The organism is Providencia sp. PROV174 (genome assembly GCF_028480685.1).
Classification (GTDB): domain Bacteria; phylum Pseudomonadota; class Gammaproteobacteria; order Enterobacterales; family Enterobacteriaceae; genus Providencia; species Providencia rettgeri.
Map to the genome: position 1 here is coordinate 230,685 of NZ_JAMPOT010000008.1, position 57,671 is coordinate 288,355.

A 57,671-nucleotide genomic window follows, 5' to 3' on the forward strand; every position below is an offset into this window, starting at 1 on the left:
TATAGGATGATAGTTACAGTTTACAAAATAATTATATGTACCCTAAAATTTACGTTATTGACGAAATAATAGAAAGTTGAGTGCTGTTATTCATCAATAATAAAAATAATTGCATTTATTCTTTATGCCTTTCGTATGAATAAAGATTTTGTAAACTATCCAAATTATTATTTTATTTTTTGTTTTTTAGCTCGCTTAAAATATGACGTTGGAACATTGGGGCAGACAACCTCTTTAAACTTAACATCTTTATTCGTCTTCACAGGCGGTTCATTTTCAGAAGTATCCGGGGCGTTGCTCTGTAGTATCTTGCTTGTCTCTTTCATATATAAATGCTCTTTTGCTTGTATAATATCATTCGTTTTAGCCATTTGATTTTCCTTCTGCCACTAACACCGCATTGACTTGCTCAATTCGTTCCACTGCGCGGTTAATGATCTCAACGACTTTTGTTGTCTCTTCTTTTGTCAACTGTTGTATCACGATTTGGTGTCTCAACAATGACTTAAATTTATCTACAGCACATTCAATTTCATTCGCAAATTGATTACCTGCTTTTAATTCCTGTGCATATTTTAATTTTAGTTGAACTTCTGCCAATATTTCAGCTTTGAGTAATAAAAAACAGCGGCCTTCTGGAGTAATCACATAACACTTGCGCCCTTTTCCATTATCTTTACCCGCTGAAATAAACCCTAACTCTTCTAATAACGTTAGAGTCGGATAAATTACACCCGGACTTGGACAATAAAAACCTGCCGTTTCTTCTGCAATTTTTTTTATTAACTCATAACCATAATTAATTCCCCCTGTCAGTAAATGTAGGATATAAATCCTTAACTGTTTAGGGTTAAACATACGACTGACACTTTTACCGTTACACAAACACGGGTCTAGTTGTTGTTCACTGGCCATTAAAATTCTCAGGGTTATTCATTCTAAAACCGATATATCTAATATAATAGTTACTTTTACAGAAAATGCCAGCTTTAGATATATCTGTTTTTGTGCATAATGTGCTAATGATAATCATTCTTATATGGATTATACCGACTAAATGTCGATACAACAGTAAAAAATGTGCGGTAAATTGTCTAACAGAGTAAATTGTGCAGTAAATTTGAGAAAAGCTTTTAGGAAAGGAACAAGCCAGCCATCAAGAGACAGCTGGCAAGTATACTATTTATTAACCAATATTAGGTAATATGTTGAAAACAATCCCTAACTGAACACCAATGACTATAATGCCACAAATAAATACCAATGATAGACCTAATCCACCGCCCAATACTTGATATTTCTGTGGGTTCAATGCCCTTGATTTAAATGCCATTGCACTAGGTAGTAATAAAGCTAGTATTGAAAGTGCAATTGCGGCATACCCTAACGCCATCACAAACCCTTTAGGATAAAATAAAGCAAAAACTAACGGTGGTCCAAAGGTCAATAAGCCTGTTTGTAGACGCCCTGAAGCATTATCTTGACGTTTAAATAAGTCTGCTAAAAAGTCAAATAACCCTAAAGCAACCCCAAGGAAAGATGTCGCTAGAGCCAAACTCATGAACATTTGTGCAATTAACTCTGTTTTTCCTGATTGAGCCACATCCTTAATTGCATCTAATAGTCCATTAAGCCCTGCGTTTTCAGCCAAAATACCAACGAACGTGGTTGTACCAATACTCCCTAAGGTTGCGATTTGCCATAAAATATAAGCAATCAATGGGATAGCACTTCCGATGATAAAAATAACCCGCAGTTTTTTGACATCCCCTCCCATGTATTTAACGATACTTGGGACGCTACCATGAAAACCAAATGAGGTAAAAAATACCGGTATCGCAGATAAAATGAGAACTTTTTCAGTTGGTGCAGCCAATAAATTTTGTTGCTCAACATGCGGTATCATTAATGCCAATATAATGACTAGAAAAACAATTTTTGCTGCAAATAAAATACGGTTGATAAAATCTACGGATGAAGTCCCGAAACATACAACTCCACCACCAATAACGGTAAATACAACAATTCCCATCCAATCAGCCATTTCAATGGCAAAACTAGTTTTTAAATTCGAAGTAATGATTTCCCCTGCACCACTGACATAAGCGGCTGTCAGTGCATACATAAGGAACATCATGCTGAAACCCGTAATAAATTTGCCACTAGACCCTAAATACCGCTGCGCAACACTACCAATCCCCGTTTCGTGGGACTCATGTTGATAAACCTCGACCAAGAGCAATGCTGTGTAACACATCAATGCCCATAACACTAATAACATAGCCAAGCTAACTAAAAAACCATTACCAGCAGCAGCGATAGGCATAGCTAACATACCAGCGCCAATCGTAGTACCTGCAACAATAAATACACTACCAAGTGTGCGATTTTTCATATTGAGATCCTAGCAATCAATTAAATATTAATTTTATAATTGGAATGATTTGACTTATTTTCTTCATTAATGAGTTGTTGCAGTTTATCTTCAAAGATATTTTTTAACTCCGCCCAATAGGTTTCAAAATGTGCCCTATCACGCAAGCAATGCGTCATAATCGCCGCCCGCAGCACATAAATTGACCGTACTTTATGCCATTCATTATCAGAGAATTGTGCGTCTCGACATAAACTCAATGGATTATCACCATATTCGTCATAAGTTAGCGAAGTTGATGAAGTGAGAAAATCATTAGAATAACTCCGACCTGCAGCATAAGAGCATAATTCATATAACCGCTTATTTAGCTGATTTTGCTTTTCTAAAGAGGTGTTTCCGATTTCACGGAACATAAAGTTAATCATGTGAAAATCAGGCGTAGGCATCGCTATAATTGAAAATTGACGCTCATCAATAATGAAAGGCTCACATTGATTAATTTTGTCAATCATCCAATTGGCCGTGATGACCCCTGCGGCAATCACTTTTCCATACCCTAAAACATTTAATGGGACTAAGCGATGTGCAGCCCATACCGCTGCGGCGGTTGCGCCTGCTTTTGACCCTTCCATAATGGAAGAACCAAGTAATACATTCTGCGTTTTCTCTGCTTTACGCTGTTTTTCTTGCACTTCTTCAAATACATAAGCGGCATGGTAAGAAACCAAATCTACAATCCGCTTATCTTTCATACAGATTGCCCCCGCCGCATACGGAATAAACCCCACTTTATGAGGGTCAACAGTAATAGAATCCGCTTGGCTTAATGCTTTAAAACTTTCATACACATCACGCTTTGGCCACACCATATTTTCAGGAAAAATGCCTTCACTATGATAACGTTGGATTAAATTCTCATACTCCATAAATTGATTTTCTTCATCGCGAAACATCGCACAAGCGTATCCCGCATAAGCAGCGTCAATATGTACATAAAAAGAAACACCAAAACGTTGCTCACATTCACGTCGTAGCTCAATGACTTCTTTGACATTGTCTATTGCGCCAGTTTCTGTGGTTCCCATAACGGCAACGACCGCTAAAATGGGTTCCCCTTGCTCAATCAATGCAAATACGGTTTCACGCATTTTACGCACATCCGTTCGATAACTTGCATCAACGGGTAGTTGCACAATATTCTGTTGGCCTAAACCAAGAATATCCATCGCTTTCATCCATGAATAGTGCTTAGACTGGGGAACCAGTAACTTACCCAGTTTTCCTTGCTCTATTCCAACTCCACGACAGGTTAGACCACGAACTTCCTCAAAAATTTGCTGTTTCTTTAATTCGTCAATTAAATCTAGAACTGTAGGCACTGAAAGATTGAGCAACTCTTTTTCGGTTTTCCCCTTTAGTAGGTATTGGGATTTTGGATGCTGCATAATCGCCAACGGTAGTGTTTTAATATTTCTAGCTACCCATAATCCTTCATAGTTAGCAACCGTTCCGCCAGATGTAATATGCCCCCAAGCATGTTGTACGTCATAACCAAACATGGCACATAAATCTAACCCGGCTTCTATTTCTAAAACTGTTGTCGTTGGTGAGGATTCTTGTGCACAATTATTGGGGTTGTACATCATCGCCATAACATAAGCTAAATTAGAAATCATCAGCGTATCTGCATTCATATGGCCCATATAACGTGGAGAGAACCATGGAACTGATGTTGTTTTTAATTTTGAAGAGAGTTGATTGAGAATACCTTCTGTACGATATAGCGTATCTCGGTATTCTGGGGCATAGCGGTCAACGGTAGAGATAAGATCAGGGTCTTCTGGATGGTAACTAGAGCGCCAATGCATATGTTCACTCACTGAATATTCCATCATTTCTTTGAAAAAGACAGCATTTTCAGATTTAGGGCCTAAAAACAATGCATCTACATTCATCTTTGCATTTTTAAAATTATTCATCATTACTACACCTTCAAACTGCAATTAGCCGCCGCTAGTTGCATTTAAGTCACTTAACTTAATATCATTGGAAAGTGCATAACGGACTGTGTTTATATAAAAGATATCAATATATTAATGATATACATTTAAAAATATCATTTAAGAATTAATTATTGATAAACAAACCGTTAATGGCCAACTTGTTTATAGATATAATCTATTTTTATTAAATTATTAACAAACCAACTGGAATTTCATTCTAATTTGTGGGCAAGCACAAAAAATCAAAATTTAGTTAACTGTAAAGAGATATTTACGCTAAAAAGACTTGATTATGTAAATTATTTGTTATAAACAAACTGGCTTTTACTATTGTGAAAATATTGTAATACAACAATAAAAACCAGATTAAAAACTTATAATTAGTTGTTTTTTAGAATGATTTTACCAACAAGGTCACCTGACTCCATATATTCATGCGCTTCTTTTACTTGGGATAAAGGATAGATTTTGTTAACAACAGGTTTTATTTCACCTTTTTGCAACATTCCCCAAACTTGTTCTTTGAGCTCTTGTGCGATCAAAATTTTTTCTTCAATCGTTCGAGAACGCATTGTTGATCCTGTATGAGTTAATCTTTTTACCATTAAAGGCATCATATTTAACTCTTTAGGGTTACCTTTCATCATCCCAATCTGGATAATACGCGCAAATTTAGCAGCAACTTGATAATTTTTTGCAACATAATCACCACCGATAATATCTACGACCATATCTACACCTCGAGAAGAGGTATAATTGAGTGTAGCTTCAACAAAATCATCTTTTCTATAGTTAACAGCACAATCCGCACCTAGCGATTTTGCAACTTCAACTTTATCTTCAGAGCCGACAGTAGTAATCACTATTGCACCAAACGCTTTCGCTAACATAATCGCCACACTACCAATACCCGATGTTCCTCCGTGAATAAGTACTGTTTCATCTTTCTTTAACTTACCTATTTGAAAAACATTAGCCCAAACAGTAAAAAAGTTTTCAGGTATTGCCGCCCCCTCGATAAAAGATAAATTCCCTAACGGTAAGGCTATGTTTTTATGCACTAGACAATATTCCGCATAACCGCCCCCGGCAACCAGCCCACAAACTTTATCACCTAACTGCCATTCCTCTGCATCATCCGCCTTACCAACAATAGTTCCTGCAATTTCAAGCCCCATAATTGGTGAAGCATCTGCAGGTGGAGGATACGACCCCTTACGCTGAAAAATATCAGGACGATTAACGCCCGCAGCTTCCACCTTAACAAGTAAATACCCAGCAGAAATTATAGGTAACGGTTTATCAATTAATCGCAGCTTTTCTGGCCCACCAGGTTCTATAATGTCAACAACTGTCATCGAAGTGGGTAAAGACTGTTGAGTAAGTGTCATTATAATCTCCTTATTGAGGTTAATTTGAAAAATTGATATTCATAAATTTATTTTCGTGTTAAATTAATGCTAATTAGTTTATTATTTCGTGCCCAAGCACCATAATTTTAAGTATTAATTACAATGGTGATATCTGTCATCTTTTTATCGTTTAGAGGATAAAATTTAATCTATATCAAATTTTATATTTAGTAATCTTCTTTAATTTAGCATTAATATCTAAATTCACTAATTTCTTGCATGTTCTCTGATTGGCTTTTTTGTTTATTAAGTCGATTCTGTCATACATTACTACTTACCAGTTGCATTATCTTATGTTAAAATTGACTCATATCAATAATTTTAACTTGATTGAGCCTTAAATATGATCCCAGAAAAAAGAGTTGTTCGTCGCATCCAGTCTGGTGGTTGTGCTATTCATTGCCAGGACTGCAGTATTAGCCAACTTTGCATTCCTTTTACGCTGAATGAACATGAACTGGATCAACTTGATAATATCATCGAACGCAAGAAACCAATTCAAAAAGGCCAAGCTTTGTTTAAAGCAGGCGATGAGTTGCGTTCATTATATGCCATCCGCTCAGGTACAATAAAAAGCTATACAATAACCGAAGAAGGCGATGAGCAAATTACTGGTTTTCATTTAGCTGGAGACCTTGTTGGTTTTGATGCCATCATTCATACACAGCACCCAAGTTTTGCACAAGCACTTGAAACATCAATGGTTTGTGAAATACCTTTTGAAACCTTAGATGATTTATCAGGCAAAATGCCTAATTTACGTCAGCAAATTATGCGTTTAATGAGCGGTGAAATTAAAGGTGATCAAGAAATGATCCTTTTATTATCTAAGAAAAATGCGGAAGAACGTTTAGCTGCATTTATTCTTAACCTCTCACACCGCTTTGCGGAACGTGGTTTTTCACCAAGAGAATTTAGATTGACCATGACTCGTGGAGATATTGGTAACTATCTTGGATTAACCGTTGAAACCATCAGCCGCTTATTAGGCCGCTTTCAAAAAAGTGGCATGTTGAGTGTTAAAGGCAAGTATATCACTATCGAAGATATGGCTAAACTGACTGATATTGCTGGTAAAGTTTCAGCAATTACATGCTAATATCCCTAAACGGATCACGTTATCAGTGATCCGTTTTTATTTTTTTCCCCAGATTTCTTGCCTATTTAATCTCAATATCATAGTTTATCTATATGGAAATATCCGTGTATCGAGAGGATTTCAATATGGCAAACTATAAAAACTTGCTAGTTGCAATTGACCCAAATCAGGATGATCAGCCTGCATTAAGACGTGCTGTCTACATCGTGCAGCGTAATGGTGGACGGATAAAAGCGTTTTTGCCTATCTACGACCTTTCCTATGACATGACAACATTACTGTCTCCTGAAGAGCGTAATGCCATGCGTAAAGGTGTAATAAGCCAAAAAGCAGCGTGGATCAAACAACAAGCTCATTTTTATCTTGAAGCGGGCATTGATATTGAAATTAAAGTTATTTGGCACAACAAGCCATATGAGGCCATTATTCAGGAAGTTATCAGTGGTGAACATGACTTATTACTGAAAATGGCACACCAAACCGATAATTTCGAGTCAATTATTTTTACCCCGTTAGACTGGCACTTACTCCGAAAATGCCCTGCTCCCGTCTGGATGGTGAAAGATAAAGTCTGGCCAGACCATGGTTCCGTGGTTGTTGCCGTTAATTTATCAAATGAGGAATCTTATCACGATGACCTCAATATCAAATTGGTCGAAAAAACAAAAGACTTAGCAACACGCATTATTAAAGAACAGGAAATTCATTTAGTAAGCGCATATCCTGTTGCGCCAATGAATATTGCCATAGAGTTGCCCGATTTCGACCCGAGCTTATATAACAACGCACTACGTGGCCAGCATTTAATTGCGATGAAAGAGCTACGGCAAAAATTTGGGATTGATGAAAGGTACACCCATGTCCGTGAAGGCCTACCTGAAAAAATTATTCCTGACATGTGTGAAGAATTACATGCAGGGGTTGTGGTACTGGGTATTTTAGGCCGTACAGGGATTTCAGCTGCCTTTTTGGGAAATACCGCAGAGCATGTCATCGATAAGCTAAAATGTGATTTATTAGCGATTAAACCTGACGGTTTTGTCTGCCCTATCACCCCTGCTGATGAAGATTAATTAATCATTTAAAAATTGCTCCCTCTAATTCACTAGGGGAGCAATTCAATCCTGATTCTGTTTATGTTGGTTGGAATTAAGTACTGGCCAAACCTGCATAGCATTAAAAATAACTTGATTTAGCCTTTCAAGTTCAACTCCATCACATGCTTGTATGGTAAAGCCATCGATCACTGTGATATAAAAATCAACGATAGCTTCAATTTGTGCATCTGGAGCAACATCGCCATCAGCAATGCCTTTACGCATACGCTCCAGTAGAATCTCTTGATAACTCTTCCGTTTTTCTTGGACGTTTAATTGTACATCTTCGATTTGCTTCGCCCCATTCATTGCTGCAGTAATCAACATACAACCTGCAGGCTTGTTTGGCTGAATTAGCCTTTTGGCACTTTCATACATCAGTAATTCAATCGCAATTTTCGCCGTTTTAGCTTGCTTTACGATAGACAAAATAGGGCAAGCTTCATTCATCAAATAATAATCAATACATTGATTAAACAACGATGCTTTATCACCAAAAGCACAATAAAGACTAGGTGCAGTGATACCTAGCTCTTGAGTTAAATCGCTAATTGAGGTTGCAACATAGCCATTTCGCCAAAAAAGTAACATGGCTTTAGCTAATGCATCTTGTTGGTCAAAGCCTTTAGGCCGCCCGCGTTTTATTTGATTCATCTTCTCACTTTACTCGCAGTCAACTCACGGTGCCACAACTATTTTGTAGTGATCACTATAAAAATAATTGACAGCACCTAAATTAGCATAAAGAATAGCACCATAATTTTATAGCGGTCACTATAAAATTATTCTTTTTGGTAAATAACTCAATTTTCATGGAAAGCAAATGACAACAACTCATTTTTCTTCGCACAATGGTAACTGGCTTTCACTATTATCTGCAACTTTTGCTTGCTTTATTATTGTTACTGGTGAATTTTTAGCGATAAGCGTCCTGAATAATATCGCTTATGATTTCCAAATATCAACAGGTACCGCAGGACTTACTGTGACAGTCACATCTATCGCAGGTATGGCATCCTCCCTATTTGTTCCCATTTATGCAAAAAATATCGATAGACGCCAAGTATTACTTTTCTTAGTTGCTCTCATGATTTTAGCCAATGCAATTACGGCTTTCGCTTCTAGTTTTAGTTTAGTTTTATTAGGCCGTTTCGCATTAGGAATTGCATTGGGGGGTTTTTGGGGGGTTGCTGCTGGCTTAGTCGTACGCTTAGCACCTAAAAACATGTCAATCACCACATCCGTAACAATATTTTTTTCGGCGGTCACATTAGTCACCGTACTCGGCGTACCTTTAGGTGCTTGGCTATCTGATAACTATGGTTGGAGAACCCCTTATATTGCATTAGTTATTGCAGGCGCCATCGCATTTTTTATGCAGTATTTTTCTTTACCATCATTAAAACCGTCCTCATCTATGCAATGGAAAGAGTTATTATTGATGCCCTCGCACCCTATTGCACGTAAGGGGTTAGTTATATTCACATTGATTTTTTTAGCGCATTTCTCTGCCTATAATTATTTTACGGTGTTCTTTAAACACACCGCAGGTTTTATCGAGGGGCAAATTTCAGCATTATTACTCTTTTTTGGGGTGGCCAGCGTCGTTGGCAATATACTGGCGGGCTATGTCGGAAAACATAATGTTCGTTATAATTTTGCAATTAGTGCGCTTTTATTAGCCTTAGCTTTTCTCGCATTATCCGTTTTAGATTTTAATTGGGCGACCAGTATCATATTTGTTTTTTCATGGGGAATTGCTGCAGGTATGGTTCCTGCAACAATCAACATGTGGATGCACGTTCATGTTCCAGAATTAACCGAAAAAGGTTCAGCCTTAATTACCTTTATGTTTTTAATTTTAATTACTATTGGTAGCTTAGTGGGAGGATATGTCATGGATAATTTCAATGGCGGAGTTCTCATGATGAGCATGCTCACAATATCAACACTCGCGTTTTTATTAGTGTTTACCTTTGCTCGCGGGCTAACCAATTGCGCTAGATTTTGCATCAAATGATACGTTTATAAAATTACATCACATAAATTGATTTAGCTCTTAAATGTCAAGAAGGGGTGACTGGTATTAGCCAATCACCCCTTCTTACTTTATTGCTAATTTTGAAGTAAATTAACGATTCATTAAATTACAATGCACGTAAGATTGCATCAACGCTATCTTTCGCATCACCAAACAACATTTGTGTATTCTCTTTGAAGAATAACGGGTTTTGTACCCCAGCGTAGCCTGTATTCATTGAACGTTTAAATACAATGACATTGCTTGCTTTCCAAACTTCAAGAACAGGCATCCCCGCAATTGGGCTGTTTGGATCTTCTTGAGCCGCTGGGTTAACCGTATCATTAGCACCAATAACCAGAACGGTATCAGTATCAGAGAAATCATCATTAATTTCATCCATTTCCAATACGACATCGTAAGGTACTTTGGCCTCTGCTAATAATACGTTCATGTGTCCAGGTAAGCGCCCTGCTACAGGGTGAATACCAAACCGCACCTTGATACCACGTTCACGTAGTTTAGTGGTGATATCTGCAACAGGGTATTGTGCTTGTGCAACCGCCATACCATAGCCTGGAGTGATAATCACCGATGTTGAATTTTTCAACATTTCAGCGACTTCTTCTGCAGTACTTTCACGGTACTCACCCATTTCTTCTTCAGTACCCGTTGAAGAGCCATCTGTACCGAAGCCTCCCGCAATGACACTAATGAATGAACGGTTCATCGCCTTACACATAATATAAGACAGAATCGCACCTGAAGAACCGACCAACGCCCCTGTGACGATCAACAAGTCATTGCTTAACATGAAACCTGCCGCTGCAGCAGCCCAACCTGAATAAGAATTCAGCATTGAAACAACCACAGGCATATCCGCCCCACCAATTGATGCCACTAAATGCCAGCCAAAAGCTAAAGCAATCGCAGTCATGATTAGCATCAAGAAGACTTGTAAGCCCACACTTTCTGTTTTAACGAAAATCACTAACAAAATAAATGAAACAACTAACGCTGCTAAATTCAGTTTATGGCGATTAGGTAACATCATCGGTTTTGATGACATTTTTCCTGATAATTTACCATAAGCGACCACTGAACCGGTGAAGGTAACCGCACCAATGAAGATCCCTAAGAAAACTTCAGTTAAATGAATGTGTTCCATCACAACATCAGCGTGTCCTTCACTTGCGATAAAACTGTTGAAACCAACCAGCACTGCTGCTAAACCGACAAAACTATGTAAAATAGCCACCAGCTCAGGCATTTCTGTCATTTCAACTTTTTTCGCTAAGCGAATACCAATCACAGCACCAATAACCATCGCAACGATCATCCAGCCCACATTAGCACTGTGAGGACCTAAAATGGTGGCAATCAATGCAATAGCCATCCCGATGATGCCGTAAGTGTTCCCTCGTTGGGAACTTTCATGGCGGGATAACCCCGCAAGGCTGAAAATAAATAGGATAGCAGCAACTATGTAAGCTGCTGTCACAATTCCACTCGACAACATAAGTTACCCCTTACCCTTTACGAAACATTTTTAACATACGTTGAGTTACAGTGAACCCACCAAAAATATTGATACTGGCGATCAATATGGCAATAAAGGATAAGAAGCTTACCCAGCCACCGCTTCCAATCTGGAGCAAGGCCCCAACGACGATGATCCCTGAAATAGCATTCGTGACTGACATTAACGGCGTATGCAATGCATGAGTGACATTCCAAACCACGTAATAACCGACCACACAAGCTAATGCAAATACCGTAAAGTGCGATAAAAACTCTTTTGGTGCTGAATTAGCGAACCAACCAAACAAGATGATAGCTAATGCCATCAAGCCATATTTCAGCGTCGGTGACATCTTTTTCTCAGGCGCTTTAACTTTTTCAACCGCTTGCGGTTTCGCCTGCGGCTGAGCAGATACCTGAATTGGGGGGGCAGGCCAGGTGATTTCACCTTGCTTAATCACTGTGACCCCGCGAATAACCAGATCGTCAAAATCAATGTTGATTTCACCGTCTTTTTCTTTGCATAGCAGTTTCATCAAGTTAACAAGGTTTGTTCCATATAACTGTGATGATTGAGTTGGTAAACGGCTTGGTAAATCGGTGTAACCAATGATTTTTACGCCATTGTCCGTCACAACCAACTTATCAGCTTGGGTTAATTCACAGTTTCCACCGGTTTGCGCCGCTAAGTCGACAACCACACTCCCTGGTTTCATTGATTCAACCATTTCCTTGGTAATCAATTTAGGGGCGGGTTTACCTGGGATCAGTGCCGTAGTCACAATGATATCGACTTCTTTCGCCTGGGCAGCGAACAATTCCATCTCAGCTTTAATAAATGCTTCTGACATCACTTTGGCATAGCCATCGCCACTACCAGCCTCTTCTTTGAAATCTAGCTCAAGGAATTCAGCCCCCATACTCTGAACTTGCTCTTTCACCTCAGGGCGAGTGTCAAAAGCGCGGACAATAGCGCCTAAGCTACCTGCTGCACCAATTGCAGCAAGACCAGCAACCCCAGCACCGATGATCATGACTTTCGCTGGAGGTACTTTACCTGCTGCCGTAATTTGCCCCGTAAAAAAACGGCCAAATTCATGAGCAGCTTCAACAATTGCACGGTAACCTGCAATATTTGCCATTGAACTCAGCGCATCAAGTGACTGGGCACGTGAAATACGTGGCACGGCATCCATCGCCATCACGTTAATTTTCCGAGCTTTTAAAGCGTCCATTAGCTCAGCATTTTGTGCCGGCCAAATGAAACTCACCAGTGTTGCCCCTTCTTTTAACAGAGGAATTTCATCATCCTGTGGCGCGTTGACTTTAAAAACGATATCCGCAGCAAATGCGGTATCACGATCAACGATTTCTGCCCCCGCTTGTTCGTATGCTACATCGTCAAAACTGGCTAAATGGCCCGCATTTTGTTCTACACAGACAGAAAAACCTAACTTAAGAAGTTGAGTTACTGTTGATGGTGTAGCTGCAACACGCGCTTCATTGGCAAGTCTTTCTCTTGGTATACCAATACGCATAATGTTCCCTTTTTAATGCCTAATGTAATGTTGTTAATAGAGTGTTTGCTAAAATAATGACTATCATCACAGAGAAAAGTCTTATTTTGTGCATAAACAGATTTTTAATGTTCTAATAACCTACTGAAAATAAGCTTCTTGATCCATAATTGATCTCGATTCTTAGACAGTAAATGGAATTCGCAGTGAAAATCTTAGTTTTAGGTCAATAAAATACTGGATACTTTAAAAAATCTGGTAAATTTAACTAGTCAATAATTATTTATTTCTCATAAAAAGAAAATCATGAGACAACGGGTTCCGTTACGTGTAATAATCACGTACATGTGATACAACTAAGATTCAGCATGTTTATAATAAATTGCGCAAGGCGGAAGGATTTTGTATGAAGCTGAAAACTACGGTCATCGCAGCCGCGGTGTTATCATTAACTAGTATAACTGCTACTCAGGCGGCTGTTGAATTGACGCCAAAACAGGCTACTGAATTAAAACCTTATGAGCGTATAACAGTTACCGGGCGCTTTAATGCTATTTATGAAGCATCCGATGCAGTCTCCCGTAGGGCTGATAAAATGGGGGCATATGCCTTTTACATTCAAAGCCTTGATGATGTAGGTGATAGCGGCAACATGCGTGTTGTTGCAGATGTCTACGCAAAAGATGCACCAGAAGTTAGTGCACCGAAACGTCGTGTATTCGGTGGTGTTGAGGAAATGTCAAAAACTGACGCAACAGAATATGAGCCTTTTGATACTGTTACGGTAAGCGGTTTTTACCCTTCTCAGCCAGACCTCTATGAGGCTATTGCTAAAAAAGCCCTTGAGAAAAATGCAGCCTCGTTCTATGTGGTTCGTAATATCGCAATGAATGATGGTGGAAACACATTAGCAACAGCTTACATCTATAAGAAAGATGCCCCGAAACGACAAGTACTTAATGAAGACGCAGTGATTCCTGCTGATTCAGAAGCTGGTCGAGCTCTATTAGCTGAAGGCGGTGAAGCAGCTAAAAAAGTACGTATCCCAGGTGTTGCATCTTCTGAAGAGCCAACAAGCGCAGTCGGTCGTTTCTTTGAAACCTCTAGCAGCCAGCCAGGTCGTACTAGTGTGACTCTGCCAAGTGGCTATGTTATTGAAGAAGTGAACAAAACAGCAGCAGCTCAAATGGTTCCATTTGACTCTATTACATTCTCAGGATATTACACCAATACGCCAGAAGTACGTTACCAAATAGCAAAACGTGCTGAAGCTAAAGGGGCTAAATATTTCCATATTACAAGAGAATGGCAATCTAATGGTGGAAGTGTCACTATCAGTGCTGACTTGTTTAAATAACCCAGTATTACGTGATGTTAAAACCAGCCTACTCGGCTGGTTTTTTTGTTTTTATACTTTCTCTTTACGTTATTTATCTTCTTTGGCTCTATTCACTTCCATTCTTTTGAAAAAGTGCATAAAACATCCTTAAAAATGCATACATTGCCATTGCATATCTGTCATTTCGTTCGTAGAATCCACACCCATGAAAACATGCAGTCATTCTATCTGCTTTTTTAATGGCTACTAGTTAAACTAATTATTGCAATGGCATTTTAACGTCATTTTAACTTTTGATTTCTGAACGTTCAGGATTTACTTTGAAAAATACTTTGAGTCTTACCGCACTAACAGCGCTAGTTCTTAGCTCAATGGTTGGCGCCGGTGTTTTTAGTCTCCCTCAAAATATGGCGGAAGTTGCCAGCCCACTCGCATTAATAATTGGTTGGTCAATTACGGGGGTGGGTATCCTCTTTTTGGCATTTGCCTTATTGTTACTTTCCCGTATACGTCCTGACCTTGACGGTGGAATATTTACTTACGCAAAAGTCGGCTTCGGGGAGTTAATTGGTTTTTGTTCAGCCTGGGGGTATTGGCTATGTGCGGTAGTTGCCAATGTGTCTTATCTCGTTATCGTATTCGCTGCAATCAGTTTTTTTACGGATACGCCTGATAACATTATTTTTGGTGATGGGAATACATGGCAAGCTCTAATCGGAGAGTCCATACTTCTCTGGTTTGTTCATTATTTAGTTCTTCGAGGGGTACAGACAGCCGCTGGGATTAATAAACTTGCTACAATGGCAAAATTGGTTCCTCTTGGCTTATTTATTGTATTGGCTTTTTTTGCGTTTAAACTTGATATTTTCAATGCAGATTTTAGTGGTATCGAATTTGGCGTTCCGGTTTGGGAACAAGTCAAAGATACCATGCTGATTACACTATGGGTATTCATTGGTATCGAAGGTGCTGTTGTCGTTTCTGCTAGAGCTAAAAACCGCCGTGATGTTGGCTTAGCAACAATTTTTGCAGTAAGTTCTGCATTAATTATCTACATTCTTGTTACCTTACTTTCCCTAGGTATCATGCCTAGAGCTGAACTCGCAGAAATAAAAAACCCATCCATGGCTCCGCTCATGGTAAATTTAATTGGTTCGAGTGGTGATATTATTATTGCGGCAGGCCTAATTATTTCCGTTTGTGGGGCTTATCTAAGCTGGACTATTATGGCTGCTGAAGTACCTTATATCGCAGCCCAATATCAATCATTCCCTAAAATATTCAACAAATTAAATAAAAATGATGCACCATCATCTTCTTTATGGCTCACCAATGGTGCAGTACAACTCTCTTTGGTTCTTATTTGGCTTAGTGGGAGTAATTACAACACATTGCTTACCATCGCCTCTGAAATGATTTTAGTCCCTTATTTCCTTGTTGGCGCATTTTTAGTAAAAGTAGCTTTTGAACGTCATAATAAAGCATTACTTGCCGTTGGAGCTATTGCCAGCCTTTATGGTTTATGGCTGCTTTATGCATCAGGGTTAATTAATTTGCTATTATCCGTCGTTTTGTATGCTCCAGGTATTTTGGTCTTTTTCTATGCTCGTCAGCAGCAAACCAACCAAATGCCATTAAAAGCGATTGAAAAAATCATGGCATATGCCATTGCGATAGCCGCTATTCCTGCACTCTATTATTTGGTTGCCTAATTTTATGCAAAGGGCTTAATTTTAATAAATAAATTTAAGCCCTAGTTTACTGTAAAATCCTAGTTTCCGGTCGCTTAATAGCCCAATAATTTTCTAGTAATGGCCCCTCTTTCACCATTTTTCGCTCTCTTATTTTAGTGAAAATGACTGTTGTACGAACTCGAAAGTTTATATTTTTAACTCTCCTTTAGCATGTTGTAACTAAATAGGTCAAGGTTAACTAAAATAAAAAACGCTTCACATAATCAATATGTGAAGCGCTAATTAGTAAAAAATAATAGTTCTTACAGCTGTTGTGATAAGTGTTCCATCGACTGAATAATGCGCTTATCCGAAATTGGGTATGGTGTTCCAAGCTGTTGGGCAAACAAGCTAACTCGCAGTTCTTCAATCATCCAACGAATTTCTTGAACTTCTGGCATATTTTTCTGAATTGGAGATAATTTAACTAGCCATTGTTGCCACATATTCTGAACATGCTCTACCTTACTCATTTGAGCACGATCTCGGTTAGGGTCAATCGCTAATTTTTCTAATCGCCGCTCTATCCCATTTAAATAACGAAGAATATCAGGTAAGCGCTTCCAACCATGAGTGGTCACAAAACCTTTAAATACCAAATTCGACATTTGTGTTTTTATATCCGATAACGCTATTGCCATCGAAAAATCAACCCGCCCTTTTAGACGTTTATTGATAGCAAACACCGCTGTTAATATTTGTTCAACTTGCTTAGCAATATTAACAACCACATCATTTAATTCTGCACGTGCAAACTCTTTCAGTTTTTCAAACTGCACTTCATCCCATACCGCACCACCAAAATCAGCAATTATTTGGTCGACGCCACAAGCAATACAGTCATCAATTAACTCTAATACCTTACCATAAGGGTTAAAATACAGACCTAATTTTGATTTATTTGGTAGTTTTTCATGTAGATATTTAATTGGTGATGGAATGTTTAACAGCAATAACCGACGTACTCCGGCCCACATTGCTTGCTGTTGTTCCAATTCGGTTTCAAATACCTTGATACCAACGCTATTTTTCTCATCGACTAACGCAGGATAAGCTTTAACGGAATATCCGCCTCTTTTTTGCTCATAACGTTGAGGCAACTCGCCAAAACTCCAAATATGTAACCCGTGTTGCTCAATGCCGTCATCCACAACTTCAGATAACGTTTCTTGCACTTTTTCTTTTAAGCTATTTTTTAGCTCATCAAGATTTTGTCCTTCTGCAACGGTTTTATTTTTGTCACCTACAACACGATACGTCATTTTTAAATGGGCTGGAAGCTGCGCTAATTGCCATGATTCGCGTTCAACAGTGACACCCGTCATACGGCGTAATTCACGTTCAAGTTTATCCAATACACTGCCTTCAGGCTCTGGCACTCGTTCTAAAAATGCAGAAGCATAATTAGGTGCAGGGACAAAATTTCGTCTAATAGGTTTAGGTAGTGATTTAATTAAAGCAACGATTAGCTCATGACGCAGCCCAGGAACTTGCCAATCAAAGCCAATATTCTGAACCTGATTTAATACAGCAAGAGGTATATGTACCGTCACACCATCAGCATCAGTTCCAGGTTCAAATTGGTAACTCAACCGAAATTTTAAATCCCCTTGATGCCAATAGTTAGGGTAATCAAGAGCTGAAACATTGCTGGCGTCCTCTTTAATCAGCATACTTTTTTCAAAGCTTAACAAGTCAGATTGTTGCTTAGATGCCGTTTTCCACCAATTATCAAAATGACGGGAGGAAATCACATCATTCGGGATACGTTGGTCATAAAATGCAAATAATGTTTCATCATCAACTAAAATGTCACGTCGACGTGATTTATGCTCCAAATCCTCTACTTCTGATAATAATTTCAGATTTTCTTTAAAGAATGCGTGGCGAGTAACCCAATCCCCTTCAACCAAAGCGTGACGAATAAATAACTCACGGCATAGTAATGGGTCTATGTTCCCATAGTTAACCTGCCTTGACGCAACAATAGGTAGCCCATATAGAGTCACTTTTTCGGAGGCCATTACCGCGCCTTCAGATTTTGACCAATGAGGCTCACTATAACTATGTTTAGTTAAATGTTCAGCTAAGGGTTCAACCCACTCAACATCGATGGATGCGGCAATTCTTCCCCATAATTTCGATGTTTCAACAAGTTCCGCAACCATTGCCCATTTTGGTGGTTTTTTAAACAAACCAGAACCCGGAAAAATAGTAAAACGTGCATTCCTAGCCCCAGTGAACTCGTGTTTATCGGCATCTTTTTGACCAATATGTGAAAGTAACCCAGCCAATAACGAAACGTGAATACTTCGAAAATCTACCTCCGAGCTATTAATGGCAAACCCTTGCTCTTTCACCACTTGCCTCAGTTGGGTATATAAATCTTGCCACTCTCGAATACGTAAATAGTTGAGAAAATCTTGGCGGCACATTTTTCTAAACTGGGCGTTAGAAAGCTGTGTTTGTTGTTCTTTTAAGTAATCCCAAAGATTTAAAAAGGCTAAGAAATCTGATTGCTTATCATGGAAACGACGATGTTTTTCATCAGCAGCTTGCTGCTTATCTAACGGCCTCTCCCTCGGATCTTGAATTGACAATGCAGAAACAATCACCATTGTCTCACGAACTGCACCATGTTTACGTGCTTCAATCACCATCCGAGCAAGTCTTGGGTCAACAGGAAGCTGAGCTAGCTGCCGACCTGTATCTGTCAATTGATAGCCTTTATCTGCCTGTTTGTGGGACTTAATTGCACCTAGCTCTTCCAGTAATTTCACACCATCTTGGATATTACGTTTATCTGGCGCCTCTACAAATGGAAACGCAGAAATATCACCAAGGCCAATAGAAGTCATTTGTAATATAACTGATGCTAAATTCGTGCGTAAAATTTCAGGGTCTGTAAACTCTGGGCGTGATAGAAAGTCATCTTCTGAATATAAACGAATACAAATCCCATCAGAAACACGGCCACAGCGCCCTTTACGTTGATTAGCTGAAGCCTGAGAGATCGCTTCAACAGGGAGACGCTGTACTTTTGTACGGTAACTATAACGACTAATACGTGCATAACCGGTATCAATGACATATTTGATACCAGGTACCGTTAATGATGTTTCTGCTACGTTTGTTGCAAGAATGATCCGCCGTCCCCCATGAGGATGAAAGATACGATTTTGCTCACTATTAGAAAGCCTTGCGAATAATGGTAAGATTTCAGTATGACGTAAAGAAAGTTTTGATAACGCATCTGCGGTATCACGAATTTCCCGTTCACCGCTCATAAAAATCAATATATCGCCATTACCTTCAACAGATAGCTCATTTACGGCATCTATTATCCCATCTATTTGGTCACTGTCGCTATCGTTCTGATCTCCCACAATAGGACGATAACGGACTTCAACCGGATAGGTACGGCCAGACACTTCAACAATCGGAGCATGATTAAAGTGTTTCGAAAAACGTTCTGGGTCAATAGTTGCTGATGTAATAATAACTTTTAAATCAGGACGTCTTGGTAATAATTGATGTAAATAACCTAAAATAAAGTCGATATTGAGGCTTCTTTCGTGAGCTTCATCGATGATAATAGTGTCATATTGCAACAGCAATTTGTCATTTTGTAATTCTGCAAGCAAGATACCATCAGTCATCAATTTGACTTGAGTCGTTTCACTCACTTGGTCACTAAATCGTACTTTATAGCCAACATTTGAACCTAATTCACATTCAAGTTCTTGAGCAAGACGTGTCGCGACTGAGCGTGCGGCTAAACGTCTTGGCTGCGTGTGGCCTATAAATCCTAGGACCCCTCTGCCAAGTTCTAGACAAATTTTTGGAATTTGGGTGGTCTTTCCGGAGCCCGTTTCACCTGCAACAATGACCACTTGATACTTTTTAATGGCATCTAAAATAACCTCTTTTTTCTGGCTAACGGGTAAATTATCCGGATACACAATTTTAGGCGCATTTAATCGTTTAATTTCAACTTTTTGTTTGGCCTTTTCAATATCTATTTTAATAGCGTCAAGTACCGCAGAGCGCGATTTTTCGTTCTGGATCTTTGCAATACCCTGCACTCTTTTCTTTAGCAACCATTGGTCACGTAATGAAGTTTGTCCAATATCAGCAGTTAATGCCGTCAGAATGGATTTCACCTGTTAAATCCTTATCTTTAATAAATTTCAATACACGCTAGCCAACCCACTTCGTAATTTGTAAGGGCTAAATTTCGTTTTTATTTTTTAATTGTTGTTATCACATAAAAATACCATCAATTTTTTTGAAGAAGGCTATCTAATTTTTTTCCTATCAATCAGTTACACCATACGTATCATTACCAATAAAGTTTTACCTAAAAATAGAGGAACACATGAGTAAAGTATTACTATTGAAATCAAGTATTCTGGCTGACTATTCACAAAGCAATAAAATGGCAGATTACTTTATTCAACAATGGCAGGAAAAACACTCAGCAGATACAGTAACTGTACGAGATTTAGTCAAAGAGCCAATTCCAGCGATTGACGGTGAAATTTTAGCAGCTTTTGGTCCAAGTGACACGAAAACAGAACAACAACAAGCACATTTGGACCTGTCAAATACGTTGATTGATGAAATTAAAGCTCACGATGTGATTGTTATTGCAGCCCCAATGTATAACTTTACGATTTCTTCTCATTTAAAACATTACTTCGACTTTATCGCTCGCTCAGGGCACACGTTTAAATATACAGAACAAGGTTCTGTTGGCTTATTAAAAGACAAGCGTGCCTATGTATTAACCAGTCGAGGTGGTATCTATAAAGGCACACCAACAGATACCATGGTGCCTTATTTAACATTATTTTTAGATTTCATTGGCATTACAGACGTTGAGTTCGTTTTTGCTGAAGGAACATCGTTAGGCCAAGAGTCCGTTGAACGAGCACATCAACAAGCACAAAGTCATATAAATACTATTATCGCTTAAGATATAGTCTTTTAAGTCATATATTATTAAAACCCAAAACTACCATTGTTATATTTTGCGCACTTTCTGAGTGCGCTTTTTATTTCTTTTGTAACCATTGGCCATTAATGCCACGCACAAACTCCCCAGGACTTGCCCGTTCTACGAGTTTTTGCCCTGCTATCCTAGCGACCTCATTTGTTTTTAGGTTATTTTTTGCAGCAATTTCGCTGTATCTTTTTTCTCGTTCTTGATTAATTTGTGCCGCTAGTTTAGTAGCCTCCTGATTACTCGTATTAATCGGAGCTAAATAGCCCGACAGCGTTTCCCCCAATAGGCCTGTTTCTTTGGCTTCATCAACCGTAATTGCGATCGCCTGAAAAGCAGTTAATAATGAACATAGTGCTAGTGCCTTGATAATTCGACTCATTTGGGATTTACCTCACCGAACAAATCACTATTTTCTTTCAATAATTCTTCTACTTGCCTATCTGCTTTTATTTGAATTTCATGTTCAATTTTTACATTCATATTAATATTGATGGGCTTATCCGGTGTTGCTACCTCAACTCGCAAGCAAGCTGATAACAACAACGCAATTGATATAGCTGTAGTGAATTTTAATATTTTCACGTTCATTCTTCTGCTCATTATAAATTTTTTTCCAACCACTCTTCTAAAGAGCTACCAAATCGTAAACTGCGCCATAATTGAAAGATATTTTCTTCATGTTGATAATGCAAATGAACTTCACGTTTTTTCTTTTCTTGTGTGTTATACCCTTCAAGGATTGTTGTCATCTTTAACATTCCTAAGTTTGTAACATTAACATCTGTACGGCTGCGTTTTATTTCCAAATATTGTAACCACCCCATTGCGGAACCCGCAGATAAATTATCTTCTCGGATAGAATCAACAAATTGGGTATCTAGTCGTAATGTTAATGGCCCACTATTTTCTAACCATCCATCTTTAACTATCCATTCTGGGTTATTTAAATAAAAAGGTAATTCACCATTAACTTTACCGGATACCGCAAATTGAGACACTTTTAGTATGGTAAATAACTGACTAAGTTCAATCTGCCTTAATTTTATCGTAGCGGCTTGCGTTTGTGGCCAACGCAGTAAATCCATCGATATTTCACCCCCTAATGTTTTAAAGCCGACATTAGTCAGTTTTAATGGTAAATTTTCCGTTGGCGGATAAGAACCCGAGAGATCTGCTTTAATGTCAGTTAATTCGAATAAATTATTGAGCTGCTTAATACGCAATTCAACGGGTGCTTTACCACCCAAAGTCCAAGTACTTTGTTTTAAACGCCACGGTAAAACAAAATCTAACCCTGATAATTCACCATCTTTTAACCAAAGACTAGTATTCTCTACACGCCAGTGTCCTCCTGCAATAAAACCATCTTCCGGCGTTATTGAAAAAGCAGCTTGAGAAAATAGTTTTCCTTGTTTTAATTCAATACCAAGGTCAGCAGGAATTAACGTTTGAAAAGCCGTGACCGACTGTTCAGGCCAACGAGCTTCTCCTCTTAATCTTTCACCGTCCCAGCGCCCAAAGATGACTATTGGCCCTACATCTTTAGTACTTAAGTCACCTTTAAGTTGAAACTCAGCAGGAGATTTTCCATTAAGATCTGCGTTTAATGTGATCCTTGGTAAGTAACTTTCAGTGCCGAATTGCATCCTTTCACTGGTAAGCTGTAATTTTCCATTAAAATTGGCTTTATTCTGAGCTCGTTGCCAAACTAATGGCTTACTTAGTTGTAAACGCGGAGCCCTCATCGATAAGAGCCCGTATTGTATTTGGTCAAAACCTGTATTTAGGCTATTTAATGTGATTAAAGTGTCCTGCCAACTCCCATTGCCCTTAATATCCCAATTAGCTGATAATGAAGGCAAATTGGCATTTCCCCAATAATTCCAAAACCATTTTCCCTTATCTAAGGTAAAGTTATTGGCTTTGCCATCCAAATGAATGTCGAAATCGCCCCAATACTGCTCTTTAACCTTAAGGATAGCTTGTAAACGCCCTGAAATACCATCTTCACTTAACGATGTTCCCGCGAGTGGTAATCTCACTTCATTAAGAACAAGTGTTTCAGAAAGACGACCATAAGCTCTTAATAGTGAACTAGATAAAAACGCAATTTTTGGTGCTGCCAACTGGCCTGAAAGCTTGGCGGGTAAATGAATATCCAGCACCATATCATCATATTTAACTTGGCCATTTAAACTAAAATTAATATTCGTATCGAGTAAGTCTATTTGAGTGGCTGGTAGTGTTAAAACAATATTAGCTTTACCTTTCTTCGCTTGTGTAAGCATATTGACACGCCCTGAGAAAACCATTTCACTTAACGTTTTATCCCAGTTATCGACTTGAAAACTAACACCTCCTTGCAAAGGAATATCAGCTTCTTTCCATTGCCATTTTCCTTGGGATATCTGTATGTTAGATGGTGATAGTGTCCATGGTAGATAAAGTAATTCTTCTTGTGTTTCTGTATCCTTAACCGTTAATGCACCTTGGCCATTCACCCAACCAAATTCAGCCAGTAAAAATTTTTCTGGGTTGATTAACTTAAAGTAGGTATTCAATTCCCCTTTTTCGGGAAATTGATTAGCCATTAATGGCAATTGAACATCACCAAATAACTCTATTGTTTGCTTTTGTTCTGGTAGGTACGTAAAGAAATCTTTAATAACCAATTGATGCTCAGCCGTAATTAAAGATGACAATCTTAAATTATCCCCTCTAAAATCAAACTGTAGAGGATTAACCTGATTTTTACGCAACCAGATACTGCCTTGGTAATCACTCCATGGTTGTATATTGGTATTATTGATAACTAATGAAAAAAAAGGGAGATTATCGATAAGCTCTTCAATGTTAATTGGTTCATTAACTGTTTCATTAGTTGGCTCAAGAGCGCTTAAACATTCAGTTTTTATATCAAGGCCATCCACAATAGCATGCAAGGGAAAGACAGAAAGCCTTGTGCTATTCAATTGAACCAATGTGCAATTGTTTGCTGTTATACTGATACTTGCTATATCCAACTGACCATAACTAATTCTTGGTTCTGAAAATGAAAGTTTAAGTGGCTTAGGAAGATAGTGCGATGCAACAACTGGCATCCAGTGAGATATCGTTATCCATAAGAGTATTAAGAGAGCAGCGATTCCCCCCAAAAAGCAGAGTAATATTCTGAATACTCTTTTTATTAACTGCATTACTGCGTCCCTTATTCGAATTGCTCTATAGCGCACGTGATAAATTTCAGCAAAATTTTCTTATTAAACCTGTTACTAACAAAGATAAACCACATTCAATCGTAAACAGATACCTATTTTCTTAATTTATAGGTGATTTACAAACTTAATTGTCTTATTCTGAGTTTATATTTTGTAGGTACACCTTTTTACCTACTCTTTTCTAATTGGTTCCTAAAAATTGGAGTCTTTGTGATGAAAATTGTTTCTTATAGTACCAAACAGTATGACCGCAAGCACATGGAACAAGTAAATCAAAATTCTGGATTTAATTTTAGTATTGAATATTTTGATTTTCCATTGACGGTTCAGACCGCTAAAAATGCGGTTGGTGCCGACGCCATCTGTATTTTCGTTAACGACGAAGCTAATCGCGCTGTTTTGAAAGAGCTTGCCGCACTAAATATTCGAATTTTAGCTTTACGTTGTGCTGGCTTTAACAACGTTGATTTACAAGCAGCTAAAGAATTAGGTATTCAGGTTGTCCGCGTGCCCGCTTATTCTCCTGAGGCTGTCGCCGAACATGCTGTTGGTATGATGCTATGCCTTAATCGCAGGATCCACCGAGCATACCAGCGTACTCGAGATGCAAATTTCTCTCTCGAGGGGTTAACAGGCTTTAATATGCATAACCGCACTGCGGGTATTATCGGCACCGGAAAAATTGGTCAAGCAACACTACGTATTTTAAAGGGATTCGGAATGCGTTTACTCGCACATGACCCCTACCCGAACCAAGCTGTTTTAGATTTGGGCGCTGAATATGTTGACTTAGATACTTTATATGAACAATCAGATATTATTTCTCTTCATTGTCCATTAACACCAGAAAATCATCACTTACTCGATGAAAATGCCTTCAAGAAAATGAAAAATGGAGTCATGATCATCAATACAAGCCGAGGTGCATTAGTCGATTCTGTTGCGGCAATAAATGCACTAAAATCGCAGAAAATTGGCGCTTTAGGTATGGATGTATATGAAAATGAGCGAGATTTATTTTTCGAAGATAAGTCTAATGATGTCATACAAGATGATGTTTTTCGTCGACTTTCCTCTTGCCACAACGTATTGTTTACAGGGCATCAAGCGTTTTTAACGGAGGAAGCATTAACAAGCATCAGTCAAACTACGCTTAATAATATCCGTCAAATAAGTCGTGGGGAAATTTGCCCTAATATTGTTAACGCATAGTTGGGTCTGGAACCATGAAACGCCTAATTCCACTTACAATTTTGGGTTTATTGCTAGCAGCTTGCCAAACTCATCAAGTCAATGCGCGAAATGATGACCAAGCACTTGAAAATAAATTAATGCATCATCGTTTTATTCTCACTGAAGTGAATGGTAAGGCCATTAACAGTAAGCAAACAACTCCTTCCCTTTCTTTTGGCGAGAAAATGTTTGTTTCTGCATCAATGTGTAATGATTTTAACGGGTTTGGCGATATCAAAAACGCAAAAATTACTGTAAAAAACTTAACTAGAACGGAACTCGAATGTGTTGATGAAGATTTATCTAAATGGGATTCAATGATAAACCGAGTACTGTCTGATGGCGCTGTTATTTCTTTAAAAAACAATCAGCTAGTATTAATTCAGGGCCATTACAAATTAGTTTATACACTACGTGACTACGTCCATTAATGGATTATCCTGCACAACCGGCCTCTTTTAGAGGCGGTTGGCGTTTAACAAAATTCACTGAACTTACAGCCAAATAGGTTATTTTGCTTTATCAAATAACAAGTTAACATTCGAGTATTTTGCAATTCGCTCCATATAATTTCGAATGTTTGTGCTAAATGATAAGTGCTCGACAATACTCAAACTGCGTAAGATTGGAAAAATAATAAAATCATTAATATCAATATCTTCACTCCGTGTTTCTAACCACGCATCTAATAAAGATAATTGCGGTTCTAATTCAACTAGCAACGTATGTGTTTCTTTTTTAAGCTCATTTAAGTCGCCGTAAGATTTTGATGTTCTGTTTATATATGCTGCTCTAGCTTCCGTTGTACTGATTTCGGGGAAATCCGTTTGAGTAAAGCGTGGAGTTACAAGCTTATATACCACAGCAGAAACCGTTTTAGACCAAGTCTCTATTTCAGGAGTAATACTCCCTCCTGCATATTTAGGTTCATTAATACTATCAACATAATGAACAATATCTAAACTTTCAGGTAAATAACTCCCATCATCTTTTTGTAGAATAGGTAACATTTTTCGACCAATCATTTTTGTCGGTGTATCTATGTCATCATCGAATAAAACGATTTGCTCTACTGCTAACTTTTTTAAACCAAAAATCATTCTTGCTCTGACACAAAACGGACAGTGGTCATAAATATATAATTTCATTGTTAACCTCACTAATTTGGTAATAAAAGTTACAATAGGTTTTATACAGTATACTTGAGTGGTTACATTTATGTCTTATCACGCTTGTAAGATTTTATTTAGCGCAAGGAAAAATAAATGTAATAGAGTGCACAAAATCCCAATAATTAAATATAGATCATGGGAAAATATGTTTAATAATGGCTAAACTTGAGAAAAATATGCAGCTAAATTCTATCGCAATTATCCTTTTTGATAATTTTGAAACCCTTGATGTTATGGGACCTGTTGAAGTATTTGGCCGTTTAGAACATTGCCAAATTGAATTTATCTCACCTTCAGGGAAACCTATGACCAGCTCTCAAGGAGTTACAGTCAATACACGCCCTATACTTACCCCATGTTATCAATATATTTTAATACCTGGAGGACAAGGTACTCGCTCATTATCGCAGAATGATGATTATATTCAGTGGCTGAAAAAACAGGTTGAGTATGCGGAAACTGTCATTTCAGTTTGTACTGGTTCCGCACTTCTTGCTCAAACATCCCTTTTAAACGGCTTTAAGGCTACAACAAATAAGCTCGCTTATCAGTGGGTAACTTCACTCAATGACCAGGTATTATGGCAATCTAAAGCAAGATGGGTTCATGATAATAAGTTTTATACCTCATCTGGTATTAGTGCAGGTATTGATATGTCATTACAGATTATCTGCGATTTTTATAACCGAGACATTGCAAATAATATTGCTCTTAAAATGGAGTATATATGGAATAAAGATGCTAATCATGACCCTTTTTCAAAAGTAATCATTTAAGATGTTTATAGTTTTATTTAAATCAAATTATTTGATAGTTAATAAATATTATTGATTTATTTATTAGTCATCTTTAATTATTCAAATAATAACCCTACCAACCTATAAAAAAACAAAAAATTAACATTTACTCTTATAACTTAACTTTACATCCTCAATCTTACACATCCCAAAAAGAAAGCAACCAATTGAAAACAAAGGAAATAATCAAATTTTTTATAGCAATTAAATTTTAAGTATCAATTTGAATTTGTTAATATTAATTCTTATTTTAACAATCTTAGTTTGATGAATTCTGCATTCGCTATTTTTACTTATTTTCGTTATAATCCCTTACTATAAATGATGTTATTGTTTATTAATGTTTAAAGCTCTAAATCGCGATTTTCATCATATTTATGTTCATTAAATCTTTTAAAATACTTTAGTTTTTAATATACTATCAAATGTAATTTTAATTAAGTGCATTAAATAATAACCCTTCATATAAATTGAGGATGTCATATGGACATTCATACTATAATAGGCATTAAAATAAAAAACCGGAGAAAAGAACTCGGTCTATCTGGAGCTAATTTAGCTGATAAATTAAATTTAAGTCAACAGCAAATCTCACGTTATGAGAATGGAATTAATAAAATACCTATCAATCATTTAGTTGATATCGCTGAAGCGCTAAATTGCCCCATTGAATGGTTTTTCCAAGGTTATACGAGTGGATTAAAAAATGAAAAAAATGATGAATCCGAACATATCAATAAAGAACGACAGTATGTTGCTGAAAGTATAATTGTTGATTTGAAATAAGTCTTCTATAATAACTACGAATTATCATTTTGAATATAAAATAAAGGCTGACTCTAAATATAAAGTCAGCCTTTATTATTAAATAAAATACTTTTAATAATTAATCATATGTAATATCAAAACGCATTTGAGCATAAACTTCACCGGGTGAAGTTCTATCTTCATATTGAAAATAACGAGCGATAAGTTCTATATCGATATCTTTTGTATCATTATTATTTAATGATGCTACACGATATGGGCGGCCAAAATTGATTGGGCTTTTATCTTTTCGTTCTATAACTTGAACACCAATTCCTTTTGCTGGGCTATAGGTACTTTGGTTTGCTAAAACACCATTTACTTGAGTTCCTGTCGCTTTTATCCCGTTAAAAGTAACATCAATATTAGTCTTACCTGTAAAACTAGTACCGCCACTACATTTCAATTTTATGGTAAAATCTTTTTCACCAGCAGGCTGGTCTCTCGCTGTTAATTGAACTCGTTTTATAGGGTCTAACATTACATTTTGATTTTCACCACTTGTCACTTGGCAGGATGGCGAAACGATAGTAATAGCATTTGCATCCAAATAACTTACCAGATATGGATTATTATTAGGCTTATATCCATAAGTTGTATAAATTCCGCTTGCCAATGTTCCTGTTCCAGTATATTTGGCTGTCTTGATCAAGCTTAATGTGAAAACGGAATCATTTAATGTAACTCTCGTATCATAATTCCCTACATTTAAAGGAAAAGTGCTTGGGTAAGTCATTGAGTATTGACGACCCGATGAACGGTGGAATTTTAAACCAATACCTTCAACATTCGTTTGGTAAATTTTCCCACCAATATCGCGTAAATCAGGCATGACCACTTCAGCCTCAATATTCACCTTTCCACGACACCAGAGGTAGGTTTGGTTGGTATTCATTGAATAATCTTGTGTTTTAATTACACTACCAACCGGAAGGTTAGGATCTACAACAATTTTTCCAAGTCTCATATCTACTCTATATGCCGGCTGACTTGTTCTTTCGCAACTATTCATATAGATGTATCCAGGGCGTCCATTATTTGCAGAAACTCCATTTGCGGTAAATAGTAACCCTACCCCAATATACCAAACCCATTGATTTTTTATTGACATAGAACTTCCTTGCTATTTCCTGCAGCTAATGAGAATGTACATTGACCTTTATCCCACGTAATAATGGCATCAGTTGTAATTTCACTGCTAATGAACACCATACCACCTTGCCCAACAATACCGATTGCCTCACCTTTTTGATCTGTCACATTAGCGCCAAATGGTAGTGGTTTGTTATTAGATCTTTTAACGCTATAAACCACATTTTTTTCAATCTTAGTACCAAATTTAACCTTAACGACACTACCTTCATAAGGAACTATCTGTGATGACATATTTTCAAAAATAATATCTTCAGAACTGCCTTTCGGGTCAATTTCGATTTTATTAGTGCGATAAGCTCTTACATAAGGCGCAATAGCATAACCATGACTATCAATTGTCGTCCCCATCGCCCCTACCACTGATGCACCTTCTGCGTCTTTCGCCTCAATCAATGCAATTGTGGTTGCATTATTCGGCGTTAGCGTTATTCCACCGGAGTGCAAAACTAATGACCCATTTGCGCCTATACCATATTGACGATAACCTTCACCTTGGCTGTAATTCGCATTTGTATTGGCCGACGATGTACGGTAGCTAGTATTAAGACCGATATTTTTCGCACCACCATTTGCAACTGAGGTATTGATTCCGTATGTCCAATTATTATCACGGTCAAACGTACCGCTGGTACCTATTTGGCTACTTCCGAACTTTTCATTATTAAATGTAGTATTAGACGTTAAAGTAGACACCTGATTCTCTCCCCAATAAAGAGGAATGCTCAAGTTCACACCGATCCTGTCATCTTTTTTATCATGACTATTTTGTGTATACACCCTCATAAATGACAAACCATATGAAAGGCGATTGATGCTATTGTTGTAACTTAGTTGATATTGTTTTTCTGTTCCTGACTTATCCCAATAACTTGAAATACGCCCCATGAAATAAATTCCACCGTAACCTTCAGGTAAATTTTGGTTAATAGTGTAACTGAAACCATTTTTTTCACGCCCTAATGTATCGACAACGCCACGTTTATCGTTATCAATAGCATAAAGTGCATTATTAATATTGTAATAATCTTTCGTTGAATATCGATATGCTGCTAACACAAGATTTGTGTCTGTTTCAGTGAATAACTTATTAAATGTAAAACGATAACTTTGCCCATAATCTGTACGGTGATTAAATACAATGCGAGATTGTGTTACATCAATTGCAACCGCACCAATCCCAGTATTAATACCACTTCCTAACAAATAAGCTTGGTAATCATCAAAAGCAGTGACCCCACCATAAAGGGTAAATGTATTATTAATCCCATGCTGAAGAGTCGCTTGCACAACAAAAGGACGATTTCTTAAATTTTCAGAATCAGATTTACCGCCCGCTATTTGGTAACGCGTGAACCCTGGACGTAATAATTGTGCTAACGAAGAATATGGCACACTAAAATTAGTCTCGCTACCATCAGCCTCTTTTACTGTAACATTCAAATCATTACCATAACCCGATGGGTAAACATCATTTAAACTAAATGGCCCAGGAGACACGGTTGTTTGGTAAATAATATTGCCATTTTGCCGAATCGTCACTAAGGCATTACTTTGAGCGATCCCTCGAATTTCAGGGGCATAAGTTGTCATTCCATCTGGATACATATTGTCATCCGTTGTTAGCTTAGCCCCTCTTAAGCCAATACTATCGAATAAATTACCATCCGTATAAAACTGCCCAATAGTCGCTTTTGATTTTAGTGCGGCAATAGGCCTTTGCAGATAAGTTTGATTGCTATTCCATTCAGAACCTGTAGAACGCTGCCAACCCAAATTTCCTATATGTTTCAATAGCCAACCATCATAACTCAAGCCAGCATTAACGCCTAAATAGGCGCTAGAGCTATTTGAACCTTGGTTTCCACTAATATGGCTATCATAGTAATTAGCCATATAACCAATATTTAATGCAGGAATTCCTGTTTCCCAAAATTGCGAAGAAACATAACCCCGAGAAATTTTTTGTTCGTAAATTTGCGGTACAGAAATATCTAAACGTAGTGTCGACGTATGAAATATATCTTTAACTTCTTTGTCGCTGTTCCACTCATTCAACGGCAGACAAGTAGCACTGTTTTTATCAATTGATGGATTAAATTTTTCAGTATCAATACCTAAGTTTGAAAGTAACTCAGGGGTATAACAAACCCCTAATTGTTTATTTTTTTGTTCTTCAAAATTAAGTTCGTAACGCCCTTTCCAATCATTATTCGTATATACATCAACTGAATACTTTCCTGGACTAATCCCTGTCGCATTAAAACGGTCTAAATCAACGTTGTCTTTACTTCCCATAATAAAGCCACTATTGAATTCATAGGTTTCTTCTTCAGCTGAGGCATGGAATACGGGAACAATCCATGACGTAATAAAGCAGACTACAGAGAGTGTATTGCTATATTTATTGTTTAACTCTCGCTGTTTCATTATATATTCCTATTTTACAGTTAGAGTCACCGCAACATCTGAACCATAGTCATTAATATTGTTAACAACAACCTTACTGCCAGACTTAATTGCCTGCTTTAATTCAACTAATGTTTGATTTTTGGGTTCTATCAAAACAGTTTTATCTGTGAGACCAACCTTTCCATCGATGGATATTTTTGTGACCGTAATATAAAAAGGTGTTGGATTTTCAATAGCAATATTCTTACCATTTGTTTTGATAACTAACTGTTCAGGTGCTAATTCTCGGCTACCTAGCCCAACAGGTCGGTAAAAGAATTTAAAACGAGAACGAATTGCTAGCTGTAAAACATTCTGCATTTCCCCATCTTTGCCTTTTACAGTAGGCGGAATATCTAGAATATTAAGCCACCATAAACTTTCCCTATCTTGAGGAATTTGCCCTTTATCCATTAACTTTATGCGTAAATTTTGACCACCTTTTGCTTCTACTCGAGAAACAGGAGGAGTAATTTGAAATGGGGTTTTTATCGTATCAGGTGTTTCTGATGCATTACCTGTATCAAGCCAAGCTTGAGCAACCGCTGGACGTTCTGCTGTATTTGAAAGTTGTACGGTGATCTCTTTCTCATCTCCAGGGTAAATAAATCTCGTACCATTAACAATTATATTGTTAGCAAACGAATTAATACTGAAGATAAAGCAACATGCTAATACGATAGCTTTCATTTAAACCTCAAAACATAAAAGCGGCAGTGTTCTACCGCTTATTGCAATAATATCCATTAGTGTTTTACTGCAACGTCTAATAACACTAATTTAAAACAACCAACCTATTCTTATTGATAAGTGATTTCGTAAGTTGCGTAGCTTTTAACTTCACCTGCAGTAACTTCTGTTGGTTTATCGGTGATATAACCTACGTAATATTGGAAACGTGAACCTTGGTCAATTTGAGTAATAAGCTCGGATGGCTGTTGTTTGTCGCCGCCTGGTACGATGAATTTTTTAGCGTCATCAGCCGATAAAACAAATTGGATATTCTTCGCACCAGTAGAATCGGTATTCGCTAAATAGCCTAATTTTTCGCTACCACTTAATAAGTTACCACCAGTCCACACCACACCGATCGTTTTAGCATTGCCGCCAACTGATGTTGCAGAACAGTTAGTCACATCAATTGCAAATGTTTTTGGTTTTAATAATGTACCTTTACCACCTGCTTGAACTTCTTCTAATGAAATTGGTGCTAAGTATACGCTTGCATCGCTACCTTGACCGTCAACAGAAACAGTACAAGAAACATCAGTTACTTTACCGTTAAAGTTAACTTGGCCACCGCCAACTTTATTTGCTGCGTTAGCTGTTGATAAGCCGATGATTGCTGTAGCAACAGCGGTCAGTAGTACTTTCTTCATTTTCATTTCCTAATATGAGATTTTATTCTTACATTTAAAGAACTTATTAAGCTTTTATTTAATTAATTGGTAAATAAAGAAAAATAAAAACTCCACCGCATATTGAATACAGTTAGTCATTTATGTTTCATTTTTAAACCATTTTTACTAATGCAAGTAAATATCTTTCTTAATTAGTCCTATTTAGAATTTATAATCATATGCACGATATGATTTCGAAGAGAGGATACATAATAACTTAAATTTAATTAAATCGTTTTTTCCATCACTTATTAATTTTTTGATAGCCCCAGGCTATTAAAAATGATCTATTGATTGAGTTTTTTAATGCATTGATTCCACTAATTTACTCGCACAAAGCTTAATATTTGGACTTTAATATCGCTTTGTTTTAAATTTTATTTTTTTAAATCAACTAAACTAAAAAATAAAGATTATTAGAAACAAAGAAAATCGTTATATTCAGATTGAATATATATTTTAATTCACATTTTGATACTTTTTGTCGCAAAATATCCACAGCATCAATCTAATAATGAATATCAATTAAAGACTAAAACATTAATTTAATTAATATTTATTTATCTATGAAGATATGTAACACCTGACAATTACAAATATTAAATTTCGAATTATTATGCTTGAATGCCAAATTAACACACCATGGGTGTATAAGCGCTCTTTTATATTAACAGTCTGCTTTGGTCATTATTAAAATTTAAAAATGTGATTTTTAGCGAGGTAAATGTCGATTTTAATCAAAATTAAAAAATAAATGGAATGTGGGAAATAAAAGCGATAGAAGAAATAGCGATAAAATCGCAATATAACCCTTTATTCATTCAACTTGATATTGTAGTAAAAACCAAAATACCAAATTATTTAGCCGAGCCTATGTTAAAAAAAATTATCATTATTTTTGATATAGGATAAGAAAACACGATTAACTGTACAAACTATAAACTGTGTTATGTCAATTTTCTTGTTTTATAACTTCATGAAAATAATGAGGTTTTCTTAAAACGAACACCCTACAGAAATGTGATCTACACATCAATTTTTGACATTAAGAATATTCCTAAATCACTCATTACGTGTGTTAAAGTGTGATCAAATCCAAAAAGTCATCGCTAAAAGATGCTGTTTTGCTCTATTACTTATCCACTGGCAGACAGTTTAACGTCTTTTTGGTAAATCAATCGCCCTAATAAGACTAATTTATTTAGCAATTACATAACATAAGGTAGCTGTTTCTATTTTAGTACAACAATTTACCGATTATGAGACATTAATGGATAAAAATATTTTATATCAATAATTTGCCATAAACAGATGAGGTCATCCTTACTAAATCTATATGAAGCCATCAAAATATTGCAACTACCCTTATGATGAGCCTAATAAGTATTAGTCCTGTGTATTACCATTGCTATCTAGTTGATCGAATGACAAAAATACGCATACCGCCTGTAGCAATATCGGCTAATTTGAAGAAATAATTAACACAAAATAGAAATATTATTGGATTGGAACTGTTAGATTGGAACTACAGCAAAATCTTAAATAAGTTTTCGCTGTAGTAGTTGATTAATGTTTGTTCTGGCGGTATAGAGCCCACTCTTCTACTTTATCACCTGAAGGTAAGATACAGTATCCGACTTGCCCTTTCTCTGTTATCTTAATTTCTAATTTCCCCCCAATTTGTTCACAATACACAGAAGCAGGATTGGCCATGCCTACCGCTTTTGACTCAATTGCGGTTGTATTGGAAACACATCCGGAAATAGTAGCTAAACTCACTAACATAAGTATTTTCTTCATAAGAAATATTCTTTAGTTAATTTGGAACATTCATTTATTATTATGGAATGAGATGAATATAATCTGATTTTATTAAAAAATAAAACTCATTTTACTTACGCCTCTTGTTGTCGAAAAGAACAATCAAAATACCAAAAAATGCAATTAGCAAACTGCCAATAATATAATTCTGCCTATCAAATGCTAGCCCTGAATCCTTCACACTCTCCCCATAAACGATAGGAATACTTACATCCATATTGTAAGAAATAATCGCGGTAATGAGACCTATAATTGTGAGTACCACACCAAATGTTTTCATTTCCATCCCCCATGTTACTCTTGAAAAAATAGATTAGCTAAGTATCTTGATAAAAGCAAAATGGGAGGTCACAAATCACAATTTTCCTCAAATAAAAATATGATAGTTTTAAGCTATAGCACATAAATATTGTGAGTGGTCGGTTTTAAAGATGGATTTTCATGCAGTTAGAATTTTGAGTCTGATAAAACTAATAACTAGAAGGTAATATTGAATATTCATTGAAAATTTCTATGATTAATAGAATTAAAAATCACACCTTGTTGTGATGTGATTATTCTTTACTTTCATTTAACCCACTATAATGCACCAATTAAAATGAATAAATTATCATCGATGCAGCTTGGCTAAACTTTCCAAAAAAAGAAATTATTGCTGGTAAAATAGCAATATTTAGAATGGCAAGTAAGCCTACAGTTGGCAACGATATTTCCATAATAATTTACTGTACCATAGAGGGATACTACTACCCTCTACCCTTCGGCCTATTCATAATGTGTTCTTCCCAATCCACCACATCAATTTCTCTGACCGCGATATGGCGAATGGACACACCTTCATTATGCATTGCCGCTTTAGAACCGGTTTTTAATGGGTGCCAGGCCGGGAGTGACTTTCCTTCTAATAACAAGCGGTAAGCGCAAGTACCTGGCAACCATTCAAATGTTTCTAAGTTATAGCGATTAAGTTTTATGCAATCCGCTTCATAACTGAAGCGGTCTTCATAATGCTTACACTGGCAAGTTTTTAGATTTAACTGATTGCAAGCGACATTAGTAAAATAGATTTCATCTGTATCCTCATCCATTAATTTGTGCAAGCAGCATTGCCCGCAACCATCACAGAGAGATTCCCATTCTTCATCCGTCATTTCATCTAACGTTTTAACTTGCCAGAACTGCGACATAATACTTATTAATCCTATACTTAAATAACCCGTGTAGTCAGCGAGTGATCATTAATTGATAATTTTAGCATATCACCAGAAGCTAATGGGCCAACACCATCAGGTGTTCCCGTTAAGATGACGTCCCCTGCACGTAATGTGAAAAAGCGGGACATATAGCTAATCAGAGGTAAAATCGGTGTGATCATATCACGCGTCGAGCCCTCTTGGCGAACCTCACCATTAATTTCTAGAGAAAGCTGAACATTTTGTAAGTCATTCGGACTACTAACAGGAATAAAACCAGAAATTGGACATGAGCCATCAAATGATTTGCTTTTTTCCCATGGCTGGCCTGCTTTTTTAAATTTAGCTTGCAAATCACGTAAGGTTAAATCTAATGCAACTGCATAACCGGCGATAGAACGCGATACACGATCTTCATCTGCATTTTTTAATGGCATACCAATTAAAATTGCCATCTCAATTTCATGATGAACAGCACCAAAATCTTTTGGAATAACTATGGATTGAGTAATATCACACAAGGCAGTCTCTGGTTTTATAAAAATAACAGGTTCTTCCGGTGTAGCAGAGCCCATCTCTTTTATATGCTTTGCATAATTACTACCAACACAAACAACTTTATTTGCAGGGAAATCCAGTAACGCACCTTGCCAGTCACGATGTTGATACATAATAGTACTCCTATTATCGTTATTGTATTTTATTAGCGATGCCATCTGCCATCATGCATACACTCAATGCAAAATAATACGAGCGGTTCCAATGCATTATGGTTCGAAAATTTTCGGTCACTAAAAATGCCCTGCCTTCAGGGTCATCTGGAATAACCACCCACGTTTTTACGCCTGAAGGTAACTGAGCAAATGCAGGTAATGTAACGCCCAATTCTTGCCATTCACTAACAGTTTTCCCTTGTTCCGCTTTTACGCCTTCCAACGTTTTATTAAAATCTACAGGTAAGTTAACTTGGTAACCCCATGGTAATTTGGCTTGCCAGCCTTCTGTTGATAAATAATTAGCGATGGATGCAAAAACATCAGATTTATTATTCCAAATGTCCATTTTGCCATCACCATCACCATCTGCTGCATAAGACAAATAAGAGGTTGGCATAAATTGACTCTGGCCCATGGCACCAGCCCATGAACCTTTGAGCTGTTGATCTTCTGGGATATAACCTTTATCCATTATCTCAAGCGCGGCTAAAAGTTGTTTGCTAAAAAGCGCTTCTCTTCGTCCTTCAAAAGATAATGTCGCAAGTGCCGAGATAACATCCTCTTTACCCTGTGAGCGCCCAAAACCGCTTTCTAATCCCCATAATGAAACAATAAACTGAGGTGGAACGCCATATTTATCACTGATAGCATCTAGAGTGGATCTATTTTCTAAATATTTGTCATAGCCTGCATTGATGCGCGATTGTGGTAATACGTTTTTTAAATAGCTTGCTAACGTCACCGTCGCCCTTTTCTCTGGTTGGCCTTTATCTGCTTTCACTACACGCTCAATAAAATAGATATTAGCAAAAGCACGTTCAATGGTTGCAGGCTTAATTCCCTGTTCAATAGCATGTTCTTTCAGTAATTCCACATAAGCCGGAAATTGTGATGGTTCACGTTGTTCAATAGGAAATGCTTGATCTAAAGCAACGACTTCTTGGGCTATCGCCGCATTTTGTTCTGCTGTAATCGGTTGAGTAACAATTGATTCGTTATGTGTTGCAGAGCAACTTGTTAAAAACAAACCAGCGACTAATGTATATAATAACGTTGGTTTCATTTGTCTCCTCCAGACTGTCATTGCTTTTCAGGATTTTCTTAATTTGCTCTAGTTATTCAGTTCTTTGTGTTCTGAAAGCAAATTTTCCACCGGAGGTGGGAATTGTAAATAATAACCAACTTCTAAGAGGTCAGATTTAACCTTTGCCAAGTCAGCATTGGCAAGCTTTTCACGCTTATCTAATGAGATAAGCATAGCAAACTGAGGTGTGCCAAATTGGGCTAATAATTCATCAGGAACACGTGAAAAATCATCTTTCTTCTCAATATAAAGATAAGTTTGGTCACGTTTAGGGCTTCTATAAATTGCACAAATCATTATATTTAACTCTTTTTCTTAGTTCATTAGCTTGCTTGAAGTATATAGTAACTATAACATGCTATTGTTTTACAGAATATCTTCACCCGAGGATTGTTTCGGAAATTTTAATTTGCTGAGTCTGGATAGATGCCACAATCGCCAATAGAACTTAAAGGCAGCAGTTTTACTCTTTCAGTTATTCACTTATACAGTGAAGAGCCTAAACTCATCAAAAAAGCGCTGCAAGATAAAGTAAATCAAGCTCCTGATTTCTTTAAAAATGCTCCTGTCGTAATTAACATTGCTGAATTATCCCCAAATGCAGATTTACAGAGCATTCATCGTTCTGTTGTTTCTGCGGGATTACGTATTGTTGGGGTCAGTGGGTGTACTAACCCGCAAATGCGACAAAAAGCAAACGATGCTGGTTTACCGATATTAAGCGAAGGTAAAAGTCAAAAACCTGTTGAGATTCAGCCTGAGCCTCAGGCTGCTACAGTTCAAACTGAGCCTTTATATCGTAAAACTCGTATTATCAATACCCCAGTTCGCTCTGGACAACGTATCTATGCACCAAATAGTGATCTGATCGTCACAAGTAATGTTAGTGCAGGTGCAGAACTATTAGCAGATGGTAATATCCATATTTATGGCGTGATGCGAGGCCGTGCATTAGCAGGAGCCTCTGGCGATATTGAAAGTCAGATTTATTGTACTCATTTGCAAGCTGAGCTGGTCTCAATTGCAGGTGAATATTGGCTGAGCGATCAAATCCCTGCTGAATTTCTCGCCAAAGCAGCTAAACTTTGTTTAGTTGATAACAAACTTAATATCGAATATTTAAATTAGACCTTATTTACAAGGAATTATTCATGGCACGCATAATTGTAGTGACTTCAGGTAAAGGTGGCGTTGGTAAAACCACTTCAAGCGCGGCCATAGCTACTGGCCTGGCACAAAAAGGGAATAAAACAGTAGTGATCGATTTTGATATCGGCCTACGTAACCTTGACCTCATCATGGGGTGTGAACGTCGAGTAGTCTATGACTTCGTAAACGTTATCCAAGGTGATGCGACCCTGAATCAGGCTTTAATCAAAGATAAGCGCACCGAAAATTTATTTATTTTACCTGCTTCACAAACACGCGATAAAGACGCATTAACTCGAGAAGGAGTAGGCAAAATTCTTGACGAATTGAGCGACGACCTTGGTTTTGATTTTATTGTTTGTGATTCCCCCGCTGGTATCGAAAGTGGCGCTTTAATGGCGCTCTATTTTGCTGACGAAGCCATTATCACTACCAACCCGGAAGTGTCTTCTGTCCGTGACTCTGACCGTATTTTAGGTATTTTAGCGTCAAAATCACGTCGTGCAGAAAAAGGTGAAGAACCGATTAAAGAACACTTATTGTTAACACGCTATAACCCTGGCCGTGTAACCCGTGGCGATATGCTAAGCATGGAAGATGTTCTGGAAATCTTATGTATTCCTTTGATTGGTGTTATTCCGGAAGACCAATCTGTACTGCGCTCTTCTAACCAAGGTGAACCGGTCATTTTGGATACAGAATCTGATGCAGGCCAAGCCTATGATGATTGTGTTGCTCGTATTTTAGGTGAAGATCGCCCTATCCGTTTCATTGAAGAAGAGAAAAAAGGTTTCTTAAAACGCCTATTTGGGGGATAAATAATGGCTTTATTGGATTTCTTTCTGTCGAGAAAAAAAACGACAGCGAATATCGCAAAAGAGCGATTACAAATCATCGTCGCAGAACGCCGCCGCGGTGATAGCGAGCCCCCATATCTTGCAGATATGAAAAGAGATATTTTGCAGGTTATCTGTAAGTATGTCCAAGTTGACCCTGAGATGTTATCAGTGCAATTTGAGCAAAAAGGGGATGATATTTCTGTTCTTGAACTAAACGTTACGCTACCTGAAGGTGACGAAATAAAAACAACAACAGAAGAAAAGTAATTTGCAAAGAAAGCCGCTGTCTAATTTTAGGATTAATTCAATAGGTCGCGGCTTGCTTTTATCTTATTAATATAAAAATAAATAAAGCCCCCCCCTCGGGCGCTAATTTCAAACATCTATTCAGATTGAAAGCCACCCTCTATTTGGCAATTTATAACTCGAATTCAATTGACAATGTTATCTGTTTCTTTAAACCCTCTGGTGGTATACCAACAGAGCGACTCTTTGCTATAGCCGTTAACGCAGCTTGGTCGAGTTGTGTATGCATAGAAGACTTAGCAATACTCACTCTTGTTATCTCCCCCGATGACGTAAGCGTAAAATTCACCAAAACCTTTCCTTGGGTATGGGTATTTCTTGCTTTTCTTGGGTAACGTTTATGGCGCTCTATTTCTCTACGTAATTTATCAATATAAGATTGATAATTCGCACTTATATTATCCCCTACTGCCCTCGTATTTTGCGCACCCTGTTCCCCAGCGGCATTTGACAAAGCACTATTTTGGCCTGCTTGTTGTTCTTGTTTTACATCATCGTTTTTTTTGTTTTGTTGTTGTTCTTCTTTCTGCTTAATTATTTTCTTATTTGGTTGTTTTTGTTCTTTTTTCTCGATAACTTTTTTCTGTACATCCGAAACTTTATTTTCATCACTATGCGTACTTTTTTTATCAGCAACTTTGATTACCGCATTTTCATTTTGTTGCGACTCAGAAAGTAAACCGCCAGTTCGCTTATTATTTAATGTGACATCATTTATTTGCCTTTCAATTACATTTTGCGTCAATGCAATAGAGATAATCGCCGCCTTTATTGGCGTATAAATTTGTGCATGACGTGTTTTTTCAGCACTTAAGCAATAAAAAACGATACCAAAATGAAATAATAGCGAAACCATAACAGCAAAATTAAAACGTAGAGTAAGCATTTTAATATCCCTAATAGCCCCTTCGCTAATGCCAAAACATAACTACATCAACGAAGGGGAATTCCTTTTAGAAGCGACTTGTTACATTGAAGCGTATAGTTCTACCCGGTGCCGGCATCATACTGCGGGTTAGAGGATCAATATAATATTCATCAAATAAATTCGTGGCTAATAATTCAAACGATAGGTCTTTATTAAACTGGTAATTAACATAAGCATCAGCAGTAAAAACCGCATTCCAGCTCATTGGGCTATTATTTAATGGTGCATATGAGAATGGATATTTATCTATCATTTCTGCCTCATCCTCATTTTTTGCTTTACTGTGATAACGCATACGGCTACCCACTTCCAAGCTTTCATCTAAGAAGCGTAGACCTAGGTTGGCATGAATACTGTATTTGGGTTGCAATTGAGTACGTAAATAGCCATTGGGGAACCCTGCTGTTGTACACTCTGAGCCCCCAAACTTGTTATAGGGGTCCATCACCATCAATGAGACTTCATCACAAACTTCATTTTTTAAGCGGTAATCTACCCCTAAGTCACCAAATACCCAGCCATTATCATAACGTGCCAATAGCTCCAAACCAGCCGTATTATGTTTATCAACCTGCGTAAAGACTAACCTGTCGTTCCTATCAAAGGCATTTGTGACTACGGTGTTGTAGTAATTTATACGTAAGTCAGCATGATTTTCTGCCGCAACCAGTTCTTGGAAATTACGCACATATCCCAGTTCTATCGTATGGCTGCGTTCTGGCAAATAAACCGGTGGTGTGTAATTCGGCTCTCTTCCCCCCGAAAAACCAATAGTGTCTTCAAAGATACTAGGCATTCTAACGGTTTCTAAATAACGCCCAAATATTCGGTCGTTCTCTGTTAAATAAATTGTTGCCCCTAATGCCGGAGCCCAAGCTGATTCTTCATTTCTTTTCGGCGCTTTAAATTTTTGGTCATCTGTATAGAACACTTCATCTGATCCATAAGTATTACTATGCCCCAATCGATGTTTTTTGGCTTTTAAGCCAGTTACAGGGTCTATTGCTTCTTCTTTTAAATCAACTTCCCCATTATAGAATGGGTTATTTTTGCGTATAAATCGGTTATTTTCATCGACCTTCCATTTCACTATATGGTCCATTTCTGTGATTCTAAATTCTAAATTTTTCCTATTGCGTTGATTAAAGCCTGTATATCCTAAAGCATTCTTTTTCATTTTTAGCGCTTTCTCGATAAAAATTCGCCTTTCATAAGATCTTTCTACTGTATCTTTAAATGTCTTCCCTTTATCATCAACATACTGCTGTATTGTTTGGTATTCTTCTGCACTTAATAAACGGGATAACCTATAGTTTCGAGCGGTTATATGGCTATAGGGCGCATAATTTACATCTTTGGCCGCAATGCGTCTCTCTTTTAATAAATCCCTTGACCAGTAACTAATATATTGCGCCCCTGCATTCAGGCTTAACCAATCAGTTGGCTGCCAATCAAACCGAACAGTACCATTATATTCCCGACGCTTACCTTCTCTTGGGATAGCACGGAACATGTTCCCCTTGGGGCTAGAATCCGAATTAAAAATATCTTCACGGCTACCAATGGTTTCATCAATTAAGCTTCCCATTAAAGTCACTTTAAATTCAGGTGTAATTTGAAATTTATTGGATAATGAGACACCATAGCGATCGTTAAGTTGGTTTAATTTAATGCCATCAACTAAGGTGCCATTGATAGCAGGGTTTTTACCCACACCATTATCTCGGTTGAGTTCATAATTCCAATCCCTTTCTAATGGTTCCCTTGGTTGCCCCCCTGCGGTATTTGAATTTAAATCGGTCTTTGTTAACCAATAACCTAAGCGAAAATCAATCCAACCAATGGACTCGGGTTTGAACGAGTAATTGGCATAAAACGTATTTAAGGCTAAGTTAGCCAAAGGCCATTGCGGAATTTTCCCCTCAAGATCATAGTAACGAATTTGTGATGGCATGATTTCGCCATAATGACTCACTGTACGCATATAACCCAGAGATAAATCTTGCGCATTCGGTAACATCAAATTTAATTTAGTCAACAACGTCGACATTTCATTCGAGGTATTCGCCACCTCTGTATTTGGCCCGTAAATTCTAGCTACAAAGGGTATATAGGGGTCTATCGCCTTATTCGGGTTATTAGGGTCATAGGTAATGATATCATCATAAAATTTATCCGCCCCACGGCGCCCTGCAAAATAGTTGCCTTGGTTGCGGTAGCTGTATGCCAACATCAAATCAAACTTTTCTTGCCGTGTCCCAATGGCAATGCGCGCTGCGTTATCTTTCAGATTAAAGAATTTGGCGTTACCTTTACTACGAGCATCAACCAGCATTTCGTGATCTTGAAAATAAATTCCACGAAACTTCTGGATCTCTAATGAACTCATTAGGCGCTTATCATCACGGTAATCGATACCGTGGTTTAAATGGTTAATCCGCGGCTTTGTAGAGTTACTCGATGTTTCTAATTTAATATCAAAACCAAACTTGCCGTATTTATCCACAACGTCATCAATGCCTAGCGTTGTTATGGCAACTCCACCGCCTGTCGATGTACGCACATTGCGGTCTAGCGTTGCGCTTTTCATTACTTTAATACTGCTAATCATATTCGGGTCGATATAATTGCGGTTATTCGCCCCGTTATAGCCACGCCACACAGTGATAGCCTGTTCTGTGCCATCCACAGTCACCGGAACACGCCCTTGCCCCTGTATCCCTCGTACATTGGGGTCTATCGCCCCGCTATTACGGGCATCACCACTATATACCCCTACTGCATGGTTAATGGTGTCTGCGGGGTTAGTGCCTTTATAACGATCAATTTCTTCTTTACTGATATAAATATTTGATTCATCTTTATCATATTGGTCGTCCGCCCCTTTTCTATCACGCTCTTTGATAGTGGTCGCTTTATCATTTACCACAATAGAGCCGATGTTTTCGCTTTGTTGGGCGTAGACTAAACTTGCAATACTGCTAATAGATAACCCTGTCACGATATTAATGGCTATCACTGTTTTGATTTTCATTATCTGTTCCGGTGAAAATTAAAATTTCTTGGTGAAATTGACACCGACTTCACTTTGCTTAAAAGAATAAATAATATCTGCCGTGCTCTTATTCACTTGGCTATTAAAATAAATAGAAGGTGTAAAAGTTAATATCTTATTTTTATCAAATGTTAATTGACTATTAAAATAGCCATTGTGATCTTTTCTTTTTACATTTAAATACACATCAAACTGTTCAAAATTTGTTTGCTTGTAACCTACCACAACAAGTAAATCACACAGTTCGGTGACCTTTAAAAAACCAACTCTAATCCCATACTGTGAGTAACTATCACTATTGCGTTGTTTTTCCCGATTGACTCCATGTATTCCACCAAAAGCGACTAACTGAGAATCAACTAAATAGGTTCCAAACAATGAATAAATCCATTTATCACCATCATTAAAACTATACCCATGAGGATACGTTTTATTTTTATATTCAAAATCACCTAAAATAGTTACTCGATGATTTAACGTATATTCGGTCGCTATTTTCCCTCCTAAGCTCAAATTATAATATTGGTTATCATGCCATTTAGTTTCAAATATGGGCAATATGCCGATTTTTGTATTCGCATTCTCAAATTGATACCCCCCGCTAACAAATATATTTATTTTTCTAGCCGTGACTGTTTTCATCGGTTCTAACCCAAACGCACCGAATGATAATAGCCCTGAATGGTTACCAACGAGAGGAAACCGCTTTGTTGATTTAATATAATAATGCCATTTTCCACCTGCGATAGACTGATTGCTGCTATTCATACATTTACTACGAAAACAGTACATTTCATGGCTATTTGATGCTTCATTTAAATTAAAATCATAACTTGAACCTAGCTTAACCATTCCTTGCCAGCGATTTTTATTCTCTAAATCTATTATTTGATTTTCAATATATTCAGATAACTTACTTGATATTCCCCCGCTATGTTTTGTTTTTATATTCTGATATATCGATAATGCTGCCTCATAATGTTTAACATAAGTTAGTGCTCGTGCAAGTTTTAACTCAACCAAAAACATATTAGGCTTGTGAATTAAAATTTCATTATATAACCTAATTGCCAAATCATATTCATCATTTAAAATCGCCTTTTCAGAGTAAATATATTTAACCAATTCTTTATCATGGTCTTTATGGCTAACGTAGTTATCAATAATTTTATTTATTGCGTCAAAATTCCTCTTCTGAATTAAATCATAAAGAATAAAGCCAAGTTCGTCGATGTTTTTTTTACTATATTTTACATTATTTATTTCTGATTGATGTTTTTTGTTACTATAACCATTTAGAATATTAGTTACCTCCATTTTTAAATATTGAACGGCCTGTATTGAATGTATAGGTAAAAGTAATAATAAAATTACATATATTAACTTTGTTTTTTTATTAAAAATAGACATGTTAAGGCTACCATTTTAATAATACAAATAAAAAAGTAGACAAGTTTTCTTTTGCCTACTTTTTTTATCCAATTATATTTTCAGTAATTATTCGTCTTTCTGCCCACCAAATGCCGTGTCTAACTCACGATTGTTATCATAAGAAAGAATACCGGCCACTTGTTCTGCATTATTACCAAATAGTTGTCCCATGCTGTTACCATAATGTGTTTCATTGGCAATAGCAGTACCACTAAATTTACCATCCTCTTCAATGTTCCCCGCCATGGAGTGGCTATTCGTTCCTTCTAATGCACCTGTATATGATTTATCCGCAAAATTTGCATTAAACCAACCCGTCTGTTTTGCTTCACCAGCGAACTGGTTAATACCCGCTATAGAATAAGTCGCTTGGCCACTGGTTGGGACTTCTGTTGTTGCATTTGCACCGGAGAAATAAACCGTGTGCATTGCATCATCGGCTAAGCCAGTTTGTGACCAATCACCGAAATATACCTCGGCATCTGCAACTTGACTAAATTGGAACTTTCCCATGCCACCGTGCGGGCTACCGCCACTTTCCAAAACATACACGTTGTCTGGCTTTTGTGTTACCATATATTTTAAGCCAGAAAATGATATGGTTTTGCCTTCCTTCATAAAGCGAGAACCAATTCCCGGTGCACCGATACTCCCCCCGTGTGGCCCCATGGTTGATTGAGTTTTATCGACAATAATATTTGTTTGATTATATCCATAATCTAAGCTTTGCTTTGATACCGTTTCTGCCATAACACCAACAGAAAATATAGAGAAAGATACAGCAACTGTAATTAATGATAATTTCTTCATTTTCGCGTCCTTTTCAATAGAAGTTTTAATTAGGTAGTTTTTTAAAAAGATACATTAAATAAAAGTTTATACTTTCCTTTAATGTTCGAGATTGAGTATATGCAAATGATTTTTATTTACAAATGAGAGGAATATAATTCAATTTTTTATTATTGGAAAACATGAAAAAATAACCTTTTATTTTTTAAATGGTTAATTAAAAACCCTATAATATCTAATTTTATTTATTAGGGTTTTCATTAAGAATTAATTTTATTTTTAAGAGTAATTACAATTATTGATTTAACGCAGAATAAATATATTAATTAATAAATAAAACGTATGTTTTTATAATTTTATTAATAAATAATAAATATAAATGAAATACAGGTGGAGAAAGTAGGCTAGGTTAGGTTATTTAAATTAGGTACAAGAAGTACTCTTCTTGTACCTAATAATACGCTATATGCTTGCTAAGAGCTTTGCTATGGGCTCAGCGAGTAACCGCCCTCGCCAACCAGCCAATAGCTCAGGAGGTGTAACCGAAGACTTTAACCCCCAATGAATCGATAGTAATTGGTTAATTTGCCGTCTAGAGGCCAATAATTCTGCATTAAATTTTTCGTTTTCAGCAATATCTTTAACCAGCGCTTTAATTTCTTTAAATACGCTTTTGTACTGGCTCTGTTCAGTAATATTCGCCACCGGTGTTGGGTATTGGCTTTCATCAAGTTGTTTTGCTTGTTCGACAATCGCTAATAAACGCTTACCATGGCAACGAATTTCTTGCCCCGTTAAACCAAGTGCATCAAGTTCACCAAGAGAGCCTGGTAAATAGCGGGCTACTTTCCACAGGTGCTCTTCTTTCACCACAAAATTGACCGCCATATCACGTGCTTTAGCTTGGTTTAAACGCCATTGTGCTAATAACTGTAGGCAAGCGAGCTGTTCATCACGTAGTTGCCACGCATTATGGATATTCATGTAGGCTTTTTCTGGCTTTAGTGTTTTTTGCCGACGAGCGACAACACGTTGGCACTCATCTTTTACATCTTCCAAATAGCCTGCTTCAGTCACTTTTCCCATTAAAATTTCAGCTAATGGTAGCAAATACAGTACATCCGCCGCTGCATAATCACATTGTTTTTCGCTTAGCGGACGCGCGAGCCAGTCTGTCCGTGATTCACTTTTGTCTAGCTCAATACCTAAATGTTCAGCAACCAATGACGCGAAACCACAAGAAATTGGGTAACCTAAAAATGCAGCCACAACTTGTGTGTCGACCATTGGCTCAGGTACACAATCGAAATCATGCATAAACACTTCGAGGTCTTCACTCCCCGCATGTAAAAATTTCAGTTGTTCAGGGTTAGTTAAAAGCGTTTTGAATGGGCTAAAATCCGTCATTAATAATGGGTCAATTAACGAAACTTGCTTTCCATCATATAGCTGTAGCAAACCTAGTTGTGGGTAATATGTTCGGGTACGAACAAACTCGGTATCCAAAGCGAGCCATGGTGCATTACTAGCCTCTTGGCATACTTGGGCTAATTCACTATCTGTAGTTACTAAACGATAATTCAAAACAAGTTTCTCTTTTTTATTTTCATCACAATGACGCCGGTTAAAACCGGCGTCATCTATTCTTTGTTTAAGACTAAACCACAATCATACTGGTGATTTTTCTCTTTGCAATTTTTCTTCATCACGTAGGTCTTTACGCAAAATTTTACCCACATTAGATTTTGGTAATTCATCACGAAATTCAAATATCTTAGGTACTTTATACGCGGTTAATGAACGACGGCAAAAGGTTTTTAGCTCATCCCCCGTTAAATTCGCATTTTTCGTTACAACAAAAACTTTAACCGCTTCTCCTGTACTTTCACTTGGTACGCCAATTGCGGCACATTCTATAACGTCTGGATGTGCAGAAATAACATCTTCAATTTCATTTGGATAGACGTTAAAACCTGAAACGATGATCATATCTTTTTTACGATCAACAATACGAATATAACCTTCGCTATCTATTTCTGCGATATCCCCCGTCGCTAACCAACCATCCACTATCGTGTCCGCGGTGGAATCAGGCCGGTTCCAATACCCTTTCATGACTTGTGGACCTTTTACCCACATTTCGCCAGGCTCACCAATAGCGACTTCATTGCCATCGTCATCAAGGAATTTAACATCTGTTGACGGAACAGGTAAACCAATGCTTCCACTATAACTGGTTAAATTATAAGGATTACCCGTTACTAGTGGTGCACATTCTGTTAACCCATACCCTTCGAGCAAATGTTTCCCAGTCAGCTTCTGCCATTTTTCTGCAACGGCTTTTTGAACAGGCATTCCGCCTCCAACTGAAAGACGTAAACGTGAAAAATCTAATTTTTTGAACTCTTCATTATGCAGCCACGCATTAAATAACGTGTTAACACCGGTGATTGACGTAACGGGATAACGTCCTAGTTGTTTTACGGTATCAGGTACATCTCTAGGGTTGGTAATCAATAAGTTAACTCCCCCTACTGTAATAAACAATAAGCAGTTAACCGTCAAAGCGAAAACGTGATACAGCGGTAAAGCAGTGACAACAAATTCAGCCCCAAATTTCAGTACAGGCCCGTAAGCCGCTCTTGCTTGCTCAATATTTGCTAACATGTTGCGATGAGTTAACATCGCCCCTTTAGCAACACCGGTTGTTCCACCCGTGTATTGCAAAAAGGCCAAGTCATCACCGGTAATGTTAGGTTTAATATACTGCATACGATAGCCATAATGCATAGCACGGCGAAAGGAAATAGCATCTGGTAAATGATATTTAGGAACTAAGCGTTTGACATACTTAACTACAAAATCAACAATCGTGGCTTTAGGACGTGAAAGTTGGTCACCCATCCGCGTTAAAATGACGTGTTTCACTTTGGTATTGAAAACAATTTTTTCCAGCGTATGCGCAAAATTCGATACAATCACAATCGCTGTTGCACCGCTATCATTCAATTGATGCTCTAATTCTCTTGGGGTATAGAGTGGATTAACATTTACTACAACCATTCCTGCTCGTAATACCCCAAACAAAGCAATCGGATATTGTAATAGGTTTGGCATCATTAATGCGACACGATCCCCTTTTTTAAGGCCAAGTCCATTTTGTAAGTAGGCAGCAAAAGCGCGACTTCTCTCTTCAAGCTTCCGATAAGTCATCACCGCCCCCATGTTAATGAAAGCAGGTTGGTCGGCAAATTGAGAAACCGCATTTTCAAGTAACTCTGCTAGAGAAGCGAAGTTATCAGGATTGATTTCTTCCGGCACATCAGCAGGGTAATTTTTTAGCCAGATTTTTTCCAAAATGTTACTCCTGAATTTAGTGAAGTTATTATACTCAACATCTCTTTTAACAAATTATTAACTCAGCGTACCAGTTTGAAAAACAGACAATGTCAAGGTTGAGAGGTCTATCACTAAATAAATTTTGTTCCTTCAAGAAAAAACAAGGCGGACTAAGCCGCCTTGTTTATCTTAAATTAGTTAAACAGATATAAATCCGTACAAGATTGCGCAATTATACATGATGTTACGTTGTTTTTGGAGAGCTTATCTAGTCACTTAAGAAGGGATTTAACCTATTACGTTAACTAAAGTCATTTTTATTGGAACTAAATTTTAGTTAATGTTTTTATTACGTACTTTCATCTGTTAGCACATATTTAGATAATTTATCTATACCAACAAAAAAGCCCTACTATAAGCAGGGCTTTCAAATAAAGAAAAATAATCATTATTCTGTTAGATACGTTTGTACGGGGACTGGGCCTCCAGGATAACCGTATCCATAACCATAGCCCCATGGGTGGTTATAAAAATACGGGTCGCCATAATAACCATACCCCCACGGACCAGACGGCGGAAGCATGACACTTTGAGCGACATTCCAGCGTTGGAAACCTGTCACATCTAACGTGACATACTTATAAGGAACTTGCCCTACTTTCCCTTGTTTCTCCCCAGTGATTTTCCCCACCACAGTGATATAACGGTTAGTAAAATCACTTGGTTCACGAAAACCATTTAGGTATGCATAAATACGCCCAATAGAAGGGGCATTGAGTTCTGGCGCGGCATCATATTTATTTAATGCCATCACCGCAATTTCTAACCGTGTTCTTACAGCTTCATTTTCAACTGCAAGGACTTTCCCTCCAAAACGTGCTTCCTGACCAATATACATTTCAGGGGCATTTTGTACGGAAATTAAGTTATCTGTTGGGTTTTGTACCGAACCTTGAATTGAAGCGGGTATCGAAACACACCCTGTCAGTGCTAATACGCTTGCAACAAAAAGGCTTTTAAGTGCATTACGGTAGTTTAATTCAATGTTCATAGACCACCTCCGATTAGCGATATTATAAATTCAGGTAATACAGTTTTAAATAGCATTTAGCAAACAAAACACGATATGTTAAAAGCAGCCATAAAAATTTCATTACACCCTAATAATATCCTAAATTATTGAATGATTCGATTTGTATTTTTATTATTCAATATTTGATTTATTTTCTGTTTATTATAAAAAATTGGCTATACCACAGGGTATAGCCAATGCAAAATCAATTAATTTCCTACGTACTATTCACGACCAGGCAATTTTTTCCATGTAACTTCATTACGTAGGTAAGTAGGTTCGACGTTTTCAACGGCAACCACTTTTCCCTGTTGCCATAATTGAGCAGCAATGGGTAACATATCTTGCGCATCAGGCAGCGTAATATGACTGCCAGCCAATGAGGTTGAGTCATTCAGCAATGAAGGATACGCTTCCCATCCAGTACCTGCATAACCCCAAAGCCCTGAGAGCCCAGTAAATTTATTTTTAAAATCATCGGGAAGTAGAACAGCTTCGGTTTCTTCACCTAACCAGAGGCCTTCGGATGTTCGCTGATATTGGGCACAATAGATTTCTGACATCCGTGCATCAATAGCCACTAGCACTTGCTCATGCTCCGAAATACGAAAAGCGCCTTCGGCAAGAGTCATCAAAGAGGACACGCCAATCATGGGTAAATTGGCCCCTAATGCTAACCCTTGTGCGATACCAACACCAATACGAACCCCCGTAAAGCTGCCTGGGCCACGCCCGAAAGCCAATGCATCTAGCTGGTTCAACCCCATTCCTGCTTCTGCAAGAACTTCCTCTACCATGGGTAAAATTTTTTGTGTGTGCTCGCGAGGAGAAATCGCAAAACGTGAAATAATATCACCCTCACACCAAAGTGCGACTGAACAGGCTTCTGTTGCTGTATCAACAGCAAGAATACGACTCGACATGCCTAAACTCCGGCAAATAAATAGATTTTGATTAAAAGATGCCGTTTATATTAGCACAAACGGCTGTAGGAATAGCAGAAAAACAAGCTAAGATTTACCTTGTTCTATTGGCTTCTTGCCTTTTATCTTCAAGAAATGCAATTGCTTTTTGTATACTTCTTGTTCGTGGTGATGGCGGAAGGCTGCGTAAAAAAACTTCACCATAAGGACGCGTTACTAAACGGTTATCACAAATAACGATAACCCCATAATCACTGGTATCGCGAATTAACCGCCCGACACCTTGTTTTAAAGTAATCACTGCATCTGGTAATTGAACATCAGAAAAAGGATCTCCGCCTCGTAATTCACAATCCTCGATACGCGCTCTTAATAACGGATCATCCGGAGCAGTAAATGGAAGTTTGTCGATAATCACACAAGTCAGTTCATCACCTCGCACATCAACCCCTTCCCAAAAACTACTGGTAGCAACTAACACGGCATTCCCTGCTGAGATGAATTGGGATAACAGTTTATTTTTACTGCTTTCCCCTTGCATTAAGACGGGTAATGTCAATGACGATTTAAACTCTTCTGCCAATTCACGCATCATGAGATGCGATGTACATAAAAAGAAACAGCGCCCCTGATTTTTTTCAATCATAGGCCGTAGCATTGTTGCCAATTTTTGCGCTAGACCTCGTTGATTGAGTTCAGGTAAAAAACGCGGAACACATAATAAGGTTTGGCTTTGGTAATCAAATGGACTGGCTAATAGTAACGTTTTTGCTGTGACTAAACCTAAACGGTCAGTGAAGTGACTTAATTTTTCATTTACCGACAAAGTTGCTGATGTGAAGACCCAACTGGCTGGCGTATTTGCAATCATTTCACTGAATTTATCTGCAACCGTTAAGGGGGTAAGCGCCAATAGAAAATGACGACCATAACTTTCAAACCAATAACTGTAACCCGCTATCGTCACATCTTTTAAACGATTCAAACGATTTCGGTAAATAGTGACGCGCTCAAAAATAGAATCTAGGCTCTGTGATCGGCCTAAAGTGGTTTTGATCACTTCGTAACAAAGTTCAAGAGAATCATCAAGTAATGTCAATGCTCTTTGCACTTCAGGGCGTTTTAGTAAATCACGTAAATTGCCACGAAAGCTGTTTTCCCCCAAATTGAGCCGGAAATCCAGTGTACTTTGAGTGAGCCTATCCGCACTTTTTTGCAGTTGCACTTGGTCTTTTAACTCAGTTCGATAGGTCATAATCATATCGCGAGCAAGATCAAGCAGTTGACGACTGCTAAGCTGCTGACCAAAATATTGGCTGGCGATATCCGGAATTTGGTGTGCTTCATCAAAAATCATAACTTCAGCTTGGGGAATTAGCTCACCAAAACCTGTGTCTTTCACGACTCTATCAGCCATAAATAAATGGTGATTTACAACAACAATATCCGCTTCTAAGGCTTTACGTCGCGCTTTTAAGACAAAACAGTCTTGGTAACGTGGGCAGTCGCTACCGAGACAATTATCATTGGTACTCGTCACTAACGGCCAAACTGGGCTGTCTTCAGCGATATCATGGCAGGTACTCGTATCACCTAACTCAGATTCGATTGACCAACTGCGTAGCCTCACTACTGCTGACAATATTTCAGGTTCAAGGCTACCACCACCGAGGGACTGTTGGCCTAATCGCTCTAAGCATAAATAATTTGATCGCCCCTTTAACAAGGCTGTACGCCCAGTGTAATTCATGGCATCAATAATTGTCGGCAAATCCCGGTGATACAGTTGATCTTGTAAGGCTTTTGACCCCGTTGAAACAATGACTTTTTTTCCACTACGCAATGCAGGAACTAAATAAGCATAAGTTTTCCCTGTTCCAGTACCTGCTTCCGCCACCAGCACATGCTGTTGCTCAATCGACTCAGTGACTGCGTTCGACATTGTAACTTGTGCTTCTCGAGGCTGAAAACCGGGAATTGTTCTGGCTAAAAAGCCATCCGCAGAAAAATCGTCGTGCACTACAAGACCTATTTATTAGTAATAATGAGGGCACACTTTACCATGAGTTTATTAACCCTGCTGAGGTAATTATTGTCCTCTTGAACAACTGATTTTCATCCAGCCAACAAACTGTTATTCTTGAGCCACATGTATAATAAGGAATAATTATGACTATCAAACGTATTGACCCGGATAATCGTTGGTCTGAAGCTGTTATTCACAATAATGTAATTTACTACACCAGTGTGCCTGAAAACCTTGACGCTGATATTGTTGCTCAAACAGCAAACACGCTCGCGGCAATTGATGTGATGCTTGAACGTGTTGGTTCAGACAAAAGTAAAATTCTTGATGCCACCATTTTTCTTGCTGATAAAGCCGATTTTGCTGGTATGAACCAGGCATGGGATGCTTGGGTTGTTGCAGGAAGTGCGCCTGTCCGTTGTACTGTCCAAGCATTGTTGATGAAGCCTGAATATAAAGTTGAAATTAAGATTGTTGCAGCAATTGATTGATTAGACAGCTTTTGCTTTGATTAAAATGGACGCCAATGATGAGCGCCCATTTTATTTTGAACCGTTATATTTTGAGAATCTAGCCAACAACGTGACAGTGCAAAATATGACGAGCATTATGACATCTTAATAAGCACCATTCCCAGCAACAGTAACACAATTCCCCCCCAACCTTTATAATTTAGCCGTTGATTGAAAAGAATCCAACCTGCTGCTACTGTCGCGATAATACCGAATGCTCCCCATAACGCATAAGCAATTGAAAGCTCGATTCCTTTTACCGCTTGCGCTAATGCACTGAAGGCTCCGAGTACCGCAATTAGGGAGAGAATACCTATCCAATACCGTTTAAATCCATTCGACATTTTTAATAAAATGTTGGCTGCGATTTCTAATATTACTGCTAGGACCAAAAACGCAGCATGCCACCATTCAAAATGACTCGCCATATTACGCCTCCGACTTAGCTTCGCGCCCAACCAAAGCATTTGTTTTGGCTGCATTGACCGCGTTTTGTGTAACTTGTTTTACTTTCTGCGCAGATTGACGAACGGTGGCTTTTTTGGTGCCTGATTTAATCAGCCCAATACCAGTGATCAGTAATACTAATCCACCTATTTTCATCGGTGATAGTGATTCTCCAAACCACATGACACTAAATGTTGTGATAAAAAGAATACCGATCCCTTCCCAGAGTGCATAGGCGACACCTAATGCCACTTTTTTAACTGCAATGGCAAGTAAAATGTATGATGTTGCTATCATGACATACATCACCACCATACCGGTGAAATCACCACTTACGCTGGCATGTTTCATTGATAATGTACCGATAACCTCGGCAACGATAGCTAATACTAAAAATATCCAGTAAATCATTATAATATCTCTCTATGTACAGCCACGTAACAGCCTGTTTTTTGTACAGAACAAATAGATAAATTACTATTGCGTGGTTGTTGAAAATTCAAATAAATAACAACGTGTTGCTGAGTTTATTCAGCGAAATGAATAATCGAGAGAGACGCTATAATGCACCACACCAGTAGTGTTCACTGGAAAGGATAGCTGAAAGGAAAAGCCTGTGTGTCGTTCTTTTTTGGGACTTGCTGATCTTGCCGCTAGTTGAGCTAAGCATGATATCTTATTCTTTTCATCAGGTAGACATCTACCCAATTTACTCCGAACCCTCATGTTGATAGTTAATTTCAGCTTATTTTTAGCATGCCAATTTTATTAAGTCAATGAATATAAACATTTTTTGCAATGAATGGAAATATGCATAACTATTCATTAATATGCTAATTAACCCTTGAACTATCAATAATTATACGAATAAACAAGCGACAACAATAAATTTTTCATTGGAATTATTTTATAAAAAAATCTCTTTATTCCACTTTTTATACTCTCATCACACCTAAAATAGGCTATTCGATTTTTAACATTGACAACCTGATTGAACAAGCTTCTTATAGTAACCATATGATTGTAATATGCCGAAGAGAGAGCCATGAATACCTTTAGCCTTACCTCCAATAGTTTCCAAAATGCCGCAGATGCAACACCATTACCTTATGATGTCGTATCAATTCAATCGCAAGTTATTTATGGCAGCGTTGGGAATAGCATTGCCGTTCCAGCGTTGACAAAACAAGGTTTACGCGTAGCGGCAGTCCCTACCGTGATACTGAGTAATACGCCTCATTATACCACTTGCTATGGTGGGGAGTTACCTGGAGAGTGGTTTCGTGGTTATTTAAACGGTTTTGTTGAACGTGGTAGTTTAGATTCTGTAAGATCTATTTTGACTGGTTATCTAGGCTCCCCCGAAAAAGCTCAAGACTTAGCTGACTGGTTAACCCTCGTCCGCAAAGAACGAGCAGAACTACCGGTTATTGTTGACCCAGTCATGGGGGATGAGGACAGTGGTTTTTATATTCCCCCTGAAATTGCCGAGGTCTACCGTGATAAAGTCATACCTTTAGCAACAGGCATTATTCCAAACAAATTCGAGCTCATGACCTTAAGTGGCAGACAAGTTAATAATTTGGATGATGCGACAGCTGCAGCCCGCAGCTTATTAAAAGGAAATACCCAGTGGGTAATCATCACAAGTGCTTTCCAGCCTGATGATGATAATATCGAAGTAGTCTGTGTTACCAAAGATAACGTGGCTGTTATCCGCCACAAACGTTACCCTGTCACGCCAAAAGGAACGGGGGATTTATTTGGTGCAGAACTCACTGCACAATTATTAGCTGGGTTATCCGTTCCTGATGCCGCTAAAATGGCGTGTTTACGTATCGAACAAGCAATTATTCACATGGCCGCTACTGGGCGTAGTGAATTAATTCTTTAATACCACGATATAAGAAGCATAGAGAAATGGCGGGATAATCCCGCCATTTTAGTCAATACACTGTCTAATATTTCAAGTATTGATAATTTTATTCAAACTCATTCCACGAACGACCATCACGAGCAATCATTGCTACAGATGCAATCGGCCCCCAAGTCCCTGCTTGGTATGGCTTAGGCGCTTCATTGTCCATTGCCCATGCATCTATAATAGAGTCAACAAATTTCCATGCTTCTTCTACTTCATCACGACGAACAAACAGTGCTTGAATGCCACGCATTGCTTCAAGCAATAAACGTTCATAAGCGTCTGCAAGGTGAGTTTGGTTGAAAGTTTCGGAGAAACTTAAATCCAATTTAGTGGTTTGTAAACGGTGTTTATGATCAAGGCCTGGTGCCTTATTCATAATTTCAATATCAATCCCTTCGTCTGGCTGCAAACGAATGGTTAGTTTATTCTGAGGCAGATCTTGATAACTTTCCGAGAAAATATTCAACGCGGGCTTTTTAAAATAAACCACAACTTCTGAACATTTAGCCGGTAGACGTTTCCCCGTACGTAAATAGAAAGGCACACCCGCCCAACGCCAGTCATCAATATCAACACGCAAAGCAACGAATGACTCAGTCATACTTTGCTTGTTCGCCCCTTCTTCCTCTAAATATCCTGGGACTTTTTTGCCTTGAACAAAACCAGAGGTATATTGCCCACGTACTGCCTTTTCACGCACATTAGTATGGTCAATGCGACGTAAAGAACGTAAGACTTTCACTTTTTCATCACGAATACGG

50 protein-coding genes (1 of these 50 only partly in view) are annotated in these 57,671 nt (G+C 37.8%); 15 read left to right on the plus strand and 35 right to left on the minus strand.

Annotated features, from left to right (window positions below):
* Positions 1-167 precede the first annotated feature (167 nt).
* From PSE60_RS06860 to PSE60_RS06880, 5 genes are all read right to left on the minus strand, one after another.
* Positions 168-371 carry a DEAD/DEAH box helicase gene (locus PSE60_RS06860; RefSeq protein ID WP_272664940.1) on the minus strand — a complete coding sequence of 68 codons (204 nt, stop codon included), beginning with the start codon at positions 369-371 and terminating at the stop codon, positions 168-170.
* Positions 364-915 (minus strand): PadR family transcriptional regulator, encoded by a 552-nt coding sequence (locus tag PSE60_RS06865; RefSeq protein WP_272664941.1) that lies wholly within the window; start codon positions 913-915, stop codon positions 364-366. Before PSE60_RS06865 ends, PSE60_RS06860 begins: the two co-directional genes overlap by 8 nt.
* A gap of 271 nt (positions 916-1,186) precedes the next feature.
* Positions 1,187-2,395, minus strand: a complete 1,209-nt coding sequence (gene tyrP / locus PSE60_RS06870) for a tyrosine transporter TyrP (protein ID WP_272664942.1) — start codon at positions 2,393-2,395, stop codon at positions 1,187-1,189.
* Between the two features lie 20 nt (positions 2,396-2,415).
* Positions 2,416-4,356, minus strand: coding sequence for a pyridoxal phosphate-dependent decarboxylase family protein (locus PSE60_RS06875; protein ID WP_272664997.1), 1,941 nt, complete (start codon positions 4,354-4,356; stop codon positions 2,416-2,418).
* 404 nt (positions 4,357-4,760) lie between these two features.
* Positions 4,761-5,771: an NAD(P)H-quinone oxidoreductase gene (locus PSE60_RS06880; RefSeq protein ID WP_272664943.1), complete on the minus strand. Its 1,011-nt coding sequence runs from the start codon at positions 5,769-5,771 to the stop codon at positions 4,761-4,763.
* A 364-nt stretch (positions 5,772-6,135) separates the two neighbouring features.
* On the opposite strand from PSE60_RS06880, the gene PSE60_RS06885 reads away from it, so the two are divergent.
* Positions 6,136-6,891 (plus strand): FNR family transcription factor, encoded by a 756-nt coding sequence (locus PSE60_RS06885; protein ID WP_004254821.1) that lies wholly within the window; start codon positions 6,136-6,138, stop codon positions 6,889-6,891.
* Between the two features lie 125 nt (positions 6,892-7,016).
* On the plus strand, positions 7,017-7,964 hold the full coding sequence (gene uspE / locus PSE60_RS06890; protein WP_210838495.1) for a universal stress protein UspE: 948 nt from the start codon (positions 7,017-7,019) through the stop codon (positions 7,962-7,964).
* A 45-nt stretch (positions 7,965-8,009) separates the two neighbouring features.
* Here the strand turns inward: uspE and PSE60_RS06895 are convergent, their stop codons facing one another.
* A complete protein-coding gene (locus PSE60_RS06895; RefSeq protein WP_272664944.1) occupies positions 8,010-8,642 on the minus strand; it encodes a TetR/AcrR family transcriptional regulator in 633 nt (210 codons plus the stop codon).
* Between the two features lie 169 nt (positions 8,643-8,811).
* Between PSE60_RS06895 and PSE60_RS06900 the strand changes: the two genes are divergently transcribed.
* Complete coding sequence (locus tag PSE60_RS06900) at positions 8,812-10,008, plus strand: MFS transporter (protein ID WP_210838499.1); 1,197 nt, start codon at positions 8,812-8,814, stop codon at positions 10,006-10,008.
* Positions 10,009-10,135: 127 nt separating this feature from the next.
* Here PSE60_RS06900 and pntB read toward each other — a convergent pair whose 3' ends face one another.
* Positions 10,136-11,524, minus strand: coding sequence for a Re/Si-specific NAD(P)(+) transhydrogenase subunit beta (pntB, locus tag PSE60_RS06905; protein ID WP_272664998.1), 1,389 nt, complete (start codon positions 11,522-11,524; stop codon positions 10,136-10,138).
* A gap of 13 nt (positions 11,525-11,537) precedes the next feature.
* Positions 11,538-13,067, minus strand: coding sequence for a Re/Si-specific NAD(P)(+) transhydrogenase subunit alpha (gene pntA, locus PSE60_RS06910; protein ID WP_272664945.1), 1,530 nt, complete (start codon positions 13,065-13,067; stop codon positions 11,538-11,540).
* 385 nt (positions 13,068-13,452) lie between these two features.
* Here pntA and ydgH point away from each other — a divergent pair, with 385 nt between their 5' ends.
* Positions 13,453-14,403: a DUF1471 family protein YdgH gene (gene ydgH, locus PSE60_RS06915; protein ID WP_210838503.1), complete on the plus strand. Its 951-nt coding sequence runs from the start codon at positions 13,453-13,455 to the stop codon at positions 14,401-14,403.
* 353 nt (positions 14,404-14,756) lie between these two features.
* Entirely contained in the window at positions 14,757-16,097 is a 1,341-nt protein-coding gene (locus tag PSE60_RS06920) for a basic amino acid/polyamine antiporter (RefSeq protein WP_371031719.1), read from the plus strand.
* A 284-nt stretch (positions 16,098-16,381) separates the two neighbouring features.
* On the opposite strand, the gene hrpA is transcribed toward PSE60_RS06920, so the two are convergent.
* Complete coding sequence (gene hrpA, locus PSE60_RS06925; protein ID WP_272664946.1) at positions 16,382-20,281, minus strand: ATP-dependent RNA helicase HrpA; 3,900 nt, start codon at positions 20,279-20,281, stop codon at positions 16,382-16,384.
* 215 nt (positions 20,282-20,496) lie between these two features.
* Between hrpA and PSE60_RS06930 the strand changes: the two genes are divergently transcribed.
* Complete coding sequence (locus tag PSE60_RS06930) at positions 20,497-21,096, plus strand: FMN-dependent NADH-azoreductase (RefSeq protein WP_210838508.1); 600 nt, start codon at positions 20,497-20,499, stop codon at positions 21,094-21,096.
* Positions 21,097-21,175: 79 nt separating this feature from the next.
* Here the strand turns inward: PSE60_RS06930 and PSE60_RS06935 are convergent, their stop codons facing one another.
* The 3 genes from PSE60_RS06935 to PSE60_RS06945 are packed head-to-tail and all read right to left on the minus strand — an operon-like array spanning position 21,176 to position 24,323.
* Positions 21,176-21,505: a YdbL family protein gene (locus tag PSE60_RS06935; protein ID WP_210838510.1), complete on the minus strand. Its 330-nt coding sequence runs from the start codon at positions 21,503-21,505 to the stop codon at positions 21,176-21,178.
* Positions 21,502-21,714 (minus strand): YnbE family lipoprotein, encoded by a 213-nt coding sequence (locus tag PSE60_RS06940; RefSeq protein WP_102140371.1) that lies wholly within the window; start codon positions 21,712-21,714, stop codon positions 21,502-21,504. The genes PSE60_RS06935 and PSE60_RS06940 overlap by 4 nt, the downstream gene beginning before the upstream one ends.
* 11 nt (positions 21,715-21,725) lie before the next feature.
* Positions 21,726-24,323: a YdbH family protein gene (locus tag PSE60_RS06945; protein ID WP_272664948.1), complete on the minus strand. Its 2,598-nt coding sequence runs from the start codon at positions 24,321-24,323 to the stop codon at positions 21,726-21,728.
* 234 nt (positions 24,324-24,557) lie between these two features.
* On the opposite strand from PSE60_RS06945, the gene PSE60_RS06950 reads away from it, so the two are divergent.
* Both PSE60_RS06950 and PSE60_RS06955 read left to right on the plus strand, forming a co-directional pair.
* Positions 24,558-25,556: a 2-hydroxyacid dehydrogenase gene (locus PSE60_RS06950; RefSeq protein WP_210838518.1), complete on the plus strand. Its 999-nt coding sequence runs from the start codon at positions 24,558-24,560 to the stop codon at positions 25,554-25,556.
* A gap of 14 nt (positions 25,557-25,570) precedes the next feature.
* Positions 25,571-26,008, plus strand: coding sequence for an META domain-containing protein (locus PSE60_RS06955; RefSeq protein ID WP_210838512.1), 438 nt, complete (start codon positions 25,571-25,573; stop codon positions 26,006-26,008).
* A 78-nt stretch (positions 26,009-26,086) separates the two neighbouring features.
* Here the strand turns inward: PSE60_RS06955 and grxB are convergent, their stop codons facing one another.
* Positions 26,087-26,725 carry a glutaredoxin 2 gene (gene grxB / locus PSE60_RS06960; protein ID WP_272664950.1) on the minus strand — a complete coding sequence of 213 codons (639 nt, stop codon included), beginning with the start codon at positions 26,723-26,725 and terminating at the stop codon, positions 26,087-26,089.
* Between the two features lie 179 nt (positions 26,726-26,904).
* Here grxB and PSE60_RS06965 point away from each other — a divergent pair, with 179 nt between their 5' ends.
* Together PSE60_RS06965 and PSE60_RS06970 are read left to right on the plus strand one after the other, a co-directional pair.
* Complete coding sequence (locus PSE60_RS06965; protein WP_210840522.1) at positions 26,905-27,525, plus strand: DJ-1/PfpI family protein; 621 nt, start codon at positions 26,905-26,907, stop codon at positions 27,523-27,525.
* A 504-nt stretch (positions 27,526-28,029) separates the two neighbouring features.
* Positions 28,030-28,332 carry a helix-turn-helix domain-containing protein gene (locus PSE60_RS06970; RefSeq protein ID WP_272664951.1) on the plus strand — a complete coding sequence of 101 codons (303 nt, stop codon included), beginning with the start codon at positions 28,030-28,032 and terminating at the stop codon, positions 28,330-28,332.
* Positions 28,333-28,432: 100 nt separating this feature from the next.
* Here the strand turns inward: PSE60_RS06970 and PSE60_RS06975 are convergent, their stop codons facing one another.
* The 10 genes from PSE60_RS06975 to PSE60_RS07020 form a co-directional block, all read right to left on the minus strand.
* The gene (locus PSE60_RS06975) at positions 28,433-29,464 is read right to left on the minus strand and encodes a fimbrial protein (protein ID WP_272664952.1); all 1,032 of its coding nucleotides are present in this window, start codon (positions 29,462-29,464) and stop codon (positions 28,433-28,435) included.
* Positions 29,455-31,935 (minus strand): fimbria/pilus outer membrane usher protein, encoded by a 2,481-nt coding sequence (locus PSE60_RS06980; protein ID WP_272664954.1) that lies wholly within the window; start codon positions 31,933-31,935, stop codon positions 29,455-29,457. Before PSE60_RS06980 ends, PSE60_RS06975 begins: the two co-directional genes overlap by 10 nt.
* A gap of 9 nt (positions 31,936-31,944) precedes the next feature.
* Positions 31,945-32,646 carry a fimbrial biogenesis chaperone gene (locus tag PSE60_RS06985; RefSeq protein ID WP_272664955.1) on the minus strand — a complete coding sequence of 234 codons (702 nt, stop codon included), beginning with the start codon at positions 32,644-32,646 and terminating at the stop codon, positions 31,945-31,947.
* Positions 32,647-32,756: 110 nt separating this feature from the next.
* Entirely contained in the window at positions 32,757-33,335 is a 579-nt protein-coding gene (locus tag PSE60_RS06990) for a fimbrial protein (RefSeq protein ID WP_210840339.1), read from the minus strand.
* A 1,587-nt stretch (positions 33,336-34,922) separates the two neighbouring features.
* A complete protein-coding gene (locus PSE60_RS06995) occupies positions 34,923-35,156 on the minus strand; it encodes a putative hemolysin (RefSeq protein WP_272664956.1) in 234 nt (77 codons plus the stop codon).
* A gap of 91 nt (positions 35,157-35,247) precedes the next feature.
* Entirely contained in the window at positions 35,248-35,457 is a 210-nt protein-coding gene (locus PSE60_RS07000; protein ID WP_004910742.1) for a hypothetical protein, read from the minus strand.
* Between the two features lie 466 nt (positions 35,458-35,923).
* Positions 35,924-36,364, minus strand: a complete 441-nt coding sequence (locus PSE60_RS07005; protein ID WP_210839203.1) for a YcgN family cysteine cluster protein — start codon at positions 36,362-36,364, stop codon at positions 35,924-35,926.
* A gap of 20 nt (positions 36,365-36,384) precedes the next feature.
* Positions 36,385-37,041, minus strand: coding sequence for a fumarylacetoacetate hydrolase family protein (locus PSE60_RS07010; RefSeq protein ID WP_272664957.1), 657 nt, complete (start codon positions 37,039-37,041; stop codon positions 36,385-36,387).
* 19 nt (positions 37,042-37,060) lie between these two features.
* Complete coding sequence (locus tag PSE60_RS07015; protein ID WP_272664958.1) at positions 37,061-38,149, minus strand: lytic murein transglycosylase; 1,089 nt, start codon at positions 38,147-38,149, stop codon at positions 37,061-37,063.
* A gap of 48 nt (positions 38,150-38,197) precedes the next feature.
* Entirely contained in the window at positions 38,198-38,467 is a 270-nt protein-coding gene (locus tag PSE60_RS07020; protein WP_210839207.1) for a YcgL domain-containing protein, read from the minus strand.
* A gap of 129 nt (positions 38,468-38,596) precedes the next feature.
* On the opposite strand from PSE60_RS07020, the gene minC reads away from it, so the two are divergent.
* From minC to minE, 3 genes are read left to right on the plus strand one after another with little or no spacing between them, the layout of a single operon-like run.
* Entirely contained in the window at positions 38,597-39,298 is a 702-nt protein-coding gene (gene minC, locus PSE60_RS07025; protein WP_210839209.1) for a septum site-determining protein MinC, read from the plus strand.
* Positions 39,299-39,321: 23 nt separating this feature from the next.
* The gene (gene minD / locus PSE60_RS07030; RefSeq protein WP_004910734.1) at positions 39,322-40,137 is read left to right on the plus strand and encodes a septum site-determining protein MinD; all 816 of its coding nucleotides are present in this window, start codon (positions 39,322-39,324) and stop codon (positions 40,135-40,137) included.
* 3 nt (positions 40,138-40,140) lie between these two features.
* Positions 40,141-40,425: a cell division topological specificity factor MinE gene (gene minE, locus PSE60_RS07035; RefSeq protein ID WP_004910733.1), complete on the plus strand. Its 285-nt coding sequence runs from the start codon at positions 40,141-40,143 to the stop codon at positions 40,423-40,425.
* Positions 40,426-40,576: 151 nt separating this feature from the next.
* Here minE and PSE60_RS07040 read toward each other — a convergent pair whose 3' ends face one another.
* The 9 genes from PSE60_RS07040 to PSE60_RS07080 all read right to left on the minus strand — a co-directional run bounded on the left by PSE60_RS07040 (position 40,577) and on the right by PSE60_RS07080 (position 54,021).
* Entirely contained in the window at positions 40,577-41,350 is a 774-nt protein-coding gene (locus PSE60_RS07040; RefSeq protein WP_272664959.1) for an energy transducer TonB, read from the minus strand.
* Between the two features lie 67 nt (positions 41,351-41,417).
* Positions 41,418-44,426: a TonB-dependent receptor domain-containing protein gene (locus PSE60_RS07045; protein WP_272664960.1), complete on the minus strand. Its 3,009-nt coding sequence runs from the start codon at positions 44,424-44,426 to the stop codon at positions 41,418-41,420.
* An 18-nt stretch (positions 44,427-44,444) separates the two neighbouring features.
* Complete coding sequence (locus PSE60_RS07050; protein ID WP_272664961.1) at positions 44,445-45,857, minus strand: surface lipoprotein assembly modifier; 1,413 nt, start codon at positions 45,855-45,857, stop codon at positions 44,445-44,447.
* Positions 45,858-45,944: 87 nt separating this feature from the next.
* The gene (locus PSE60_RS07055) at positions 45,945-46,688 is read right to left on the minus strand and encodes a Slam-dependent surface lipoprotein (protein WP_272664962.1); all 744 of its coding nucleotides are present in this window, start codon (positions 46,686-46,688) and stop codon (positions 45,945-45,947) included.
* Positions 46,689-47,129: 441 nt separating this feature from the next.
* Positions 47,130-48,251: a ribonuclease D gene (rnd, locus tag PSE60_RS07060; RefSeq protein ID WP_272664963.1), complete on the minus strand. Its 1,122-nt coding sequence runs from the start codon at positions 48,249-48,251 to the stop codon at positions 47,130-47,132.
* An 84-nt stretch (positions 48,252-48,335) separates the two neighbouring features.
* Entirely contained in the window at positions 48,336-50,024 is a 1,689-nt protein-coding gene (fadD, locus tag PSE60_RS07065) for a long-chain-fatty-acid--CoA ligase FadD (protein WP_210839219.1), read from the minus strand.
* Between the two features lie 430 nt (positions 50,025-50,454).
* The gene (locus PSE60_RS07070; protein ID WP_210839221.1) at positions 50,455-51,057 is read right to left on the minus strand and encodes a Slp family lipoprotein; all 603 of its coding nucleotides are present in this window, start codon (positions 51,055-51,057) and stop codon (positions 50,455-50,457) included.
* Positions 51,058-51,302: 245 nt separating this feature from the next.
* Complete coding sequence (gene tsaB, locus PSE60_RS07075; protein WP_272664964.1) at positions 51,303-52,001, minus strand: tRNA (adenosine(37)-N6)-threonylcarbamoyltransferase complex dimerization subunit type 1 TsaB; 699 nt, start codon at positions 51,999-52,001, stop codon at positions 51,303-51,305.
* A 94-nt stretch (positions 52,002-52,095) separates the two neighbouring features.
* Positions 52,096-54,021 (minus strand): ATP-dependent DNA helicase, encoded by a 1,926-nt coding sequence (locus PSE60_RS07080; RefSeq protein ID WP_272664965.1) that lies wholly within the window; start codon positions 54,019-54,021, stop codon positions 52,096-52,098.
* Between the two features lie 149 nt (positions 54,022-54,170).
* Here PSE60_RS07080 and PSE60_RS07085 point away from each other — a divergent pair, with 149 nt between their 5' ends.
* Complete coding sequence (locus PSE60_RS07085) at positions 54,171-54,518, plus strand: RidA family protein (protein WP_004254978.1); 348 nt, start codon at positions 54,171-54,173, stop codon at positions 54,516-54,518.
* Between the two features lie 116 nt (positions 54,519-54,634).
* Here PSE60_RS07085 and mdtI read toward each other — a convergent pair whose 3' ends face one another.
* Both mdtI and mdtJ read right to left on the minus strand, forming a co-directional pair.
* Positions 54,635-54,967 (minus strand): multidrug/spermidine efflux SMR transporter subunit MdtI, encoded by a 333-nt coding sequence (gene mdtI / locus PSE60_RS07090; protein ID WP_112307026.1) that lies wholly within the window; start codon positions 54,965-54,967, stop codon positions 54,635-54,637.
* Between the two features lies 1 nt (position 54,968).
* The gene (gene mdtJ, locus PSE60_RS07095; protein WP_004910709.1) at positions 54,969-55,397 is read right to left on the minus strand and encodes a multidrug/spermidine efflux SMR transporter subunit MdtJ; all 429 of its coding nucleotides are present in this window, start codon (positions 55,395-55,397) and stop codon (positions 54,969-54,971) included.
* A gap of 634 nt (positions 55,398-56,031) precedes the next feature.
* On the opposite strand from mdtJ, the gene pdxK reads away from it, so the two are divergent.
* A complete protein-coding gene (pdxK, locus tag PSE60_RS07100) occupies positions 56,032-56,880 on the plus strand; it encodes a pyridoxine/pyridoxal/pyridoxamine kinase (protein ID WP_272664966.1) in 849 nt (282 codons plus the stop codon).
* Between the two features lie 88 nt (positions 56,881-56,968).
* Here pdxK and zwf read toward each other — a convergent pair whose 3' ends face one another.
* Positions 56,969-57,671, minus strand: the final stretch of a protein-coding gene (zwf, locus tag PSE60_RS07105) for a glucose-6-phosphate dehydrogenase (protein WP_004910705.1). The gene runs 773 nt beyond the window's last position; the window shows 703 of its 1,476 coding nt (coding positions 774-1,476); the start codon falls outside the window, past its right edge; its stop codon occupies positions 56,969-56,971.

Coding starts and splice junctions, on each gene's coding strand:
- PSE60_RS06860 (WP_272664940.1), bottom strand. CDS start 371: ATGGCTAAAACGAATGATATTATACAAGCAAAAGAGCATTTATATATG.
- PSE60_RS06865 (WP_272664941.1), bottom strand. CDS start 915: ATGGCCAGTGAACAACAACTAGACCCGTGTTTGTGTAACGGTAAAAGT.
- tyrP (WP_272664942.1), bottom strand. CDS start 2,395: ATGAAAAATCGCACACTTGGTAGTGTATTTATTGTTGCAGGTACTACG.
- PSE60_RS06875 (WP_272664997.1), bottom strand. CDS start 4,356: ATGAATAATTTTAAAAATGCAAAGATGAATGTAGATGCATTGTTTTTA.
- PSE60_RS06880 (WP_272664943.1), bottom strand. CDS start 5,771: ATGACACTTACTCAACAGTCTTTACCCACTTCGATGACAGTTGTTGAC.
- PSE60_RS06885 (WP_004254821.1), top strand. CDS start 6,136: ATGATCCCAGAAAAAAGAGTTGTTCGTCGCATCCAGTCTGGTGGTTGT.
- uspE (WP_210838495.1), top strand. CDS start 7,017: ATGGCAAACTATAAAAACTTGCTAGTTGCAATTGACCCAAATCAGGAT.
- PSE60_RS06895 (WP_272664944.1), bottom strand. CDS start 8,642: ATGAATCAAATAAAACGCGGGCGGCCTAAAGGCTTTGACCAACAAGAT.
- PSE60_RS06900 (WP_210838499.1), top strand. CDS start 8,812: ATGACAACAACTCATTTTTCTTCGCACAATGGTAACTGGCTTTCACTA.
- pntA (WP_272664945.1), bottom strand. CDS start 13,067: ATGCGTATTGGTATACCAAGAGAAAGACTTGCCAATGAAGCGCGTGTT.
- ydgH (WP_210838503.1), top strand. CDS start 13,453: ATGAAGCTGAAAACTACGGTCATCGCAGCCGCGGTGTTATCATTAACT.
- PSE60_RS06920 (WP_371031719.1), top strand. CDS start 14,757: ATGGTTGGCGCCGGTGTTTTTAGTCTCCCTCAAAATATGGCGGAAGTT.
- PSE60_RS06930 (WP_210838508.1), top strand. CDS start 20,497: ATGAGTAAAGTATTACTATTGAAATCAAGTATTCTGGCTGACTATTCA.
- PSE60_RS06935 (WP_210838510.1), bottom strand. CDS start 21,505: ATGAGTCGAATTATCAAGGCACTAGCACTATGTTCATTATTAACTGCT.
- PSE60_RS06940 (WP_102140371.1), bottom strand. CDS start 21,714: ATGAACGTGAAAATATTAAAATTCACTACAGCTATATCAATTGCGTTG.
- PSE60_RS06945 (WP_272664948.1), bottom strand. CDS start 24,323: ATGCAGTTAATAAAAAGAGTATTCAGAATATTACTCTGCTTTTTGGGG.
- PSE60_RS06950 (WP_210838518.1), top strand. CDS start 24,558: ATGAAAATTGTTTCTTATAGTACCAAACAGTATGACCGCAAGCACATG.
- PSE60_RS06955 (WP_210838512.1), top strand. CDS start 25,571: ATGAAACGCCTAATTCCACTTACAATTTTGGGTTTATTGCTAGCAGCT.
- grxB (WP_272664950.1), bottom strand. CDS start 26,725: ATGAAATTATATATTTATGACCACTGTCCGTTTTGTGTCAGAGCAAGA.
- PSE60_RS06965 (WP_210840522.1), top strand. CDS start 26,905: ATGGCTAAACTTGAGAAAAATATGCAGCTAAATTCTATCGCAATTATC.
- PSE60_RS06970 (WP_272664951.1), top strand. CDS start 28,030: ATGGACATTCATACTATAATAGGCATTAAAATAAAAAACCGGAGAAAA.
- PSE60_RS06975 (WP_272664952.1), bottom strand. CDS start 29,464: ATGTCAATAAAAAATCAATGGGTTTGGTATATTGGGGTAGGGTTACTA.
- PSE60_RS06980 (WP_272664954.1), bottom strand. CDS start 31,935: ATGAAACAGCGAGAGTTAAACAATAAATATAGCAATACACTCTCTGTA.
- PSE60_RS06985 (WP_272664955.1), bottom strand. CDS start 32,646: ATGAAAGCTATCGTATTAGCATGTTGCTTTATCTTCAGTATTAATTCG.
- PSE60_RS06990 (WP_210840339.1), bottom strand. CDS start 33,335: ATGAAGAAAGTACTACTGACCGCTGTTGCTACAGCAATCATCGGCTTA.
- PSE60_RS06995 (WP_272664956.1), bottom strand. CDS start 35,156: ATGAAGAAAATACTTATGTTAGTGAGTTTAGCTACTATTTCCGGATGT.
- PSE60_RS07000 (WP_004910742.1), bottom strand. CDS start 35,457: ATGAAAACATTTGGTGTGGTACTCACAATTATAGGTCTCATTACCGCG.
- PSE60_RS07005 (WP_210839203.1), bottom strand. CDS start 36,364: ATGTCGCAGTTCTGGCAAGTTAAAACGTTAGATGAAATGACGGATGAA.
- PSE60_RS07010 (WP_272664957.1), bottom strand. CDS start 37,041: ATGTATCAACATCGTGACTGGCAAGGTGCGTTACTGGATTTCCCTGCA.
- PSE60_RS07015 (WP_272664958.1), bottom strand. CDS start 38,149: ATGAAACCAACGTTATTATATACATTAGTCGCTGGTTTGTTTTTAACA.
- PSE60_RS07020 (WP_210839207.1), bottom strand. CDS start 38,467: ATGATTTGTGCAATTTATAGAAGCCCTAAACGTGACCAAACTTATCTT.
- minC (WP_210839209.1), top strand. CDS start 38,597: ATGCCACAATCGCCAATAGAACTTAAAGGCAGCAGTTTTACTCTTTCA.
- minD (WP_004910734.1), top strand. CDS start 39,322: ATGGCACGCATAATTGTAGTGACTTCAGGTAAAGGTGGCGTTGGTAAA.
- minE (WP_004910733.1), top strand. CDS start 40,141: ATGGCTTTATTGGATTTCTTTCTGTCGAGAAAAAAAACGACAGCGAAT.
- PSE60_RS07040 (WP_272664959.1), bottom strand. CDS start 41,350: ATGCTTACTCTACGTTTTAATTTTGCTGTTATGGTTTCGCTATTATTT.
- PSE60_RS07045 (WP_272664960.1), bottom strand. CDS start 44,426: ATGAAAATCAAAACAGTGATAGCCATTAATATCGTGACAGGGTTATCT.
- PSE60_RS07050 (WP_272664961.1), bottom strand. CDS start 45,857: ATGTCTATTTTTAATAAAAAAACAAAGTTAATATATGTAATTTTATTA.
- PSE60_RS07055 (WP_272664962.1), bottom strand. CDS start 46,688: ATGAAGAAATTATCATTAATTACAGTTGCTGTATCTTTCTCTATATTT.
- PSE60_RS07070 (WP_210839221.1), bottom strand. CDS start 51,057: ATGAACATTGAATTAAACTACCGTAATGCACTTAAAAGCCTTTTTGTT.
- tsaB (WP_272664964.1), bottom strand. CDS start 52,001: ATGTCGAGTCGTATTCTTGCTGTTGATACAGCAACAGAAGCCTGTTCA.
- PSE60_RS07085 (WP_004254978.1), top strand. CDS start 54,171: ATGACTATCAAACGTATTGACCCGGATAATCGTTGGTCTGAAGCTGTT.
- mdtI (WP_112307026.1), bottom strand. CDS start 54,967: ATGGCGAGTCATTTTGAATGGTGGCATGCTGCGTTTTTGGTCCTAGCA.
- mdtJ (WP_004910709.1), bottom strand. CDS start 55,397: ATGATTTACTGGATATTTTTAGTATTAGCTATCGTTGCCGAGGTTATC.
- pdxK (WP_272664966.1), top strand. CDS start 56,032: ATGAATACCTTTAGCCTTACCTCCAATAGTTTCCAAAATGCCGCAGAT.